Origin of the sequence: Sphingomonas sp. 22R3R2A-7 (genome assembly GCF_036856055.1) — a bacterium.
Classification (GTDB): Bacteria; Pseudomonadota; Alphaproteobacteria; order Sphingomonadales; family Sphingomonadaceae; genus Sphingomonas.
Genome location: NZ_JASPFR010000001.1, coordinates 3,880,001 through 3,937,671 on the forward strand (window position 1 = coordinate 3,880,001; position 57,671 = coordinate 3,937,671).

General features: G+C 64.1%; 47 protein-coding genes, 1 tRNA gene, 2 rRNA genes and 2 pseudogenes (2 of these 52 running past the window's edge). 25 read left to right on the forward strand and 27 right to left on the reverse strand.

The window, feature by feature from the left end:
• The 4 genes from QP165_RS18665 to QP165_RS18680 all read left to right on the forward strand — a co-directional run.
• A 23S ribosomal RNA gene (locus QP165_RS18665) occupies positions 1 to 2,681 on the forward strand (it extends 117 nt beyond the left edge of the window).
• A gap of 188 nt (positions 2,682 to 2,869) precedes the next feature.
• Positions 2,870 to 2,984: ribosomal RNA gene (rrf, locus tag QP165_RS18670) — 5S ribosomal RNA — on the forward strand.
• A gap of 87 nt (positions 2,985 to 3,071) precedes the next feature.
• Positions 3,072 to 3,148, forward strand: a tRNA-Met gene (locus tag QP165_RS18675).
• Between the two features lie 201 nt (positions 3,149 to 3,349).
• Positions 3,350 to 3,916: an NADPH-dependent FMN reductase gene (locus tag QP165_RS18680; RefSeq protein WP_333996763.1), complete on the forward strand. Its 567-nt coding sequence runs from the start codon at positions 3,350 to 3,352 to the stop codon at positions 3,914 to 3,916.
• Between the two features lie 357 nt (positions 3,917 to 4,273).
• Here QP165_RS18680 and QP165_RS18685 read toward each other — a convergent pair whose 3' ends face one another.
• From QP165_RS18685 to QP165_RS18705, 5 genes are all read right to left on the reverse strand, one after another.
• A complete protein-coding gene (locus QP165_RS18685; protein WP_333996764.1) occupies positions 4,274 to 4,903 on the reverse strand; it encodes a pyridoxamine 5'-phosphate oxidase family protein in 630 nt (209 codons plus the stop codon).
• A 47-nt stretch (positions 4,904 to 4,950) separates the two neighbouring features.
• Positions 4,951 to 5,472 (reverse strand): DUF1427 family protein, encoded by a 522-nt coding sequence (locus QP165_RS20135; RefSeq protein WP_443019340.1) that lies wholly within the window; start codon positions 5,470 to 5,472, stop codon positions 4,951 to 4,953.
• A 122-nt stretch (positions 5,473 to 5,594) separates the two neighbouring features.
• Positions 5,595 to 6,050 (reverse strand): isochorismatase family protein, encoded by a 456-nt coding sequence (locus QP165_RS18695; protein ID WP_333997068.1) that lies wholly within the window; start codon positions 6,048 to 6,050, stop codon positions 5,595 to 5,597.
• A gap of 60 nt (positions 6,051 to 6,110) precedes the next feature.
• Positions 6,111 to 6,803: an alpha/beta fold hydrolase gene (locus tag QP165_RS18700; protein WP_333996765.1), complete on the reverse strand. Its 693-nt coding sequence runs from the start codon at positions 6,801 to 6,803 to the stop codon at positions 6,111 to 6,113.
• Between the two features lie 53 nt (positions 6,804 to 6,856).
• Complete coding sequence (locus QP165_RS18705; RefSeq protein ID WP_333996766.1) at positions 6,857 to 7,831, reverse strand: alpha/beta fold hydrolase; 975 nt, start codon at positions 7,829 to 7,831, stop codon at positions 6,857 to 6,859.
• Positions 7,832 to 8,206: 375 nt separating this feature from the next.
• On the opposite strand from QP165_RS18705, the gene QP165_RS18710 reads away from it, so the two are divergent.
• The gene (locus QP165_RS18710; protein WP_333996767.1) at positions 8,207 to 8,872 is read left to right on the forward strand and encodes a sensor histidine kinase; all 666 of its coding nucleotides are present in this window, start codon (positions 8,207 to 8,209) and stop codon (positions 8,870 to 8,872) included.
• A gap of 65 nt (positions 8,873 to 8,937) precedes the next feature.
• On the opposite strand, the gene pip is transcribed toward QP165_RS18710, so the two are convergent.
• From pip to QP165_RS18725, 3 genes are read right to left on the reverse strand one after another with little or no spacing between them, the layout of a single operon-like run.
• A complete protein-coding gene (gene pip, locus QP165_RS18715; RefSeq protein WP_333996768.1) occupies positions 8,938 to 10,029 on the reverse strand; it encodes a prolyl aminopeptidase in 1,092 nt (363 codons plus the stop codon).
• 52 nt (positions 10,030 to 10,081) lie between these two features.
• Positions 10,082 to 10,726 (reverse strand): response regulator transcription factor, encoded by a 645-nt coding sequence (locus QP165_RS18720; RefSeq protein WP_333996769.1) that lies wholly within the window; start codon positions 10,724 to 10,726, stop codon positions 10,082 to 10,084.
• Positions 10,716 to 13,604, reverse strand: coding sequence for a PAS domain-containing sensor histidine kinase (locus QP165_RS18725; protein WP_333996770.1), 2,889 nt, complete (start codon positions 13,602 to 13,604; stop codon positions 10,716 to 10,718). Before QP165_RS18725 ends, QP165_RS18720 begins: the two co-directional genes overlap by 11 nt.
• Before the next feature lie 439 nt (positions 13,605 to 14,043).
• On the opposite strand from QP165_RS18725, the gene QP165_RS20140 reads away from it, so the two are divergent.
• From QP165_RS20140 to QP165_RS18740, 4 genes and pseudogenes are all read left to right on the forward strand, one after another.
• Positions 14,044 to 14,286: a TonB-dependent receptor plug domain-containing protein gene (locus tag QP165_RS20140; RefSeq protein WP_443019384.1), complete on the forward strand. Its 243-nt coding sequence runs from the start codon at positions 14,044 to 14,046 to the stop codon at positions 14,284 to 14,286.
• Positions 14,172 to 16,028 (forward strand): annotated as a pseudogene (locus QP165_RS18730) (TonB-dependent receptor); the annotation flags it as partial. The gene QP165_RS20140 and the pseudogene QP165_RS18730, both read left to right, overlap by 115 nt.
• 263 nt (positions 16,029 to 16,291) lie before the next feature.
• Complete coding sequence (locus tag QP165_RS18735; protein ID WP_333996771.1) at positions 16,292 to 17,080, forward strand: winged helix-turn-helix domain-containing protein; 789 nt, start codon at positions 16,292 to 16,294, stop codon at positions 17,078 to 17,080.
• 90 nt (positions 17,081 to 17,170) lie between these two features.
• Positions 17,171 to 17,362 (forward strand): hypothetical protein, encoded by a 192-nt coding sequence (locus tag QP165_RS18740; RefSeq protein WP_333996772.1) that lies wholly within the window; start codon positions 17,171 to 17,173, stop codon positions 17,360 to 17,362.
• An 88-nt stretch (positions 17,363 to 17,450) separates the two neighbouring features.
• On the opposite strand, the gene QP165_RS18745 is transcribed toward QP165_RS18740, so the two are convergent.
• Entirely contained in the window at positions 17,451 to 17,786 is a 336-nt protein-coding gene (locus tag QP165_RS18745; RefSeq protein ID WP_333996773.1) for a hypothetical protein, read from the reverse strand.
• Positions 17,750 to 18,391, reverse strand: coding sequence for an alpha/beta fold hydrolase (locus QP165_RS18750; protein WP_333996775.1), 642 nt, complete (start codon positions 18,389 to 18,391; stop codon positions 17,750 to 17,752). The genes QP165_RS18745 and QP165_RS18750 overlap by 37 nt, the downstream gene beginning before the upstream one ends.
• A gap of 462 nt (positions 18,392 to 18,853) precedes the next feature.
• Here QP165_RS18750 and QP165_RS18755 point away from each other — a divergent pair, with 462 nt between their 5' ends.
• From QP165_RS18755 to QP165_RS18780, 6 genes are all read left to right on the forward strand, one after another.
• Positions 18,854 to 19,840 (forward strand): hypothetical protein, encoded by a 987-nt coding sequence (locus tag QP165_RS18755; RefSeq protein ID WP_333996776.1) that lies wholly within the window; start codon positions 18,854 to 18,856, stop codon positions 19,838 to 19,840.
• Positions 19,834 to 20,796, forward strand: coding sequence for a hypothetical protein (locus QP165_RS18760; RefSeq protein ID WP_333996777.1), 963 nt, complete (start codon positions 19,834 to 19,836; stop codon positions 20,794 to 20,796). The genes QP165_RS18755 and QP165_RS18760 overlap by 7 nt, the downstream gene beginning before the upstream one ends.
• Entirely contained in the window at positions 20,793 to 21,590 is a 798-nt protein-coding gene (locus QP165_RS18765) for a hypothetical protein (protein WP_333996778.1), read from the forward strand. Before QP165_RS18760 ends, QP165_RS18765 begins: the two co-directional genes overlap by 4 nt.
• Complete coding sequence (locus QP165_RS18770; protein WP_333996779.1) at positions 21,587 to 22,657, forward strand: peptidoglycan-binding protein; 1,071 nt, start codon at positions 21,587 to 21,589, stop codon at positions 22,655 to 22,657. Before QP165_RS18765 ends, QP165_RS18770 begins: the two co-directional genes overlap by 4 nt.
• Complete coding sequence (locus QP165_RS18775) at positions 22,606 to 23,043, forward strand: hypothetical protein (RefSeq protein ID WP_333996780.1); 438 nt, start codon at positions 22,606 to 22,608, stop codon at positions 23,041 to 23,043. The genes QP165_RS18770 and QP165_RS18775 overlap by 52 nt, the downstream gene beginning before the upstream one ends.
• Positions 23,044 to 23,300: 257 nt before the next feature.
• Entirely contained in the window at positions 23,301 to 24,509 is a 1,209-nt protein-coding gene (locus QP165_RS18780; RefSeq protein WP_333996781.1) for a hypothetical protein, read from the forward strand.
• 423 nt (positions 24,510 to 24,932) lie between these two features.
• On the opposite strand, the gene QP165_RS18785 is transcribed toward QP165_RS18780, so the two are convergent.
• A complete protein-coding gene (locus QP165_RS18785) occupies positions 24,933 to 25,886 on the reverse strand; it encodes an alpha/beta fold hydrolase (protein WP_333996782.1) in 954 nt (317 codons plus the stop codon).
• A 64-nt stretch (positions 25,887 to 25,950) separates the two neighbouring features.
• Between QP165_RS18785 and QP165_RS18790 the strand changes: the two genes are divergently transcribed.
• Positions 25,951 to 26,523: a TetR/AcrR family transcriptional regulator gene (locus tag QP165_RS18790; RefSeq protein WP_333996783.1), complete on the forward strand. Its 573-nt coding sequence runs from the start codon at positions 25,951 to 25,953 to the stop codon at positions 26,521 to 26,523.
• Here the strand turns inward: QP165_RS18790 and QP165_RS18795 are convergent.
• Together QP165_RS18795 and QP165_RS18800 are read right to left on the reverse strand one after the other, a co-directional pair.
• Positions 26,489 to 27,670, reverse strand: coding sequence for an epoxide hydrolase family protein (locus tag QP165_RS18795; RefSeq protein WP_333996784.1), 1,182 nt, complete (start codon positions 27,668 to 27,670; stop codon positions 26,489 to 26,491). The two genes, QP165_RS18790 and QP165_RS18795, sit on opposite strands and share 35 nt — an antisense overlap.
• 147 nt (positions 27,671 to 27,817) lie before the next feature.
• The gene (locus QP165_RS18800) at positions 27,818 to 28,486 is read right to left on the reverse strand and encodes a hypothetical protein (protein WP_333996785.1); all 669 of its coding nucleotides are present in this window, start codon (positions 28,484 to 28,486) and stop codon (positions 27,818 to 27,820) included.
• A 51-nt stretch (positions 28,487 to 28,537) separates the two neighbouring features.
• Here QP165_RS18800 and QP165_RS18805 point away from each other — a divergent pair, with 51 nt between their 5' ends.
• From QP165_RS18805 to QP165_RS20145, 4 genes and pseudogenes are all read left to right on the forward strand, one after another.
• Positions 28,538 to 28,816 carry a hypothetical protein gene (locus QP165_RS18805; protein ID WP_333996786.1) on the forward strand — a complete coding sequence of 93 codons (279 nt, stop codon included), beginning with the start codon at positions 28,538 to 28,540 and terminating at the stop codon, positions 28,814 to 28,816.
• 164 nt (positions 28,817 to 28,980) lie between these two features.
• Positions 28,981 to 29,511: a TetR/AcrR family transcriptional regulator gene (locus QP165_RS18810; RefSeq protein WP_333996787.1), complete on the forward strand. Its 531-nt coding sequence runs from the start codon at positions 28,981 to 28,983 to the stop codon at positions 29,509 to 29,511.
• Between the two features lie 623 nt (positions 29,512 to 30,134).
• Positions 30,135 to 33,338, forward strand: a complete 3,204-nt coding sequence (locus QP165_RS18815; protein ID WP_333996788.1) for a hypothetical protein — start codon at positions 30,135 to 30,137, stop codon at positions 33,336 to 33,338.
• A gap of 257 nt (positions 33,339 to 33,595) precedes the next feature.
• Positions 33,596 to 33,724 (forward strand): annotated as a pseudogene (locus tag QP165_RS20145) (phospholipase effector Tle1 domain-containing protein); the annotation flags it as partial.
• Between the two features lie 53 nt (positions 33,725 to 33,777).
• Here QP165_RS20145 and QP165_RS18820 read toward each other — a convergent pair.
• The 10 genes from QP165_RS18820 to QP165_RS18865 form a co-directional block, all read right to left on the reverse strand.
• Positions 33,778 to 34,534, reverse strand: a protein-coding gene (locus tag QP165_RS18820; protein ID WP_333996789.1) for an IS5 family transposase whose coding sequence is annotated in 2 segments (ribosomal slippage) — positions 33,778 to 34,198 and positions 34,197 to 34,534 — 759 coding nt in all. Because the reading frame shifts where the segments join, the coding sequence is not laid out codon by codon here.
• A 130-nt stretch (positions 34,535 to 34,664) separates the two neighbouring features.
• A complete protein-coding gene (locus tag QP165_RS18825; RefSeq protein ID WP_333996790.1) occupies positions 34,665 to 35,360 on the reverse strand; it encodes a FadR/GntR family transcriptional regulator in 696 nt (231 codons plus the stop codon).
• A complete protein-coding gene (locus QP165_RS18830) occupies positions 35,357 to 36,103 on the reverse strand; it encodes a helix-turn-helix domain-containing protein (protein ID WP_333996791.1) in 747 nt (248 codons plus the stop codon). Before QP165_RS18830 ends, QP165_RS18825 begins: the two co-directional genes overlap by 4 nt.
• Positions 36,104 to 36,171: 68 nt before the next feature.
• The gene (locus QP165_RS18835; protein WP_333996792.1) at positions 36,172 to 37,476 is read right to left on the reverse strand and encodes an MFS transporter; all 1,305 of its coding nucleotides are present in this window, start codon (positions 37,474 to 37,476) and stop codon (positions 36,172 to 36,174) included.
• The gene (locus QP165_RS18840) at positions 37,473 to 38,873 is read right to left on the reverse strand and encodes an FAD-binding oxidoreductase (RefSeq protein WP_333996793.1); all 1,401 of its coding nucleotides are present in this window, start codon (positions 38,871 to 38,873) and stop codon (positions 37,473 to 37,475) included. The genes QP165_RS18835 and QP165_RS18840 overlap by 4 nt, the downstream gene beginning before the upstream one ends.
• A gap of 4 nt (positions 38,874 to 38,877) precedes the next feature.
• The gene (locus tag QP165_RS18845; RefSeq protein WP_333996794.1) at positions 38,878 to 39,801 is read right to left on the reverse strand and encodes a TonB-dependent receptor; all 924 of its coding nucleotides are present in this window, start codon (positions 39,799 to 39,801) and stop codon (positions 38,878 to 38,880) included.
• Complete coding sequence (locus QP165_RS18850) at positions 39,687 to 41,057, reverse strand: TonB-dependent receptor (RefSeq protein WP_333996795.1); 1,371 nt, start codon at positions 41,055 to 41,057, stop codon at positions 39,687 to 39,689. The genes QP165_RS18845 and QP165_RS18850 overlap by 115 nt, the downstream gene beginning before the upstream one ends.
• A gap of 129 nt (positions 41,058 to 41,186) precedes the next feature.
• Entirely contained in the window at positions 41,187 to 41,948 is a 762-nt protein-coding gene (locus QP165_RS18855) for an SDR family NAD(P)-dependent oxidoreductase (RefSeq protein ID WP_333996796.1), read from the reverse strand.
• Between the two features lie 14 nt (positions 41,949 to 41,962).
• Entirely contained in the window at positions 41,963 to 43,432 is a 1,470-nt protein-coding gene (locus QP165_RS18860) for a carboxylesterase/lipase family protein (RefSeq protein WP_333996797.1), read from the reverse strand.
• A gap of 171 nt (positions 43,433 to 43,603) precedes the next feature.
• Positions 43,604 to 43,807, reverse strand: coding sequence for a hypothetical protein (locus QP165_RS18865; protein ID WP_056024561.1), 204 nt, complete (start codon positions 43,805 to 43,807; stop codon positions 43,604 to 43,606).
• A gap of 521 nt (positions 43,808 to 44,328) precedes the next feature.
• Between QP165_RS18865 and QP165_RS18870 the strand changes: the two genes are divergently transcribed.
• The 4 genes from QP165_RS18870 (at position 44,329) to QP165_RS18885 (ending at position 51,468) form a co-directional block, all read left to right on the forward strand.
• Positions 44,329 to 44,778: a hypothetical protein gene (locus tag QP165_RS18870; RefSeq protein ID WP_333996798.1), complete on the forward strand. Its 450-nt coding sequence runs from the start codon at positions 44,329 to 44,331 to the stop codon at positions 44,776 to 44,778.
• A complete protein-coding gene (locus QP165_RS18875; protein ID WP_333996799.1) occupies positions 44,775 to 45,518 on the forward strand; it encodes a TorF family putative porin in 744 nt (247 codons plus the stop codon). The genes QP165_RS18870 and QP165_RS18875 overlap by 4 nt, the downstream gene beginning before the upstream one ends.
• Positions 45,519 to 45,792: 274 nt before the next feature.
• Positions 45,793 to 48,810 (forward strand): TonB-dependent receptor plug domain-containing protein, encoded by a 3,018-nt coding sequence (locus tag QP165_RS18880; RefSeq protein WP_333996800.1) that lies wholly within the window; start codon positions 45,793 to 45,795, stop codon positions 48,808 to 48,810.
• Between the two features lie 72 nt (positions 48,811 to 48,882).
• Entirely contained in the window at positions 48,883 to 51,468 is a 2,586-nt protein-coding gene (locus QP165_RS18885) for a glycoside hydrolase family 3 protein (protein ID WP_333996801.1), read from the forward strand.
• A gap of 72 nt (positions 51,469 to 51,540) precedes the next feature.
• Here QP165_RS18885 and QP165_RS18890 read toward each other — a convergent pair whose 3' ends face one another.
• The 3 genes from QP165_RS18890 to QP165_RS18900 are packed head-to-tail and all read right to left on the reverse strand — an operon-like array spanning position 51,541 to position 54,734.
• Complete coding sequence (locus QP165_RS18890; protein ID WP_333996802.1) at positions 51,541 to 52,878, reverse strand: GntT/GntP/DsdX family permease; 1,338 nt, start codon at positions 52,876 to 52,878, stop codon at positions 51,541 to 51,543.
• Between the two features lies 1 nt (position 52,879).
• Positions 52,880 to 53,272, reverse strand: coding sequence for a RidA family protein (locus QP165_RS18895; protein ID WP_333996803.1), 393 nt, complete (start codon positions 53,270 to 53,272; stop codon positions 52,880 to 52,882).
• 4 nt (positions 53,273 to 53,276) lie between these two features.
• A complete protein-coding gene (locus QP165_RS18900) occupies positions 53,277 to 54,734 on the reverse strand; it encodes an N-acyl-D-amino-acid deacylase family protein (protein WP_333996804.1) in 1,458 nt (485 codons plus the stop codon).
• An 89-nt stretch (positions 54,735 to 54,823) separates the two neighbouring features.
• Here QP165_RS18900 and QP165_RS18905 point away from each other — a divergent pair, with 89 nt between their 5' ends.
• On the forward strand, positions 54,824 to 56,062 hold the full coding sequence (locus QP165_RS18905) for an amino acid deaminase (RefSeq protein ID WP_333996805.1): 1,239 nt from the start codon (positions 54,824 to 54,826) through the stop codon (positions 56,060 to 56,062).
• Between the two features lie 32 nt (positions 56,063 to 56,094).
• Here the strand turns inward: QP165_RS18905 and QP165_RS18910 are convergent, their stop codons facing one another.
• A protein-coding gene (locus QP165_RS18910; RefSeq protein WP_333996806.1) for a GH92 family glycosyl hydrolase crosses the window boundary here: on the reverse strand, positions 56,095 to 57,671 show its 3' portion. The gene runs 751 nt beyond the window's last position; 1,577 of the gene's 2,328 nt are visible here — the last part of the coding sequence; the start codon falls outside the window, past its right edge; the stop codon is at positions 56,095 to 56,097.

The following is a 57,671-nucleotide window of genomic DNA, read 5'->3' on the forward strand; positions in this document are numbered from 1 at the left end:
ATGGGGAAACCCACCTATCCCGATTAATCCAATCGCTGCGGTAACGCAGAGTATTGGGTTAATTAGGTTAGGTATCACTTAGCTGAATAAAATAGGCTTCGTGAAGCGAACCCGGCGAACTGAAACATCTCAGTAGCTGGAGGAAAAGACATCAACCGAGATTCCGTTAGTAGTGGCGAGCGAACGCGGACCAGGCCAGTGCCGACAAGTGAATTAGCAGAAGCTTCTGGAAAGTAGCGCCATAGCGGGTGACAGCCCCGTATGCGAAAATGAAATTGTCGGACTCGAGTAGGGCGGAACACGTGAAATTCTGTCTGAACATGGGGGGACCACCCTCCAAGCCTAAATACTCGTACATGACCGATAGCGAACTAGTACCGTGAGGGAAAGGTGAAAAGCACCCCGATGAGGGGAGTGAAACAGTACCTGAAACGGATTGCCTACAAGCAGTTGGAGGGCTTTTATGGCCTGACAGCGTACCTCTTGCATAATGGGTCTGTGACTTAATGTATCAAGCAAGCTTAAGCCGATAGGTGTAGGCGCAGCGAAAGCGAGTCTGAATAGGGCGCCAGAGTTTGATGTATTAGACCCGAAACCCGGCGATCTAGGCATGACCAGGATGAAGGTGCAGTAACATGCACTGGAGGTCCGAACCGATTAACGTTGAAAAGTTACCGGATGAGTTGTGTTTAGGGGTGAAAGGCCAATCAAGCCGGGAAATAGCTGGTTCTCCGCGAAAACTATTGAGGTAGTGCCTCGCACGAACACCTTAGGGGGTAGAGCACTGGATGGGCTAGGGGGTCGCGAGATCTACCAAACCTAACCAAACTCCGAATACCTAAGAGTGATATGCGGGAGACAGACGGCGGGTGCTAAGGTCCGTCGTCAAAAGGGAAACAGCCCTGACCTACAGCTAAGGCCCCCAAATCGTATCTAAGTGGGAAAGCATGTGGGACTTCCAAAACAACCAGGAGGTTGGCTTAGAAGCAGCCATCCTTTAAAGAAAGCGTAACAGCTCACTGGTCTAAACAAGAGGTCCTGCGGCGAAGATGTAACGGGGCTCAAGATACGTGCCGAAGCTTAGGGTGTGCCACTTATGTGGTACGCGGTAGCGGAGCGTTCCGTAAGCCTGTGAAGCGATCTGGTAATGGGTCGTGGAGGTATCGGAAGTGCGAATGCAGACATGAGTAGCGATAAAGAGGGTGAGATGCCCTCTCGCCGAAAGACCAAGGGTTCCTGCGCAAGGCTAATCCGCGCAGGGTGAGCCGGCCCCTAAGACGAGCCCGAAGGGGGTAGTCGATGGGAACCACGTTAATATTCGTGGGCCTGGTGGTGTGTGACGGATCATGTGTGTTGTCTGCTCTTATCGGATTGAGCAGGCTTCGAAATGGTTCCAGGAAATAGCCCCACCGTATAGACCGTACCCGAAACCGACACAGGTGGTCAGGTAGAGTATACCAAGGCGCTTGAGAGAAGTGTCCTGAAGGAACTCGGCAAATTGCCTCCGTACCTTCGGAAGAAGGAGGCCCTCACTATGCGCAAGCACTTTGAGGGGGCACAGGCCAGGGGGTAGCGACTGTTTAGCAAAAACACAGGGCTCTGCTAAGTCGGCTTCAAGACGACGTATAGGGCCTGACGCCTGCCCGGTGCCTGAAGGTTAAGTGGAGGGGTGCAAGCTCTGAAATGAAGCCCAGGTAAACGGCGGCCGTAACTATAACGGTCCTAAGGTAGCGAAATTCCTTGTCGGGTAAGTTCCGACCTGCACGAATGGCGTAACGACTTCCCCACTGTCTCCAGGACATGCTCAGCGAAATTGAATTCTCCGTGAAGATGCGGAGTACCCGCGGTTAGACGGAAAGACCCCGTGCACCTTTACTGCAGCTTCAGAGTGGCATTAGGAAGAAACTGTGTAGCATAGGTGGGAGGCTTTGAAGCATCGGCGCCAGCTGATGTGGAGCCATAGGTGAAATACCACCCTGTTTGTTTCTGATGTCTAACCTCGTTCCGTAAGCCGGAACAGGGACCCTCTGTGGCGGGTAGTTTGACTGGGGCGGTCGCCTCCTAAAGAGTAACGGAGGCGCGCAATGGTGGGCTCAGGACGGTCGGAAACCGTCTGTTAGAGTGCAATGGCATAAGCCCGCCTGACTGCGAGACTGACAAGTCGAGCAGAGACGAAAGTCGGTCATAGTGATCCGGTGGTCCCTCGTGGAAGGGCCATCGCTCAACGGATAAAAGGTACGCCGGGGATAACAGGCTGATAACCCCCAAGAGCTCATATCGACGGGGTTGTTTGGCACCTCGATGTCGGCTCATCACATCCTGGGGCTGGAGCAGGTCCCAAGGGTTTGGCTGTTCGCCAATTAAAGTGGTACGTGAGCTGGGTTCAGAACGTCGCGAGACAGTTTGGTCCCTATCTGCCGTGGGCGTCGAAATTTGAGAGGAGTTGACCCTAGTACGAGAGGACCGGGTTGAACATACCTCTGGTGTACCAGTCGTTCTGCCAAGAGCGCAGCTGGGTAGCTATGTATGGACGGGATAACCGCTGAAAGCATCTAAGCGGGAAGCCTCCCTCGAGATAAGATTTCATAGAGCCGTCGGAGACCACGACGTTGATAGATCGGATGTAGAAGTGCGGTAACGCATGGAGCTAACCGATACTAATTGCTCTATTCGCGCTTGAGAGTCTCACACCATCAATGACAACACTGGGTTCGCCCGGCACGTCAGACGATAGTGCGGATGATTAAGACGACGCCAGATTGCCAATCCCCTCGCCGTCGAGGGATTGGTCGAACACACTACTCCCAAGCACGGTATCGATTTTAAAATCCAGATATTCACGCGCACGCATGTCGCACCGGCTCCATTGCCTGGTGGCTATAGCGTCGGTGTCCCACCCGATCCCATTCCGAACTCGGCCGTGAAACCCGACTGCGCCAATGGTACTATCGCTCAAGCGATGGAAGAGTAGGTCGTCGCCAGGCATTGAAGCCCGTGCGACATGCAAGCACACAATATCAAAACCCATTCACAACGTCTTCTACACACCCAACGTCCGCACTGCGGACCGTCGCGGGGTGGAGCAGCCCGGTAGCTCGTCAGGCTCATAACCTGAAGGTCACAGGTTCAAATCCTGTCCCCGCAACCATCTTGATTTGCAACGCCTCCCCGGAAACCTCCGCGGAGGCTTTTTGCGTTTCTGCACCAGCCGTCCGGAGTCCAGCAGAATTAGGCGAAGGCGGATCGAACGATCGCAAATTTACCCCGATTAACTGGCTGCATGGTCGCTAGCGATGCAGTGTTCGCAGACTGATGCTTGCCAACCAAATCGGTAGAAGGACACCGCGTAATGACTGCGCAGAAACCGCTTCGCTTCGTCACGCTGCTCGGCAGCCTTAGAAGGAACAGCTTTCATGCCGCAATCGCGCGCGCGATTCCTTCGCTTGCTCCTGAAGGCATTAAGATCGCGTCCGCGGGATCGATCGACGGGCTGCCGCACTATGACGCCGACCTTCAGGCAGAAGGCTTCCCGCCGGCGCTGCTTGCGATGGCTGCCGCGATCCAGGAAGCAGACGCTGTCATCATCGTCACGCCCGAATATAACTATTCGGTGCCGGGCGCGCTCAAGAATGCGCTCGATTGGCTGTCGCGCCTGACGCCGCAGCCGCTCGCGGAGAAGCCGGTTGCCATCCAGACCGGGTCGCCTGGCATGATTGGCGGGGCACGCGCGCAATATCATCTGAGACAGATCATGGTGTTCCTCGACGCCCATGTGCTCAACAAGCCCGAGATCATGATCGGCGGGATTCACAGCAAGATCGACCCCGAGACTAGTGAGGTCACGGATGAAGCCACCGCTGCGCTCATGGCGCAGCAACTCGTAGCTCTCGCGCGAATGGTCCGCCCCGGCGACTGAGTCGAGTTTCGAGACCAACGCCATCGATCGAGCAAGCAAACCCGGTGGCGGGCCAGGCTGTCGTCGGTCGGGTCGGCTCGTACCCATTGGACCATCGCGTGGCGAGAACTGTCAGACCCTGCTGCATGGGAAGGCAGCACGATTTCGCCGTCGCAGATGGCGTCGTCGGCTTCAAAGCCCTTCAGCAGGCGTTGCCGATGCGATGGCTCGGTCGCGTCGAACTGGATGCACCTCTCGCAAGGTTATCAATAACATCATCGTGGCTAGCGCGATGAAGTACCGCGCCGTCGGCGCTGCCGCGTCGATACAATAGCGTCGCAACCCGTCCTGCTCGATCCGGCCTGCCGTCGAAAGCCATCATGCGTCTCCCGACGGGGCGATCGAGCGGCGCAGCGATGCGTTCTCGCGCTCGAGGTCAGCGACGCGATCGCGAAGCGGTTGCATGGCAACGGCGACTTCCCGCTCGGTAAAGCGCGGCGTGATGTGCTGCGGACAGTTCCAGTCGAAAGCGTCCAGGCGCATTCGGAAGATGCGCTCGGGCTTCGCACCATAGCCCTCGTCGATCAGCCGTTCGGTCAACGCGGGATCCGCATCGAGCGCGACCTTCTCGACATGCGCAAAGATCTTGAGACGCGCGCGCCTTCGGTAATCGATCAGGATCAGGCACGCCCGGTCGTTCGCCATCAGATTGCCCGTGCTGATATATTGCCGGTTTCCTCGATAATCGAGGAACGCCAAGGTCTGGTCGTCGATGATCTTCAGGAAGCCGGGAGGACCACCGCGATGCTGGACATACGGCCAGCCGGTCTCGGATACCGATGCGATATAGAAGCTGTCGCGCTCGGCGATGAAAGCCACTTCGTGCGGGGTAAGGAGATCGAACGCACGATGCCCCTTGAACCCGGTCCAGAGATGGTCGGCGTCCATTTCGGCCTGTGCGGCGAGCACACTCGGCGTCAGCGCGATGTCCATGAAACCGTACGCCATCCTGCACCTCCGATATCTGCCGCGCCAGCCCATCAAGCGTGTCGTTGTCAAACCGCCCAGCACGCACACCTTAGCGCGCCCCAAAAGCTGGGCAAATCCCGCGGGGGCGGCGCGGTTTGAACGGCCGCCGCATGTTCGTGGCCATGCACCGCGCAGCCGGTGGCGCACCCATACTTACCGGCGGTCGGAGCCGCAGCAGGTCGCGTATGGCTGTCGATCAGGCCAGAGATCAGGCGCCGTTCGCGAGCGATGACGACGGCATCGGTGGATTCTGCCGCGCGAACCTTAGCCTCCGTGCCTACCGCCGGAAGCCTTCCTCCACGGACACCGAGGGCCTGCGCCACCGGCTTGTTGCGGTCGAGCGTCGTAATCTTGGCGTTGGCCAGGAACAGGTCGGGCATAGGTGAGCTCTCAAAGGCAAGGTTCGGAAGGGCGACAAGTAAAGTCGAGGCCAGCGCCTCCCGGCGGCTGAACCTTATGACTGGGGGCGCGGGCGGCTGCGCGTTGAGCAGCGCATAGATCGCGCCGACCAGCAGACCGATGACGAGCGAGAGAAGATAGGGTTTCATCGATCTGCTCCAGACCAGCACCGCGGCACCCGATCGAAAGAAAAGGATCTCGATCCGCGACGTCCGACTTCAGGATCAAGCGGCCGCCTTTGCGGCCTGCTGCGCCCGAACATCGCTTTCGATCACCGCTGCATCGTTGGGCGCGACGAGGCCGTAGAGCTGCGCCGGTTCGGCCGCTTCCGGGCGCGCCCAGCTGCGGTGGAGTTCCGACACCAATGCGTGGTCAAGGTCGGCTTGACGTCGCCCTGGCCGAAGCGCGCAAGTGAAATCCGCGACGCCATCTCGCTGAGATCGCGCGAGGCATCGAGCACCGCGTAGACGTCATGGCCAGCGGCGAGGGAATCGAGCGCCGGGAACATCACGCAGACGCTGGTCCAGACACCGGCCATGACCAGGGTCTTGCGGCCGGTCGACCTTACCTCGGCGACGAAAGCGTCGCTGTCCCAGGCGTTCACCTCGCCCTTGCGCGGCACGTAGACCGCGTGCGGCGCATCGCAGTGGATTTCCGGCATCAGCGGGCCATTGGTACCCGCGGGTTCATCAGCATCGCGCCGCCGCCGCTTGCGCGTAGGCGGGATTTCGTGTGGGTCGGAGTATTCATGATTATGCTCCTTTGCTTGGGATCGCCGGGCATGGGGTCAGGCAACCGCTTCGACCGCGGCGGAGATGAAGGCGGCGACCTCGCGCGGGTGCGAAAGCATAGCGGCGTGGCTACTGTCGACCTCGGACAGCGTCGCGCCGGCGCGTTCGGCCATGCGACGTTGGGCGCTGGGAGGAACCATACGGTCGGCCTTGGCGAGCAGGTAGAAGCTCGGTTTGGCTTTCCATCCCGCCCGGGTGACGGGTGCGGTAGCGGCGGCGAGCCACCAGGGCACCTGCGCCGCCGCCATGAAGCGGGTGATGGCGGGATCGACGTCGGCGGCAAAGGCTTGCGGGAACTGGGCGGGATCGACGATCAGATAGCCGTTGTCGGGCGGCAGCACCGGGGCCTTGGCTTCCCCGGCATCTGCGGGTGCCGCGTTCAACGCTGCGACCGACTCGCCGGCATCGGGCACGAAGGCAGCGATGTAGGCAATCGCCTTGACCTTGGGGTTGTCGCCGGCCTGCGTAACCACGGCGCCGCCATAGCTGTGACCGACCAGGACGACCGGGTGCAGCGCGGCGGCGATCGTCTGGTCGGTCGCGGCCACGTCGCCTTCGAGCGTGATCGTCGGATTTTGCACCACGAGGACTTCGTGCCCCTCATCCGACAAATGGGCGTACACCGCTTGCCAGCCCGAAGCGTCCACGAATGCACCGTGGACGAGCACGATCGATACGGGATCGGCCATGACGTATCCTTTCATATTTGGAGGTGCCGGCGCGCCTCGGGGCACGCCGATCGCTATTTGCAGACCTTGCGATCCAGGAAGTCGCGGATCAGCGGCGCCATGACATCGAGTCGGTCCTCGAGCGCGAAATGGCCGCTATCGAGGATGTGCATCTCGGTCTCGGGCAGGTCGCGCAGGTAGGGCGGAGCGCCCGCCTCGGGGAAGATCTTGTCGTTCTTGCCCCAGACGATGATCGTCGGGGGCTGGTATTTGCGGAAGAACGCCTGGAATTGCGGGTAAAGCGGGACGTTCGAGCCATAGTCGCCCAGCATGTCGAGCTGGACGTCGCGGTTGCCCGGACGGTCGAGCAGCGCCTGGTCATGGATCCAATTGTCCGCGCTGATGCGGGCGACGTCGCGCATGCCGTCGGTATATTGGAACTTGGTGATGTCCAGCGTGACCAGGCTGTTCAGCGCATCGCGGTTCTTCTGCGACCGGTCGCCCCAATAGACCTTGATCGGATCCCAGAACGGCGCCTGCAGTCCCTCGGTGTAGGCGTTGCCGTTCTGGACAATCAGCCCACTGACCCGCTCGGGGTGCTTCAGCGCCAGACGGAAGCCGATCGGCGCGCCGTAATCCATCACGTACATCGCGTAGCGCTTGGCGCCGAGCTGGGTGACGAGCGTGTCGACGATATCGGCTTGATGCGCAAAGGTGTAGGCGAACTGCGCGTGGTCCGGCGCATCGCTCTGGCCATAGCCCGGATAGTCGGGCGCGATCACATGGTAGCGATCGGCGAGCAGCGGGATGAGGTTGCGGAACATGTGCGACGAGGTCGGGAAGCCGTGCAGCAGCAGCAGCACCGGCGCATCAGCGGGCCCGGCTTCGCGGTAGAAGACCTTGACGCCGTCGACCGCCATCGACTTGTAGTGGATGACCGGTACGGCACGCGCCGCCAGCTGCGGCGTGATCGCTGCGCAGCGTGTCTGTGCGACAGCCGGCGTGGCCAGGATCGCACTAGCCATGACGGTCGTGAAAAGTCGTTTCATGCGTCCCTCCATTGAAGCAGTTGTCGAAAACGGGGGCGCCGCCTCGCCATGCCCCTGTGGTTGCTGGCTAGCACGCGCCGCCTCTCGGGCGGAGTTAAGCCCGGTAAAATGCGGTTGTTCTGCCTATCGCGATGATTTGGGTGTCGTAGGTAAAGACGGGCGGCACTGCTATTACGGCTGCGCGCGTTCGCTGTGTTGCAGATATCAGGAGGTAATCACTGAGCGAACATTTCTATACCTTTACCGCGATTAACGGGCAGCGACGGTGTTATCGATTAGACTTGCTCAATCGAATCGAGCGCCACCGCTAACTCTGACATCGACACGTACTGTCCATGTCGGAGCAGGTGTGGCCAGAGCATTAGGGGATGTCGCATGCAACCCACCATCAGGTCCATTGACTCGACGGGCATGCCGTCCACCCGCAGCGACCCGCACGCGCTGCTTCTGGCGGAATATATCCACCGGTCCGCGAACGATTTCGCCATTGCGTGCGCGGAGATAAATGGGGCTCGGCGTGCAGCGACGTTCGACGGCGCGCGCGATAGACTTGCCATTGTCGGCGATCGGTTGCTGTCCCTCGCAGCGATCCAGCGACTGCTGCAGGTGCCGGGAACCGCCACAATGGATCTCGGCGGCAAGCTGTGCGAGCTCAGCCATCATCATGCCCAGGCACGCTTTGTCGAACAGGGCATATTCGTGCGCATTTGCGCGGCCGAGGTCCCGGTTGATTCCCGACGCGGCGGCATCGTGCTGATGATCGTATCAGAGCTTCTCACGAACGCTGCGCGCCATGCATTCGCGTCGCCCGGCGGCATGGTCGATATCCTATTGACCCGCTGCGATGGCGAGATTCGCTGTCGTGTGACAGACGATGGCATCGGCATCCCGCCGGCCCGCGCGATGTCGGGGAGCGGCTCGGCGATTATCACCGCGCTGGCGCTTGAGGCTGGCATTCAGCTCAGCGCACGAGCGTGTCCAGTCGGGACCAGCGTCGAATTGCGTATGCCGATAGAACTGGCTGTCGCGCCGGGACCCTGAAGCGCGGTCTTGCCAGATCGACCAAGGCGCGCGCTCGAAGATGTCCGGCGGATCGCCTTGACCCTTCAGGCGATCCGCGCGAGCCCGTCCATGATCGCGGTCAGCGCGAGCGCCGTCTGCGCTTCCATCGCGCTGTGCCCGGCATTGGTTCGGACATAGCTGACCGGAGCCGCCCCGAAGCTGGCCATTGCAGCGATCAGTCGCGAGGCCTGGGTGAGCGGGCATACCTGGTCGAAGCGGCCATGCACGATATGCGTCGGAATGTCGGCGATCCGGTCGATATTTCCCAGAATGTAGTCGGGCTCGAGGAAGAGATGGTGGGCGAAGAAGTGCGCCTCGATCTGCGCGAACGACAGCGCGAACGCGGCATCGCCGAATTTCCCCGGATCGTCGTCCTTGGGAATCAGATTGGAGATCGTCCCTTCCCAGACCGACCAGGCCAGCGCGGCGCGCAACTGCAGCGCGCGATCGGCCGCGTTTGCCGGCACCATGTCGAAAATCGCCTTATAGGCCCGCATCATGTCGCCGCGTTGCTCGGGCGGGATGACCTCGACGAACGCGGCCCATTCGTCGGGGTAGGCGATATAGCTGCCGGGCGCGGTCAGCGCGAACGGCGCGTCAGCGAACGTCGCGGCATTGCCCTGATACATGTAGCGCAGGTCGTCGCGGTCGCCGATAAAGATGCCGCGGAGGATCAATGATGCGATGTTTGTCGGATGCCGGATCGCATAGACCAGTGCGAGCGTGCTGCCCCAGCTTCCTCCGAAAACGTGCATCTTGCCGGCGATGTCGAGTGATGTCCGCAGGGCATTGATGTCGGCGACCAGATAGTCGGTCGTGTTGCGGGTGAGCGCGACAGCGGGCCCGGCACTGGCCACGGTAGGTTCGCTTTTGCCGCAGCCGCGCTGATCGAACAGGATGATCCGGTAGCGAGCGGGATCGAAGAAACGCGCCATGATCGGAGCACAGGCGCCGCCGGGCCCGCCATGCAGAACGATGACAGGCTCGCCCGCGGGGTTGCCATATTCCTCCCAGTAGAGCGTGTGATCCGGCGCGGTATCGACGCGCAGCATCCCGCTGTTGATCGGATCGACAGCGGGATACTTCCATTCGTCGGTGATCGCGCTGGTCTGCTGGAGGCTTGAGAAATCGATCATTGTGTCCTCGTCGCGTTATGCCGCGACTATGCGGGTTTGGTAGCGGTGGCAATCACGGGCCTTTTGGCCCAGCGTCGTCGCGCAACATGTCGGCCATCCGCACCAGTTCGGGCAATGAATCCGCCTCCATTTTGCGCATCACCTGACCGCGGTGAAGCTTGACGGTGGCTTCGGTGATATTGACGCGATTGGCGATCTGCTTGTTCAACAGTCCGGCTGCGACCTGCTCCATGACCTGGCGTTCGCGTTCCGTCAGCGTCGCATAACGTGCTCGGAGCATGATGCTGCGCGCCGCGGCGCTACGGCGGTGTTTGTCCTGTGCGATCGCGCGATTGACCGCTTCGAGCAAATCCTGTTCGCGTACCGGCTTGGCAAGAACGTCGACCGCGCCTGCCTTCATCGCGCGCACCGCCATTTGGACGTCGACATGCGCGCTGATCAGCACGACCGAAGGCGGGCGGTCGCGTTTTGCCAGCGTCTCCTGAAATTCGAGCCCGCTGCGCCCCGGCAGCCGGATGTCCAGGACGATGCAGCCGACCCAGTCGCCTTTGTCGGCCGCGAGATAGGCGTCGACCGACCCGAAGCACTCCGCGACGAGGCCGACCGACTGGAACAGTCCACCGAGCGCCTCGCGCACGCTTTCGTCATCGTCGATCACGACGACGATCGGTCCGTTTGCGTCTGGTTTACCCGACATTTTGGCCCACTCCTGCCGCCAGCGGAATGGCGAAGCTGAACACGCTCCCGCGCGGCGCATCGTTCGATGCCCAGATATGACCGCCATGGGCCTCGAGGATCGATCGGCAGATCGACAGGCCCATGCCGATTCCCTCGGACTTGGTTGTGAAGAACGCCTCGAACAGCCGATTGATATCGACGGCGTCAAGACCGGCCCCGGTGTCCGCGACGTCCACCTGCGCCATCCCGTCGCGCGTGTGCGTCCGTACGACAAGCCGCCGGCGTGCGGGCGGGATCGCCGCCATGGCCTCGGCGCTGTTCATGATCAGGTTGAGAATGACCTGCTGCAGCAATGTGCCATCGCCGAGGATCGTCTTCGCACCCGGCGAAAAATCGGTTTTGACGAGGATGTCGCGGCGCTGGAGTTCTCCACGCAGGAGCTCGAGCACGCCCTGGCTTACCTGCTCGAGATCGGTCCGTTCCATCAGCGGTGGCGATTTGCGTGCGAGCGCCCTGATGCTCGTGATGATGTCCCCGGCGCGATGTCCGTCTCGCACGACGCGGGCAGCGGCTTGCCGTGCGAGCGCAAGATCGAGCTGCGTTTCGTCAAGCCAGCGCAGGCAGGTGCTGGCGTTGGTCACGATCGCCATCAGCGGTTGATTGACTTCATGGGCGATCGATACCGCGAGCTCATCCATCGTAAGCAAGCGCGTCACGTGCGCCAGGTCACTTTCGCTGCGGCGCAGTTCCGCTTCGGCGCGTCGCCTGTCCTCGATGTCGATATTGATGCCGAACCAGTGGGAAAGGTGCCCGGTCGAGTCGTAAAACGGGCTCGCGCGAAACAGGAACCAGCGGTAGCGGCCATCGATGTGCCGCAGGCGTGCCTCGGCTTCGCGCGCCTGACCTGCCCCGAGCGCGTCGGTCCACGCGCCGACGAGCCGCTCGATGTCGTCAGGGTGGAGCGCGGTTATCCATGCGCCAGCGAGCGCGAGGTCTCGGTCGAGTCCGACATATTCGAGATATTGCTGGCTGAGATAGGTCACGGTGCCGTCGCCATCGGCGGACCAGATCAGCCCCGGCACCAGATTGATGAGATGTTGGAGCCGACCCTCGCTGGCGAGTAGCGCCGACTTTGTCTCCTCCAGCGCGGTTTCGGCTCGCTTGCGGTCCTCGATATCGACGATGACGCCATACCAGCGCAGGACACTGCCATCTGCATCGAGCAGCGGGCTCTGTTGCAAGGCGAACCACCGATATTCGCCATCGGAGCGCCTGATCCGGGCATCGACGGGCAGCGCGCGTTTCGTCCGGATGATCTCCTCCCATGCCGTTCGCATCGCCTCAAGGTCGTCGGGATGGAAGATCTGATAGAAGCCGAGACCGACGATTTCGTCCGAGGGAAGACCGACGAAATCGGTCAGGTTCTGACTCCAATAATCGAGCATCCCATCGGGCAACGCCGACCAGGCCATCGCGGGAATGGTGTTGACGACAAGCTTGAGCTGGCGCTCGCTCGCCTTGAGCGCGGCCTCGCTGGTGCGGAGCTGCTCATCGGCGCGTTGCAGGTCTTCGATATCGACGTTGACGCCGTACCAGCGGACGACGCCGTTCGCATCGGTCAACCGTCGACCAGCGAAGTAGAACCAGCGATACGCCCCATCGGCGCCCCGTATCCTGCCCTTGATCAGCGTGCGGTCGGAATGCTCGAGGCTGTCTTTCCAGAGTTCGACCATGCCCTCCACGTCGTCGGGATGGTACAGGTCGAGGAACCCCCATTCCAAGATCTTCTCGGCCGGGAGGCCGGCATAATCGAGCCAGCTCTGGTTGACGAAGTCGGCACTCCCGTCAGGTCGCGCCGACCACACGAGGACGGGGAGCGAATTGATGATGAGACTGAGATTCTGCTCGCTCGCCAGCAACGCCGCCTTGGCATCGCTCAAACCCTGTTCGGCGACCTTGCGATCCTCGATGTCGAGGACGACGCCATACCATTTTACGACGCTGCCGTCGGCGTCGATCAGCGGCTTCTGGCGGAGCACGCACCAGCGATAATGGCCATCGGCACGACGGATCCGCCCCTCGACCTCGCGCGGATGCACCGAGCTCATGATGTCCTGCCATTCGGCCAGCAGGTGCGCCATGTCGTCGGGATGGAAGATGCGGTAGAAGTTCAGCCCGCCGACCTCGTCATACGGCCCGCCGATAAAGTCGAGGAAGTTCTGGTTGGCGAAATCCACCAGCCCATCGACGGTGGCGGACCAAGCCATCGCGGGGATGGAGTTGATGATGAGGTTCAGCCGTGACTCGCTCTCCGCCAAGGCGGCGCCGGTCGGGGGCTCAGGGCGGTGGTCGATCGGGCGCGTGCGATCGGCGACCTCGCGGATCTCGCGAAAGGCCGAGCCGACTTGGATCGCTGCGATCCGTAGCACGAGCCGGTCGGCCTGGCTGGGAAATTCGGCGCGCCGCGCAACGGCAACGAGCAGCCCCGTGTCCGAAATCGTGCCGAGCGGCAGCGCCAGGACCCGCAGCGGCTCACCTGCGAGCGGCACGATCGTCGGCCAGCGTCCCGGCTCCTCGCCAAACCACGGACCCAGTTCGACACGGATCCCATCCGGATCGTGCCCGCCATGTTCGGTCGCGCGGGTCCGCGAGAACAGGTGCGTGCTTTCACCGAAGCGGAGGCCGACGAAATCGAGCGCCAGCATTTCGAGCAAAGCGTCCAACACGCTCCCAGCGATCAGCGTCGGATCGAGACCCTTCCATGTTGCCGTAAGGCACGTGAGACGCTCGAGAGTGTCGCAGCAGCGCTGGAGTTCGGTTGCCGCTGCTGGCCCCGACACGGGATCCGCCATCGGTCCCTGCGTGCTTGCGGTCATCGATACCGGACGGTGGCTCACAAGAAATCCTTCTCAAAGCAGGTCCGGCCCCTTGGGTAACAAAAGCGCATGTTCGCTTTAGCCCCGCTGCAAGGTGGCATCCACCACGACCAAAGTCGATCAGTACACGACCATCGGCTAGGACCTGAAGACCAAATGCGAATTGAGCCCGATCGAACGACACAGTACTTCGCTGGGATCGGGAGAAAGTCTTGAAGCAGGTCTCGTTCCCTTTTCAGAAGATTGCACCAAAGACGAACCAGGTCCCCCTCGTTCTTGGTCGTCCCTCTGAAATTGCGGTACGATTGCCGATATTGGGGGTACGATGCGACGATTCCCGACCGTGCAGCATGCCATCCTCGCCGCCTGTACCTGCGTGACGTGCACCCCGACCGCAGGCGTGGCGCAATCCACAGAGCGCGGGGAGGACGACATCGTCGTGACGGCCACGCGGAGGGAAATGCGCCTGCAGGACACGCCGATCGCGATCTCGGCTTACACCACCGAACAACTCGCCCGCAGCGGTGTCCGCGATCTCCGCGACATCGTCACCTTCACCCCCGGCCTTACGATCGGGACCGGGGAGGGCAGGGCGCGGTGCCGATATCGATCCGTGGGGTCGGGCAGAACGACCTCGGCATCGGCGCCGACGCCCCGATCGGGATTTACCTCGACGGGGTCTATCTTGCGCGCCCGTACATGAATTTGTTCGACTTGGTGGATGCCGAGCGCGTCGAAGTCCTGCAGGGGCCGCAAGGCACCTTGTACGGCCGGAATGCCACGGGTGGTGCGATCAACGTCGTCACGCGCCGGCCGGGGGACGAGGTCGTGTTCACGGGGAGTGCGCGCTACGGCAATTACAGCGCGTGGGGGGCGCAGGCGCTTCTGATGAGCCCGCTGACCAGCACGCTGTCCGGCAAGTTCGCGATTTCGGCGAGCGGTCACGACGGCTACACCCGACTGGTCTCGACCGGCCGTCCGATCGATCCGGAAAGGACGCTGATGGTGCGCGGCGCGCTGCGCTGGCGGCCGAATGGCGTGCTGGACGTACAGCTCAACGCTGACGGGGGATATCACGACATGCCCGTCGTCCTGTACAACAGCGCGGGCCCCGGCTTCAGCCCCGACCGCATCGACATCAATTCGATCCCGCGTGAGGACCGTCGGTATTGGGGGCTGTCGCTCGATGCGACGTATGCTCTGCCGGGCGCCGAGCTGCATGCGATCACCGGATACCGAAAGGCGACACTGGCGAACGTGCTCGATACCGATGCCGGCCCGACGCTCGGCATCCAGTTCGGGCAATTCGACCATGCCGCGCAATTCAGCCAGGAAGTGCGCGTCACCTCGGTTGGGACCGGTCGGTGGCAGTGGCTCGCCGGACTCTATTATTTCGGCGAGACGGCCCGGACCTACAGCCCGATCTATCTCGACTTCACCAACGAGCTCGGCCTGCCAAGCGCCACGATGCAATACATCAACGCATCGAACCGCACGATGGCCTACGCGGCGTTCGCGCAATCGAGCTACCGCCTGACCGGCACGCTGACCGTCTCGGCGGGACTGCGCTGGAGCCGCGAGACAAAGCGGTTCGCCTTCCGGCAGCAGTTCAGCATCGACGAACCGCCGGTCTTCGCCTCGTTCCCGCGCTCCACCCAGCAAACGACATGGTCCAACATGTCGCTACGGCTGGCGATCGACTATAAGCCGGGCAAGGATCTGCTGCTCTATGCGAGCTACTCGGAGGGCTTCAAGAGCGGCGGCTCGACCTCGGTCAGCCTGATCACCACGCCCACGCCGACCGTCTTCGCGCCCGAAACGCTCGCGGCGTTCGAAGCGGGGTTTAAGAGCGAATGGTTGAATCACCGCCTGCGGCTCAATGCCACCGCGTTTCACTACGATTATAAGGACCTGCAGGTCCGTACCACCGACTCGATCGGATTTCTGGTCGTGCGCAACGCAGCGAGCGCGACCGTCGACGGACTGGAACTTGAGCTTACCACGCATCCGACCAAACGGCTCGAGCTCACCGTCAGCAGTGCGTGGTTGCGCGCGCGCTATGGCCGCTTCATCGATCCGGTGTCGCAGGTCGAGTATTCGGGCGAGCGCTTGAACCGCGCGCCCGACGTCAAGCTGGGCCTCGGCGTGCAGAACAGGTTTCCGCTCGCGGCCAGGGGCGAACTTTTAGCGCGCGCCGAATATGACCACGAAAGCCGGATCTATCATCAGCCGGGCGAACAGCGCGCTTTTTCGCGTGCGCCGACGCACCTCGTCAACGCGCGGCTGGCGGTCCGCACAGCCGATCGGCGCTGGTCGTTCGCGCTGTTTGGCAAGAACTTGGGCAACGAACGCTATATCGGCCATGCCTTCCCGGTATTCGGCGAGCCGCGCGCGACGATAACACCCCCGCGCACCTTCGGGCTGGAGGTCGGCTTCGCGAATTGAAAACGTCTACGCGCGATCAGCGGGTAAAAGCCGGTTCGGCCCAACCTCGACGAAAGTCGAGCGGCGCGCGACTTACGACTACGCATTGGGCACCAAAGGTGAATTGAAATAGCCCGATCGCAGCCGATACACCCTGATCATCATTGTAAGAGGGCGATCGCAATGTTCAGATGGAGAACCGGCGCCTTTATCGTGACACCGTCGTGCGACCGCGTCGTTGCGGACCTCGGTCTGCTATCGATCGAGAGCGGGGCGCCGCGGCTATGAGCGGCAGGCGCGCCTTTGCTTTCGGGCCGTTCCTGCTGATGCCCGAGCGGCAGGTGCTGCTGCTGGGCGACACCGTGGTCCGGATCGGCGGACGCGCGCTCGATCTGCTGACGGCGCTGGTCGAGCGTCCCGGCGAACTCGTCACCAAATGCGAATTGCTGAAGCGCGCTTGGCCGACGACCACGGTCGAGGAGGGCAATCTCAAAGTCAACATGGCGGCCCTGCGGCGCGCGCTCGACGATAACGCCGACGCGGCCAAGTATATCGCGACCGTCATCGGGCGGGGGTACCGCTTCATCGCCCAGGTCGAGGCGCGCGAGGCGCGCGATCCATCTGGCGCGCCACACGTCAAGCCGATGCCGGATCCCGGCCCGTCGTCCGAGGCGATGCAGATCTTCTGGCAGACGGATGCCGCGGACGCGATCCGCGATCATCGCGAGGGACGCGTATGCGTGTCCCCTGTGCCGCAATGCATGGCAGACGAACGGGCCCCCGCGGCGCAGGCGCAGGTTCGTGTGGTTGACCTGCCGCCGGACGGCTCGCATCGGGCGGACGCCGTCTACCGGCTCAACGACCTGCTCGACGCAGTCGATTACGGGATTGTCATCGATGGCGAGATAACGCTCGTGTTCGACCAGACCACGGTACTGCTCAAGCCGGGCAGCTTGGTAGCGCAGCCGGGCATCAAGCAGGGTTGGGCGAACCGTTCGGGCCGGCCATGCCGGATGCTCTTCGTGCTCTTGTCGGGCCAGGCGGACGCATCCCGCGCCGCCGCGTTCGCCTGATCTCGGCAGCGGAGTCACGTTGAGCGACGACCCGTATCGCCTATTGGCGTCATCGGCGCGGCGACGGGTCATGCGGCGCTTCCGCGGATCGTGCTGCGCGTCGCCGATGAAGGAGCGCCGAAACATGTCGGCAACGAGGCCGAGACCGTGTTGGGCTGGCGGACCGGACACAGTGTCGTCTCGGCGTCCTATTCGATCTTCGTGCCGGGCGGTTTCGTCCGCGCGACCGGTGCAGCACGGACGATCCATATGATCGGACTCGAGATGCTGTTCAGTCGATAGCGTGCCGATCCATACGGCAGCGCCTATTCCACAGTGGGGCCCGGCTTCTCGCAAGGCGGTCGCTTCCGACGAGGTCCATCACTGCGCTTCAGCATTCGGCAAGAAAGTCGCGGGCCAGGCTGTTATAATCGGTCGGCTGTTCCATCATGATCATGTGCGAGCACCCCGGCATCACCACCAGCCGCGCCTTGCCGCCGATCCCGTCTCGGATCGTCTGATGGCAGTCGAGCGTGACCTCGACATCCTCGCCGGTCGTGATCAGCGCGGGCTGGGTGATCGCCGCGAGGTCGCGGCTTCGGGCCCAGTTTTTGATCTTGCCGACGATGGTGAACGCGTTGGGTCCGTTGAGCACGCGATAGGCGATCGAATTGGCCAGAGCAGCAAAGCTCACGAGCGCGTCGCCCGATGGTTCCGTGCGCAACACGAACATGTCGTAAAAAACGCTGCGTAAGCGCGGCATAGTCCGGCGTCGCAGCCTTGCCGGCTTTCCCGAGCGCGTCGAGTTTGGCGGCGGTAGCCGCCGGGCATGCCCGCGATCGGGCGGTGCATTCCTGCCACGCACTGCGGCGCGCTCGCCATGGCTCCGGCCAGGATCAGCTTCTCGACGCCTGCGTCGCGGCCTTGGCAGAGATATTCGATCGCCAGGATCGTACCCCAGTAGTGGCCGTAAAGGATGACCCGGTCGAGGCCGAGCGCGCGGCGGACCGGATCGACTTCGTCGACCGAACGCTGGATCGTATAGCGGCGCTCGCTGGTCGGCGAGTCCGCCTTCCCGCAGCCCAGTTGATCGTAGAAGATCATCGGACGCTCGTCCGTCAACGCCTTCATCGACAGCGGATAATCGTGCGCCGCGCCCGGGCCGCCGTGCAGCATCAGCAGCGGCGTTTTGCCGCCATCGCCTAAGCGCCGCCAGAAGATCTTGCCGCACGAACCATCATCACAACCTGAATGTCCGGCCGGTTCCGAGGCGTGGAGGGGCGCAGTGAACGTCTGCGCGTGGGTCTCACCGCCGCGGCAGATATCGAACACTTCAATACATTGCGCGCGGTGGGCCTCAGCGCTTGCTTCCGATCAAAGCTTTCGTCAGCCAACTCTATATAGAAAAACGTAAATAGCTTAACACGTTGAAAATACGATCATAGGTAACCTGCTAAGTGCAAGTTAGACGGCAAGTGGCATTTAAGGTGACGGATCGGCGCATAAGCGACAGCTTTGCACGGCGGCGAACTGCTCTATCAGTGAATATGCAAACAAATAAGTCTTTGTTAAAAACTAAACTGAAAAGCTGTTGACTCCAGATTTAATATATTCGAACTTGACTAAGTTATAATAAATAAAATGCTGAATACGTCATTGTTATCGCTGTGACATATCGCTGACGTGTGTTCTTTGACTCACGTTAGGTGGCTTGGGCGCGACATGATTACCTGGGGGCGTCTCATGGGGCGAAGGATACTACGGATCCCGACCGTACGGCGCCGGCGCGCGACGGTGGGCCTTGTCCTTTACCTCCTGTTCTTCGCCTGTCAGCAAACCGCGGCGAACGCCCAAGTCGTGGACCTGGAGGTCGAGCAGCCGTCCACCGCGCGAGCAGCCGCCCCCGCGGCGGCATCGCCGGCCGCAATCAAACCCGCAGCGACCACGCCCGCCGCGCAGTCAGCGGCGCGCACGTTGGCGCGGGTCAGTGGGACGCGGAGAACTAGGCGGCCGGAATCCTCGTCTAGCGTCGTCAGCGGAACCGCTCCGTCCACAACGGCGCCGAAGTGGGACGAGCAAAACGCACGCGCCCAATCCGAAATACAGATCCGGCAGCAGGAAGCGCTAACCGCGGCGCTGAACGGCAAGCTCGAGCGACTGAACAAGCGACTGGAGGTTGAAGCCGACGTCAAGAGAAAGCTCAAGGATACCGACGCCGATCGCGAACGGATGAACTGGGTCCTGGCCGGGATCTTTGGCTCGATCATCATCTTCATGTTGGTCACCGGGTTCCTGTTTTACCGGCTGTCCAGCGTCCTCGCCGCCAAGCTGCCCGCCGACCGTACGCTCGGGCCCAATGAAGATCCGACCACACGGGAGATTCCGTTGTCGCGCCTGCCGCTGGGGCTCCCCGATGGCAGCATCCGGGCGATCATCTCCCTGTTCATCGTCGTCGTCGGTTTCCTCGTTCTCGCGCTCCAGAAGACACTGGAGGTGGAAAGCGCAGCGGCCATCTCGGGCTTCATCGGCGCCATCATCAGCTTCTACTTCGCGACCCGCAACGAAGCGGCGGCGCGTGACAATGCGGCGGCGGCGAACCAGGCGGCAAACCAAGCGGCGAGCCAGGCCAACACCGCCCTGCAGGAGGCGAGCAAGGAGGTCATCAAGGCCTCGACCCAGACCAACCAGATGCGCACCGATACGCTCAATGCGCAGCTCGACCGGGTGCTCACGAGCATGACGCCGGACGCGGGGGCAGGCCTCCTGCGCTGTCGTTGCTGAAGCTGCACGGCGATCTCCAGAACATCCGTCAGCTGACCAGCGCCGTCGCCGCAATCCCATTCGGCACCGGCCCGGTAGGCGGGGCCGACGACACGATCCAGCGCATCGACACCATGCTGACCGCGATCCGGCCCCTGCTGGACGCCGCCGCCGATTCACCGACGGTCGCGACTGTCGCCGGCCAGGCCGAGGCGCTGCTGCGGAACGTCACCCATGAAAACCCCGTAGTGTCCACGATTGTCGGCGCGCTCGCGACCGTCGGGAAGGCAGCGATCGACAACAATGCGGTGTCGCAGATCCTCATGGGCCTTGGCGGCCCCGTCGGACTGATCGGCGGGCTTCTGTTCAGCGGGATCGAGCTTTTCGCCGACCAGCACCAGTTCGAGGCGTGGAAGAAGGCGGTTCTCGCGCAGCCGTTCGACGTTGATGCCCTGTCGATCAGCCCCGACGATCCGACGTTGCCCGAGGCCGCCGCGGCGCTGAGCCCGCTGGTGTCAATCATCGGCACCGCGCCAGACAGGATTCGGGAGCTTTATCGCATCTCGCTGGTGGCGCCGGGCGAGATGCCCAGGACCGCAGACGCGCTCGCCCACGACTCCGCTACCGCCAATACCCAGCTGTTCCAGGCCTTCGGCAGCGATGAACGCGTGCTGACGGATGCCATCAACGAATATCGCACGACGATCGTGTCGCTCATCGCGGCCAGCGCCCTGCCGCCCCAACTTCCCGCCGATCCGACGTCGGCGACGCCGACGCTCGCGAGCAGTGACCTGGTTCGCGCGGTCGGGACAGTGCGGCAGGAGCCGGGTGCTGCCGGCGCGCTGGACCAACTGGTCTCGGTCGTCGAGGCGATTGCCAAAAACACGCGCGGCACCGATCTCGCACCGCTTCTCTCGGGCGCGATTGCTGTCGCGCAGCACGTGCTGCGTGACGAGCCGGCGGGCGGCCAGCCATGACCCTGCGCTGGGCCACCCCGGTCGCGCTACTCCTGCTGCTCGGCAGCTGCGTGTTGCTGAAGCCGCCGTTCCCGTCGAAACGTGCCGTTCAGCAGCTCGAGGCCGCGAAGAAGGTCGACGCGTTGTCCGCCGAATACGCCGCTTTGGGCAACCTGCCGGTCGAATGTCCGGCCGAACCCGCGACCGATCGCCAGCGCGACATGGTCTGCGCGCAACTCTGGGCGTTCAAGGCGAGCGGATGCGTCAAAGCCTATCAAACGGGCATCCAGGTGCCTGTCGGTCGGTCCGCCATCTCCCCCGAGGAGCGCGCCGCCCCTGTGGCGTTATTGGGTTGCGCGCTCACGGCCAGCGCCAGCGCGATCACCTTCCTTCCGCCACAGCCGAACGGCGACGCCGCGCTGCGCGTCCTGATCCTGCGCGCGCGGATAATAGAGCTCAGGCGCGGCCTGCGCGACACGCGTGAGGCGCTGGCCGACGATGCCGAGATTGGCGCCGTCGCGGCGCGGATGACGCCGCTTCCCAACGCGAGCGGCCCCGACGGATCGTCTCCCGACGGGTCTTATTACGCATCCTACTTTCTGGCCGGCACGGCGGCGCGCAACGCCACCAAGGCGGCGCTCGCGGCGCGGGCTGGCCCGCAAGATCGGCGCGCGGCTGAAAAGTCCGCCGCCTGCTCGCTGGCGCGCGGAGGCTTACAGGTCCTCCCCGTGACCGAGTCGGTTCACGCGCTCGACGCGCCGCTCGCCACGCGCCGCAATATCCTCACCCGGCTGACCACGGAATTCTGCTCATGAGCGGGCTGAAGCAAATCTATTGGCTGACAAGCCCGATGATGCGGAGCGACGAGGTCTGGAAAGCGCAGAGTCTGCTCGCCGCCAAGGGCGCGCGCGTCCGTGCCGATGGCATCTACGGCCGGGAAACGGCGGAGGCGGTTCGAGCTTACCAGGCGCGGTCTAACCTGAAGAACGATGGCATCCTCGGCCCGATGACATGGTCCGCGCTTAACGGCGAGACGGTAGTCGCCACGCCGCCTGGTGGCGACGACGCAAATATGTCGGCCGTCGAGCTTCAGGAGTTGACCCGATCCCACCACCGCTATCCGGGCGGTTCCGACTGGAGACTGACGGCGCGGGGCGTGGAAGTGGACGGCGCGCTCGAGGCGTTCGCCTCCCAGGATCGCGCGCTCGTGGATCGGCTGCTGACCGACTACACGATCGCGATCGCCTTGATCGCCCGGACGGCGCCGGTGCCCCTGGAACTGGTGATCGCCACGATCTGCACGGAATCGTCGGGCAAGGTGAACGCGTTGCGTTTCGAACCCGGCTGCGACCGCGTCGTGCCGGAACGGACGCCGCGCCGCGTTTCGATGGGCCTGATGCAGACGCTCCTGTCCACCGCACGGGAAGCGCTCGATAAGCCGACCTTGAAGGTTCAGGACTTGGCCGTTGCGGAAACGTCGATCCGTGCCGGCATGTTGTTCATGTGGCGGCAGTCGCGCCGCACGGCCTATGATCCCCCGCTCGTCGCCGCGGCCTACAATGCCGGCAACGTGATCTTCAATAGTGGTGCCCAGAACCGCTGGCGGGTGAAGCAGTACCCAATCGGGACCGGCCACCATGTCGACCGCTTCGTGCGCTACTTTAACGCCGCTATGACGGCGGTGGGCGAGGGCGTGGTAACGGTGCCGCCCGCTCTGCCGAGCTTCTCGCTGATGCTCCGAGGCAGCTTGTCGAGGGATGGCGTTGGTCCGCGAGCGGCTGCTTCGGCCGGCGGGGCGGGCGGGGTCGCTCCCCCGCGCGGACCGGCGACGTGGCCCGCATCGCCGATCTCATCGCGAATGGTGCCGGCGAAGCGGGGATGAGTGCGGCGCGAAAGTCGGCCGCCGACGAACTCGCCAAACGCGGCCTGCCTGCTTATCCCAAGAACGCCTGCGCGCTTCATCTCAGCGCACTCCTCCAGCAGGCCGGGATCGACGTGCCCATGACCCCGGGTGCCGGCAAGCTCGCCTCCGTGCTCGAGAAGCGCGGATGGCAGCGCGTGGCGGTCAGGCAGCAAAGGCCAGGGGACGTCGGCGTCTGCTTCGACAACGATCACGCGATTCCTGGATCGGATCACGTCTATTTGGTCGTCGAGTGCATCGACGATGACGAGATGATGATCAGCGACAACCAAGCCGGCACCGCACCGCATCGCCGCTTCGCCATGGGCGATGGCAAGACTCCGACCGAATACTTTCTGCGGGCGTAACGGTGCGGACGCTTAATCCCTTCCACGCAAATGAATGCGACTAATTATTCTACACTGCCGGCTACGGCGCTCATCCTGAAATTGCTCTATGGCATGATATGGTGCCATGATTAAATACAGCTATGAGAGAAACTATAATCTATTGTTCATAGACGAAACGAAGAATGCTATCTGTAAATAAATATACATATTAACGATCAGTATATCTCTAATAACAAAGTAATAAACCAATTATACATTTGTATGGGATGGCTATCGTGCATTTTCGCTCTTTGATAGTTTGCTTGGCATTATCACTAATATTTTTACTGGGTGTTATCTGGACCATTTGGCCTGAGCCATCTTGGGTGGGCTTTGGTTCTCCGGAGGCGACCTTGTCAAAGCAGGCTATCGAGAAGGCACTGCTCGAAAGCAAGACATCCGACGGACTTGCACGAGCGGGCCTCAGGATTCCGATAGTCTGGTTCAGGACACCAGAAAATCGAGTCATCCGTGTAACTTTGCGAGAGATGAGTTTCGAAGGCGATCGAATTGATGGCTTCCGGATTCCACCAGATAAGCGCGCTGCGATCGTCAGTTCGGTCGACCAGAAAGTCTACGTTTCAAGCGGTAGCAGCGGACCCATTTTGCAAGGTTGTGCTCTCACCAGGCTTGATGGCCGAGCAATGCTGCCTGGCAGTATAGATGTGATACCATGTCAGGGGGTCTACAGTAAGCTTGGGATAGCGTCGATTATAAACGTAGCGATCGTGACGTTCAGCAACGATCAGCTCGATGCGCCTCCATGCTTTTCGCAATTGTACGAGCAGCAAGGTGATAAGGGCTATCAAGAATGTATGCTGGACCAACTGAGATCCGGGATCGGTAGCATTATTGCTGCTAAGGAAGGTGGCAATACACTTGACCTTCTGATTTTACCGGAGTTGACGACAGGGCACGGCGGATTGTCAAAGCGGCAATTCTACGCCACGTTTTTTTCACTTCTTGCAAATAAATTGTCAGATGCAACGGCGCGAAAGCAGCTGCCAAGCGAGATCGTCTTGCAAGTCTGGTCTCACGATCGCCCAGGATCATTTCTTCAAACAATAGACGGCATCCGCAGGGAAATAGACGGATCCGTTGAGGCCTTTAGCAAAATAGATCATCCGGCCCGGTCCATTGCATGGTTACGCTTGGCCGGTATCGCCGGCGGCCTTAGTTTGGCTATCTCCGGAATGCTGATATTTCCACGGCTTCAGGCAGTGTTTCCGGCCCTTCAATCGCTGGCGTCTGCGCCGACAGCAACCAGTCTCCTTGCCTGGATAGTGATATGCTTTGGTCTGGCCGACAGCCTTTACGGGTTGGCGGGATCTGCAACCCCACCTTGGGAAGAATACACACAGCTTGGTCTTGGCGTGCTTATCGTCCCGATAGCGGCGCCGGTCATCAAGGCCTTGAAATCTGTGCAGGACAGTATCACGGGATGATCGCAAGATAGAACGGGGGCGGATGGACTGTCTTGTACCGGGAAGCAGGACCACGGAATTGAAGCGATTACCATAATGTTCGCGGTTGGTCTGAGCCGTTTGAATCCGTCCGACCATCGCGCTTGAGGCAGAAGTCACGTGAGGCGGCTCCGATACGGCTTTTAAGGGCCTGTGAACGGCCGCTTAGTCCGAAACCCGCCATTCGCACTATTGTCCGGGAAAGGCAAAAAGGGACCAAGTTTGCCGCTCCGCGTCCTCGAGACGTCGTTTACGGCGAGCGGATCAGTTTACATGAATGAGCGACCTAAGCTGGGTAGCGAGCAGCGCGGCCTGAACGTCCACTTGTCGGTCTTATCTGCCGGCCTATTGTTCCGACGCGCAGCTTGGCGATCTGCCAGCCCGGACGGCAGTCGGTTAGCGAGACTAAGTGTCAGAACACACCATTTCCAAAAAGCCGACCAGCGCGGCATTGAACGCCTCTGCCGCCTCGAGCTGTGGCCAGTGGCCCACGCCGTCCAATGCGACGAACCCGCGCAGCCCGGGAAGCGTTTCGCGCAGCGAATTCTCCGTGGGGCTGCGCACGGCGTTCAGACCGTCCGCCGCGCCGGTGAGGAAGAAGCTCGGCTGCGCGATACGGCAGCCGGCGAACGCCCGGCTGGCGAGCGAGAAGAACCCGTCGATCGCGCGATAATAGTTCAGCGGCGCATGAAACCCCGTTCGGCCGAACACCTCCACCATCTCGGAGACATAAGCGGGATCGATCGTCGTCGGGGCGCCCGGCGCTGGCCGTAGCATGTGGCGGGCGGGATCGAACGGATCCCACCGTTGGTCCGCCGGTGCCTCGCCCGACAACCAGTAGAGGCTCGCCGGGATACTGTGCGCGGCGTCCGCCCATTTGGCGTCGGCTTCGGGCGTCATCTGGTCGAACATGTAGAAGCCATCGGCTCCGGCGGAGCGAAGCTGATCGAGGAAGCTCGTGCCGCCGGGCTGGAGGAACGGCACGCTGACGCCGAACACCGCTGCGATCCGATCGGGCCGCATCATCGCCGCGTTCCAGGCGATGTTGGCGCCGAAATCATGCCCGACCAGGATCGCGCGACCGATCCCGAAGTGATCGAGCACCGCGATCACGTCGCCGACCGTGTCGAACGGCGTGTACAGCGCGCTGTCGTCCGGCGCATCGCTCTCGCCATAGCCGCGCATGTCGAGCGCGATCGCACGGAAGCCCGCCGCCGTGGTCGCCTGCATCGCGCTGCGCCAGCTCACCCATGTCGTCGGGAAGCCGTGGCAGAAGAGGACGGCGGGGCCGCTCCCTTGCGCGACGACATGGAGGCGGATGCCGCCGGCATCGATGAAATGGTGATCGGGACTGCGCATGATTCCCTCAGTCCCACGATCGATGCCAGTGGTCAATACGATCGTATTGAGATAGAAAGCGGGCATGACCGCTCCTTCAGCCCCCACGCAGCGCGACCTTCTGGTGGAGACCGGGGCCCGCCTGTTTCACGAGCGCGGCTATACCGCGACCGGCGTGCGTCAGGTCGCGGCGGCCGCGGCGGTGCCACTGGGGTCGTTCACCAACCACTTCCGGTCGAAGGAAGGGTTCGCGCTCGTCGTGCTGGATCAGTATGTCGCCCGGCTCGACCAGATCGTGCAGGCGACGTTGCACGACCCGTCACTTGAACCCACCCGGCGCATCGCGGCCTATTTCGATGCCATCGAGCGTGCGCTGGACGAGCAGGATTGGAGCGTCGGCTGTCTGATCCCAGACCTAGCGACTGAGGCACCGGCGCATAGCGAGGTCCTTCGCGACGCCTTGGCCCGCGTACTGGAGCGACAGACCAGCGCCTTCACCGATGTGTTGCGGCAGATCGTGGCACCGGATGACGCCGACGACCTTGCCGCGGTGTTACTTGCTGCGTGGCATGGCACGCTGCTGCGCATGAAGGTCGAGCGTTCCGGCGCGCCGGTCGCGCGGTTCAAGCGGGTCCTCGGGCGCCTTCTTCCGGCCTGAGCGCCCGGAACGTCGCGCAGACGTGCTCGACGAACGCTGCGGGATTTTCCATCGCCGCGAAATGCCCGCCGCTCGAAGCTTCTCCGAAATAGCGCAGATCGGCAAAGCGCGCCTCCGCCCAGCGGTGGGACAGGCGGACCTGTTCGCCGGGGAACATGCTGACGCCTGCGGGCAGCGGCACGGGCGCGCTCGGCATTCCCTTGGCCATCTCCTGCGCGGCTTCCCAATAGAAGCGCGCCGAACTGGGCCCGGCGTTCGGCAGCCAGTACAGCATGATGTCGTCGATCAGATGGTCGAGCGGAATGACGCGTTTGGGGTGCCCCTTGCTGTCGGAGACGTCCTGGAACAGCGCATAGATCCAGCTTGCCAGTCCTACAGGCGAGTCCGCGAGCGCGAAGGCTAGCGACTGCGGCCGCGTGCACTGGAGCTTCATATACCCCGCATACTCACGGTCGTAGCGCGCGGCATCGTCCAGCATCCGCTGCTCGGCGGGCGTCGCATTCGCCCGTTCCTCGGGCGTCGGCTGGATCATCACCATGTTGAGATGGATCCCGGCGAGCCCCGGCATGCGCATATGCGCCAGCGCCGTAGTGACCGCGGCGCCCCAGTCTCCGCCTTGCGCCACCCAGCGATCGCCATAGCTGAGCCGCTGCATCCGCGCGCCCCATGCCGCGGCGGTGCGGCCGACACCCCAACCCGGCGCGGTCGGCTTGTCGGAGAAGCCGAAGCCCGGCAGCGCGGGGATGACGAGATGGAAGGCGTCCGATGCGTCGCCGCCATGTGCGCGCGGATCGCTGAGCGGGCCGATCACGTCGCGGAACTCGAGCACCGATCCCGGCCAGCCGTGCGTCAGGAGCAGCGGTGTCGCGTCGGGTTCGGGGGAGCGGACATGCAGGAAGTGGATGCCGAGCCCGTCGATCACCGTGCGGCTGCTGCCCCAGCCGTCGAGCAGCGCTTCCGTGGCACGCCAGTCGTACCCGTCCTGCCATCGCCGCGCGAGCGCGCGGATGCGGTCCGCTTGCGGGCCCTGCGACCCGTCCTGCACGGTGCCGGCATCGGGCCAGCGGGTGCGGGCGAGGCGATCGGCCAGACCGTCTAGCTCGGCTTGCGGAACGTCGATCGGGAACGGCTGGATGGTGTCGCTCATCGTGGAGGCGACCACCTCCCGTCGCATCGACGATGCGATCGATCTCCTCACGCGCGCGGGGTGGTTGTATCGATCCGACTCACCCTAGGGGACGACGGGATGAGCCATGACCACAAGCGCGTGGCTCCGGGGGATGGCGTCGCACCGTCATGCGAGCGGGAGCGTCATGAGCTTCCCGCCGTCTTGTTCGAGGCGTGCGAGATAGGCGGCGTGATCGAGGACCTGATACGGGAAGTACAGCCCCGGCTTCGTTGCGGGATTGCCGTCAAGCCCGGTGAGACGCTCGATCAGCATGCTGACACCGATCGCCGTCAGCGGTGCCGCGCCACCGGGATGGAACACGGCGTGGCGGCTGCGGAAGGGGGCATTCGCTGCGTCGATGCCGGTCAGCTCGATAAGGATCTCGGTCGACTTTGCGCCGCCCGCGCGTCGGCTCGAACTGATCCCCGTTCCGATGGCGAATGTGATATCCCGCCCGCCCGTGACCGCTGCGAGCCCGGCAATGTCGATGGAGGAGAAGCCCGACGCCGTGATCGCCGTGCCGTCGATCGCGCGGAATTCGCAGCCGGCGGCGTCCCGACTGCGCCAGACATAGGCATCGTCCGATCTCGCAAGCACTGACGGCATGACGGTGGCAAGGCGTTCGAAATCCTCCGCGACCGCCGGGCCGCCCTGCTCCTCGTCATCCACCAGGGCGCCGATCCGGATGGAGTCGATGCGGGCAAAGGCCTTTGCAGCGGTAAGGGTCGCGACGGTGGTGGCGCCGACCATCCACTCATAGCCGAGAACGATTGGCGCGGCATCGGGACGTTGCATGTGGATCGCGACCTCGGGCGCAATCTCATAGATTCCGGACGAGATACTTAGATGCGCGATTCCGCGGGTATGGGCATAGCGCAATCCGGACAACCGTTGGTCCGCGTAGAAGACGGCAACGGCAGCGATCGGTCGATCGCCAAGACCAAGGTCTTCGGCGCGCGGGTCGATGATGACCGCCTCCGCGTTGCCCAGAGCGCTCGCGACCTGCTGCGCCCGGGGCTTGCTCCGTCCGCCGATCAGCAAGGGAACGTCCGGGTGCTGCAGGCGCAGGGCATTGGCGGTGAGCCGACCGATTTCACCGGAACCGCCCATGAGCAGGATAGGTGAGATGGACGTTGACGCGTCTCCCGTTGAACCAATAAGCTACTGTTCGTAGGTTCAACTAACCTACCATGAGTAGGTCTGGCAAGAGGCGTGCGATGGTGTCAGGTACGAAAGACGTTTCGGCTCAGCCCAGAAGCAGGCTTTCCAAGGCCGATCGACATCGTCAATTGCTCGGTGCGGCGCTTGAAATTATCCGCACGGAGGGTGCGGATTGCCTGACGCTCGGGCATCTTGCGATCCGTGCGGGTGTGTCGAAACCGGTCGTCTACGATCATTTCGGGTCGCGCTCCGGCCTGTTGATCGCGCTGTATCGCTGGATCGATACCGACCGTATCGATACGTTCCGCCAGGCGATGGCTGCCGCCGCCAAGGGGCGCGACGAGACGATTGCGTCGCTGGCGGACGCGTATATCCGCTGTGCAGCCGACCTTACGGGCGAATTTCACATCGTCGGCGCTGCGCTGGCTGGAAGTCCGGAAAAGGCGGAAGTGTATGAGGAACTCCTCGGCCAATCCGTCGCGATGTTCGTCGCCGTCCTCCGGCCCTTCAGCGGGATGTCCGAGGGTGCTGCGACACGCCTTTGCACGGGCCTCGTCGGGGCCGGAGAAGCGCTGTCGGCCGCGATCGTCGGTGGCAGGATCGTCGAGGCTGACGCCATCGCGACGTTCGGGGATATCATCAGAGGGTCCTTGCCATAACCGTATGGACCTGACCTTGCGTTGAATTCGATCGTTTTTGGGAAAGCGGCAGCCCTGCTATGTCCGCTATTGCCACCCAGCCTCCCAAAAGCCGCCGGTCCGCTTGCCGCCAGTTTCGGCGGTACAGGCGGCCGACTAGCCGCCGAGAAACTGCCGTCCAACCAGATGAACGAACGGCCGAAAGTTGGAGCAGAGGAAGGGCGCTAGAATGTCCACAAGTGGGTCGTCGCGACGCCCGCCCCTTGTTGAGGGGCCTCACGCGGAACAACGATGAAGAATGCCCGGCTCAGGTTCTTGGTCAGCCGCCGTCCAAGTACGTGGAGTGGCCGTCCAGTGATCGGCCCAACATACGCCACTTCAGCGCGGAGACTCTGCTCCACCGCTCCCAACTCATTCCTATAAATAGGCCTTTCGTCGGTACGTGACTTTACAGACTCTGCGCTTGCCACCAAAACGGCATGAAGAGAAATTATCGCACTAACGGCCGCTTCATCGAGGATTGTCTATTGTCAGAACAGGGCTGTTGCGTAAATTATAAATCAACGGCAAATTGCTTGCGGGGCGCTTTTCGAGTCTGACGGACAGAAGCCCGTAGATCAACATGATCAATCGGGGGGGGCTTCATGCAACCGTTTGCGATCGCTGTAGCACTCGGCTTCGTTTGGACCTTAAACCACTTCTGGTTGCTGCCCCGCGTGAAGGCAGATTGGGTCGCACGCGACTTGCGCGGCAAAATGAGCCGCGCCGGCGTTCTGACCGTCCTGGAGAAGGTGGGGGAACTGGCCGGCATCGGGGCGCTCGCGCTGCTTGGCCTGCTTCTGCTGATCGCCGCCGCGAGCCTGCTGGCCGACGCGGATGCCGCATGGCCGCGGGCGTTCGTCAACGCCCTCGGCTTGCTACACACGCTCACCAAGACGATCGCCACCGGATACGGCACCGCGATCGGGTGGATCGGCTTTCTTGGCGCAGCGGGCGCGCTATGGATCAGCGCACGTCGCGCACGTCGCCGCGTCGTCGATGTGTGGATGGCCAAGGCCTCCGAAGAACAAGCGGCGATCTTGGACGATCCATCCAGGCTTGATGAGGCCCGTGCCGATCCGGAACTCGAGCCGCTGGTCGAGCAGATCGATCTGACGATTCAAGAGCTCCATGCGACGGAGACTCAGGAGCACGATGCGGGGTCGCGGCAGCGGCTCCAGGGCGTTCTCAATGAGCTGCTCAGCGCCCTCTCGGTTGAGCGATCCCGCAAGAACATGGATTTTGCCGAGACGATCGATGCCGCGTCTGCCGATGACGATCCGGCGCCGAACGGTTGGCGCCGGATCGTCAACATCGTATCGAGCAAGAAGTTCGCCGAGGATATCGGGCTCGCGCGCAAGCCGCTCAACCGGCTGGTGACGGCGCTGCTGTTCGTCTCGCTGATCGGCTGGTCGGCCGCGCCGCTCGCCAACAGTCTGCGCCCGACGGTGAACAACCTGCGGATCCAGCTTGCCGCCGACGAGGCTCAGGAGCGCCTCAACGAGGTTATGTCCCGCCCCGCGCCACCGGCCCAGCCTGACGAAGACGACGACGACGAGGAGAAGGACTCTAATGACGCGAATGTGCCTGCCGGAAGCGTGCGCGCCGCCTCGCGGTTGGTGGCGCGCGCCTTCGCGCAGGAAATGGCGCGGGCGCCGATCTTGGACGATGCCGCCGGGCTTCCGCGCCGGAGCACCCCCGATAACGAGATCGTCCGCGGCTTGCTTGCCGAACATTCTCTCGCCCCCGCCGACTCTCTCGACGATGCCGCGTCCAATCTCCGGCGAGAGGTCGCGCTCTCCGCCTCGCAGCCTGGCGTCGAAACCGGGGGTGCGGCGGTACGCCATGTCGAGGAGCAGATCGCTCCCATCGTCGAGCGCCTCCAGACGGAACAGCCGCAGCGCTTTCGGGAGCTGCTGATGCGGATCGAGGCGCGCTATCAGGACCGCATTCCGACCGCGGATGCCCGCAGCAAGCTTACCGAGCGGATGCTGGATGAAGTCTTCACCCGGATCGAAGTCAAATCCGCCGATCAGCTCGGCACCCAGGCCCAAAAGCTCACCAAGGATTTCGGCAAGAAGGCGCTCCAGACCTGGGCCGACGCCACCGTACGCAGCATGATGGCGCACTTTGTCAGCGGTTCGGCGCAGCCCTTCGTGCACCGCGCCTTGGCCCTCGAGGCGAGTGCCGGAACGCGGGATCTGGTCGCATCCCTGCAGTCCCGCGCGGGGCAGAATTGGATGCCGGCGCCGAACGTGGCCGATGAGGGCCGGATGGCTTCCAAGGTCGCCGAGGCCGTAGTCCGCCTGAACCCGAACCTGGCCGATTTCGAACGCAGCCAGATGCGCATGCAGCTCGCCGGCTATGATGCGATCTTCCCGGCGGCGTCTGATCCGATCGTGCCGCCGAACCTTGATTCCCCGGCTCCGGATTCATTTGGCGGCGTCGACGGCGTCGGTAGTAGCGAGCGGGCCGATGCGTCACGGCGGGCGATGCGCGGCGGGGCGACCGGGAGCCGCTATGCAAGCTTCCAGATTGCCTCGCGCAGCTTCCGCGCCCGCGGTGTGGTGATCGGGAGGGAGCTCGCCGGAAGCCTCGACGTGACCGATATGCGCTGGAAGATCGTGCCGCCGCCGCGACGGGGCGCGGCCACGCGCGTGGCGATCGACTTGAAGCTCCTCGATGCCAGGACGGGCAAGGCGACATGGCACCCGGCCGGTAGCTTCGATGCAGGCACCCTGAACCAAGCGATCCGCTATGCCGCAGATGGGCGGGTGATCGCGACGACGATCATGGCCGGTGACGGCAAGCAGATCGGCCGCCTGACCAGTCTCCATCCCACGCTGTCGGACACACCGCTCGGCTGTCGAATCATCGAGTCCGATCGCTGGGTGGACACCTTCTCGATGTCTCCAGCCGGAGGGGCGCTTCGGAACGATCGCGAACAAACCGCGCTGTGGCTACGGCGGGTCAAGCTGGCCGAAATCGCCGCTGGCGATGCGCGCGCCTGCACCTCGCCGGAACTGCAACGTATCGTGGCGAACCGAAGCTTTGCGACGCCGAGCTTTTCGCCGACGTACGGTCGCGCACTCAACGGCTTCCTAGGATTGCGCCTTAGACAGCCAGCGGGAAGCGCACAATTCCTGCGGGCGGCCTCCGAATGCGCTGGCGCGAGCCGCTCCGCGGCGCTCGGATGCATGTGTGGCGGGCTGCGCGCACAGGGTCTGCCGGAGCGTTACTGGTTTCCCGAGGACCATACCTCGCAGGTCCGCGAGCGACCGGCTCGACTGACGGCAGATATGCGGTGGCTGCGGCCCTCCCCGGATCGGCTCGGAAACGTCGACTTCTGGATCCACACGACGTTCTCCCTGCGATCGCAGGGAGAAGGGGACGAGAACAACACCGTTGCGTTCGACTTTCCTCCGCCTTCCATCGCTGCACTGCGAACATTGGTAAGGGCGAAATTGCCCGCCCATCTGGCCCGCAACGGCGGATCGACATCCTATGAAGATTTCATGCGGCCGCTGGAGGAGTTCGTTCTCGCCCAGCGCCTGGTGCGCGCCGCGCTCGACAACAAGCTCGGACGCAATTTCGCATCTGCGCGGTTCCTTCAGTTGGCAAAAGAAACCCGCAGGTTCGTGCCCCGGCAGCCGACGTTGCGCTGGGAGGCTGCAGGTGACCCGCGCACGTTGTTAAATCTCCTGAACAAGACCGACACCGGTGCGGCGCGACACTACTCCGAGTATCTCCTCGACACGACACGTCGTAGCCTCGGCCGTCGTCCGATGTGCGATAATGCATCGCTGTGAGGCCATACAGGCAGCCGATTTCTGACACTGTCTCTTGGAAACGATCTAAATAAATCGAACGTCAGCTGCGTTGAGTATCGGACATGGAATCTAAATCGGAACCACGCATGTCGAAACTTCTTATCGTCTGTTGCGACAGAACGTGGAACACCCCTGATCAACAGGCCGACCAACGTAACGAAGATGACCCGCGGGATTTTGCCGCGCGCTGCAAACGGCACCGTCCGGCTTGTCTATTATGACGAGGAGTCGGCACGGGCAACCGTTTTGACCGGTTCGTCGGTGGGACATTGGCGGCCGGCCTCGGCACGAATGTTCAGAAGGCCTACCGCTTTTTTAAGCTGAACTTCGAACGAGGCGATCGCATCGCGATGTTCGGCTTTTGAGGCGGCGCCTTCACCGTCGGGAGTCTTACCGGCCTAGGGTCAGGACTCATTGGTCATAGCCAGAAGATGACGGTGGCCGCGAGCGCAACGGCAGAGAAGAAGACGGTTGGGCAGCGGTCGTAGCGAGTGGTGACGCGGCGCCAAGCCTTCAGACGGCTAAATATGGCCTCGATGCGGCTGCGGCGCCGGTAGTGGCGCTTGTCGTATCTGACCGGCTCGTTGCGCGATCTGCGGCCCGTGATGCAGGGCTGGATACCCTTGGCTTCCAGGCCGTCCCTGAACCAATTGGCGTCATAACCACGGTCGCCAAGCAGCCACTGCGCTTTCGGCAGATCGTCGAGCAAGGCTGCCGCGCCGGTGTAGTCGCTGACCTGCCCGGCGGTCATGAAGAAGCTCAACGGCCGTCCATCCGCATCGCTGACGGCTTGCAGTTTGGTGTTCATGCCGCCTTTCGTGCGGCCGATCAGGCGGCCGAGATCCCCTTTTAGCTCGCACACTCGATGCCGTGCGGTGTGCCTTCAGGTAGGTCGCGTCGATCATGACCGTTTTCGGCACAGCTTCCGCTGCCGCGAGCCCCTCCGTCATGCGCAAGAAGACACCCCTCTCGCCCCACCGCTTCCAGCGATTGTAGAGCGTCTTATGCGGCCCATAGTCCTTCGGCGCATCACACCAGCGTAGCCCGTTGCGATTGACGAAAACGGTGCCGCTGAGCACCCGCCGATCATCGACCCGAGGCCTGCCATGGCTCTTGGGAAAGAACGGTTGCAGACGCGCCATCTGCTCATCCGTCAGCCAGTATAGGTCGCTCATCCACACTCTCCTCACGGAGCCTGAATCAGATCGCGCCTCTCACATCAATGGGTCCTGACCCTAGTTGAGATGCAGGTCATGCCTGTGGCTGAATCGGTCGCGGGGTCTTGGGGCCTGACCACCGCTTCGCCTACGCCGAGTGCGCTTTCCCGCGAAAGACGTCGCTGATCGCATTGTCGAAGTGCGAATCCATCAGCGTTGCAGCCTCGGTCGGCGCCCGGTCCGCAATCGCCTGCGCGATGTCCTGATGCACGCGGAAGACCACGTCGCGTTGCGCTTCGGTTTCGCGCGTGTCCCAAGCGGTTGGCACCGCGACCCGCATCAATTGTTCGAACGAGCGGACGATCTGATGGAACAGCGCATTGCCGCCGGCCCGCGCAATGGCTTGGTGGAAGGCGATGTCATGGCCGATGAGCCGGTCGAGATCGTTCGCGTGCAACGCCATCTGCCGGGCATGATCGGCGATGACCCTGACGTCCTGATCGCTGCGGTGTTCGGCCGCCAGCGCGGCGGTGCGCAGCTCCAGCGTGCGCCGGACATCCCAGACTTCGGTGGTCGTGACCTGCGCCGTGGCGACCGCGTGGTCGATCGAGGCCGCCATCACCGAACCGTCGATCGCGCCGACCCGGGCCTTGCGGCCGTTGCCGACGTCGATGAGGCGCAGCGCGGCGAGTGCACCAAAGGCTTCGCGCATGACCGCGCGGCTGACGCTGAGTTCCGTCGCAAAATGACCTTCGCCGGGAAGCGTGTCGCCGACCTTCAGATCATGGTCGCGGATGTGCGCGCGCACGCGGCGGACGGCCTGGTCGACCAGCGAGTCGGTCATGCGGCGAGCCGGGTGTTGCGGAGCTGGGTCGGTGCCTGGCCGAAGCGGCGCGAGAAGGCGCGCGTGAAGCTCGCATTGTTGAGATAGCCGCATTTGTACCCGATCGCCGACACGGACAGGTCGGTCGCAAGCAGCAGCTGGCGCGCGCCGCCCAGTCGGCGGTCGGCGATCGCATCGGCGACGCTCATCGCGAACATCGACCGGAACCCGCGCGTTAGCTGCGCGCGGTTGATCCCGCATGCGCGCGAGATCGTCTCCAATGTCAGTTTTTCGTTCCAGCGCCTGTCGATCAGGTCGCGTGCCGCGGCGATGCGCCCCGCCTCGGAGGCGGTCAGCGCGCCGGTGCCATCGGCCGGGATCAGGCTGCCATCGCCGAGCTGTTCGAAGGTCGCACACAGGAGTTCGATGCTCTTGGCGACGCGCAACGTCGTCGCGGCAAGGCCCGTGAGCCGACAGTCGCGGACCGCGAGCGCGATTCCGCGCATCTCGCTGGGCATGTGCCAGGTTGCGTCCGCGTCGGGCAGCATGCCGAAGATGCGCACGCATGCGTCGCGCTGGACGATAAACACGATATCGGTTGCTGACAGATCGCCGGCCGTGTCAGCCTCCGGGTGAAACGAGCAGGTGGCGGGGGAGAAGACGTAGCTGAAGCCGATGGCAGTCTCGGTCCAGTCATCGAGCGCAGCTGGGCCGTCACCAACAAGCGCGACCATCTCCGGGGATACCTCGATCCGTGCCTTCATCATGCCTCTCCTCCCGTTTACCAGGTAGAAGGCCACCATAACCTATCCGATAGCTGACGCAACTGCTTTCAGATAGGTTCGCTCGTCGCGGACAAAGGCGCGCGACGCATTGCGAGATAGAAGGCGATCAGCGACAGGAGGCTGGTGAGCGTACCGATCGTCGCAAGGCCCTGATCGAGATGGCTTTCGCCGCCGTAGAGGCTGCTGGCGACGGCCACCAAGGTTGGTGCGACGCCGAAGCCGATCAGCCCGGCGATGGCGATGAACGCGCCGATGCAAAGCCCGCGAAGTTCGTTGGGAATGAGGACGGTCAGCGCGACCGACGTCACCACGCCAGTGACGGCGCCGCACAGCAGCAGCGTGCCGAGCGTCGCGGCGAGCACCGGCACCGACGGCGCGATCGGGAAGAGTGCTGCGGGGATGCCGATCGTGGCGGCGATCACGGCGCCGATCAGCAGCCCGCCACGCCGCCCGCTTTTCTGACCCCAGTCGGCAGAAAGCCCGCCCAGGATCGCGCCGAGCAAGCCTGCGAAGAAGATGAGCGGCCCCATCCAATATGCGACCTGATCAGGCTGAAGGCCGAAGCTGCGCGAGAGAACGGGCGCGGCCCAGATTGCCGCGGCGGCATCGGCCATGACGACGCCGACCTGGCCGACGAACAGCGGCAGCAGGAAATTGCGGCGTGCCCAGAGTTCGCCGGCGACGACGCGCAGTGGTGCATGCGTGCTGGCGGCAACCTCCCGACGGGCGGGTTCGCGCATAAGGAACAGCGGGACCATCAGGACGGCGCCGAGGATCCCGAGCATGAGATGCGCACTGCGCCACGGTGCCGCTTGCCAGAACCACGCAGGCGCGCCGCCATGCGCGACCATGCCGAACAGGATCCCGGTCAGCCCGAACGCCATCGCCTGACCAAGCGACTTGCCGAGATTAATGATGAGCAGCGCACGCCCTCGCTGCGTCGGCGCACAGAGGTCCGCACAGAGTGACAGCGCCGCGGTCAGCGCGCCGGTCGTGCCGATCCCGGTAAGCATCCGCGCGACGAACAGCAGCAGGACGCTGTTCGCGAACGCGGTCAGCATCGTACCGAGGACGAACGTCGCGACCAGCACGAGCATGATGCGCAAGCGATTGTGGCGATCGACGAGGATACCGATCGGGATCGAAAAGAGCGCGAGCGGCAGCGCGGCGCTCAACCCCTGGATCAGGCTGAGGCTATAGTCGCTCAGGTGCAGCTCGGCCTTCGCGCCCTCCTGGACGGTGCCGAACGAGCCCATCAGTGCGAAACCGAGCATCATCGCCAGCGCGAGCGCGAACAATGGCAGGAGCGAGCGGGCGAACGGAGGCGCCGGCGGCGGCGATGCGCCGGTCACAGGCTGAAGATCTTGCCGGGGTTGAACAGGTTCTTCGGATCGAGGGCGCGCTTGAGCACGCGCATCACGTCGACCGCGTCGCCGAGCTCCTTGACGAGCCAGTCCTGCTTGCCAAGACCGATGCCGTGTTCGCCGGTGCAGGTGCCGTCCATGTCGAGCGCGCGGGCGACGAGGCGGTCGTTGATCGCCTTGACCTCGCGCAGTTCGTCGGGCGAGTTCGGGTCCATTGCGAAGATCACATGAAAATTGCCGTCGCCGACATGGCCGAGAATGGTCGCGGGCATGCTCGCGCTGGCAAGGTCATGCTTGGTCGCGGTGATGCATTCGGGAAGGCGGCTGATCGGCACGCAGACATCGGTGGTCCAGCCGACCGCACCGGGCCTGAGCGCGACCGCCGCATAATAGGCTTCGTGCCGCGCCTTCCAGAGCTTGGCGCGTTCCTCGGGCAGGTTGGACCACGCGAAATCGCCACCGCCATTGTCCGCGGCGAGCGCGCTGACCATCTCGACCTGCTCGGCGACGCCGTTCGGCGAGCCGTGGAATTCGAAGAACAACGTCGTCACCTCGGGGAGTCCGAGCTTCGACCAGGCGTTGACCGCCCTGATCTGCATGTCGTCGAGGATCTCGACCCGCGCGAGTGGTACGCCGACCTGGATCGCCTGGACGACGGTGGTGATCGCCCCCTCGAGGCTTTCGAAGCCGCACACCGCCGACGAGATCGTCTCGGGGATCGGATGCAGGCGCAGCGTGACCTCGGTGATGATGCCGAGCGTGCCCTCGCTGCCGACGTAGAGCCGCGTGAGATCATAGCCCGCGGCGGATTTGCGCGCGCGGCGGGCGGTCGTGATGACCTTGCCATCGGGGGTGACGACCGTGAGACTCAACACCGCCTCGCGCATCGTGCCGTAGCGGACCGCGTTGGTGCCGCTCGCGCGGGTCGACGCCATGCCGCCGATCGTCGCGTTGGCACCCGGGTCGATCGGAAAGAACAGCCCGGTATCGCGCAGATGTTCGTTGAGCTGTTCGCGGCGGCATCCGGCCTGCACGGTGCAATCGAAGTCGTCGGCGTTGACCGCGACGATCTGGTTCATTTCGCCGAGATTGACGCTGACGCCGCCGCGGACCGGGACGGCGTTGCCCTCGATCGAGGTCCCCGCGCCGAACGGCACGATCGGGACGTCGGCGGCGACGCACAGGGTGACCAGATCGACCACGTCCTGCGTCGAGCGCGCGAAGACGACCGCGTCGGGAAGGACGACATCGAAATGCGCTTCGTTGGCACCGTGCTGGCGCAGCATCGCGTCGGTCAGGTGCAGGCTGGTCCCGAACCGGTCGCGCAGCCGGTCGAGGAATGCGGGGTCGAGCGCTGCCCGAACGAAGGACGTGTCGAGATGCATGGGATCAGAACCTGAAGCCGAGGCGGACGCCGATACGGCGGCGGTCGCCGATGATGCCGAGATCGGAGGCGGGCAGCCCCGCGAGTTGCAACGTCGTCTTTTCGATATAGGCGTCGAAATAGTCCTTCTGCAGCAGGTTGTTGGCGAACACCGCCAATTCGATCGGCCCGGTCCGATAGGTGATCGCCGTGTTCACCAGCGCATAGCCCTTGAGGAAGGTCGGCGTGGTCTGGTTGAGCGTCCCGGCAAGGCGGCGACCCTTGGCAACGACGCCGCCCGTCAGGGTCAGCGTGTCGGTGCCGCCAAGCGGGATCGTGTAGTCGCTATAGATATTGCCCGTGAAATCGGGCTGGAAGGTCAGCCGGTCCGACGACAGCGTACGCCCCGTCACCCGCGTGTAGGGCGTGGAATCGGTGAGCCGCGCATGGACGTAGGTCACGCTGCCGTTGATCGTCCAGTTCCTGACCGGGCGCAGCGTCGCTTCGAGCTCGGCGCCGTAGCTTTCGACGTCGCCGGAGTTGAGATCGACCGTGACCAGCCCGCCGCCGGTCGCCGGCGCGATCGAGTTGAGCCCGATATAATCGGAATAGTCATTGTAGAAGATGTCGCCCGAAAGGCTGAACACGCGGTCGGGCGAGACGTATTTGGACCCGATTTCATAGGTCCACGCCGAGTCACCCTTGTAGGTGCGGATCGGCGCGGTCGGCGCGTTGAAGCCGCCACCACGATAGCCGCGCGCAACCGAGGCGTAGGTCATCAGCTGGGGGGTCCAGTGGCGCGTGACCGACAGTCGCGGCTCGACCTGGTCGGACTTCAACTGCGCGTTGGTGATGGTCGGGGGCAGGCTGACCGGGCCGACCGAGATCGCGACGTCGCCGGTGGCGCTGCGCTTCTCATGGTCGTAGCGAAGGCCGAGGGCGATTTCCACGCCGTGGTCGGTTTCCAGAACAGCGTGCCGAACGCCGCATAGGTGTCCGCTTGGGTCGCGTTGTTGGTGAGGCGGATCAGATTGGCGGGGACGATCCGCGTCGTGTCGGTCGCGCCGGTCGTCTCGCGGCTGTAGAACAGGCCGAACAACGAGCTCAGTGTACTGCCGATCTCGGTATCGAGACGCGCCTCGACGGTCTTGGTGCGCAGCTTGTCGGTGCCGGCCGAGCGGGCGATGTCGAGCGGACCGAAATCGGCGTCGCTGTCGGGCGAAATGCCGTTGCGTGCATCATAGGAGCCGACCAGCGTGAATTTCGAATTGATCGCGTCGATCGGCGTCTCGAGCCGGGCATTGACGCCGCGATAGCGATATTCGACGCGGGACAGTGCGTTGAACTGCACGTTGCGCGAATAGTCGGTCGGGCCGGTGACGCGCGCGTAGGGCGTGTTCGCGCCCTTCACCCAGTCGTAATAGCCGTTGACCGTCAGCACGATGTCGTCGACCGGCGCGAAGCGGATCGTGCCATTCAGCGAGTCCGTCTTGAACGGGCTGGCGTCGGTGCCGAGCAGCGGATTGCGGAGGAAGCCGTCCTGCTGGCGGTGGCCGGCGGCGATCCGGACCTGCAGCTTGTCCCTGATGATCGGGCCGCTGACCGACGCCGACGCCAGGATGCTGTCGTCGGGTCCGGCAAAGCTCAGATTGCCGCGTGCCTCGACCGCGTTGGAGGGCTGGCGGGTGATGACGTTGATCGCGCCGCCCAGCGTGTTCTTGCCGTACAGCGTACCCTGTGGCCCGCGCAGCACCTCGATCCGGTCGATGTCGAGCAGCGGGTTGTTCAGGTACGAGGTGTTGGGCTGGTAGATGCCGTTGATGAACAGGCCGACGCCAGGCTGCACCGACTGGACGAGCGTGACGCCGACGCCGCGGATCGAGACGAACGCGCGCCCCGCGCCGTCGCTCGCGATGTTCAGGCCCGGGGTCAGCGCCGCCGCCTCGCGTACCGAATTGATACCGCGTTCGGTCAGCGTGTTGCCGCTGATCGCGGTCGCGGCGATCGGCACGTCGAGCAGCGTCTCTGCCCGCTTGCGCGCGGTGACGACGATGTCCTGATCGCCGGTCTGCGGCGCGGCGGAGGCGGCCTGGCCGGGCGAGGTGGAGGCGGTCGCGTCGGGGGTGTCGGCGACCTGCGCCCAGCTCGGCACGGGCAGCGCGAGAACGACAGCGGTCGAGGCAGCAAGCAGGGTGCGAAGGCGCATCGGTAATCCTCTCTACGGCTGGCGAGTCTTTGCTCACCTGTCTGAAAGGTTGTGCGCCCAACCCGACCTATCGGAAAGGCTGACAACTATGCCGATCGGATTCTAGGCTTGGCCGGTATGCGCTGCCGCTCACCAGCAGCTATACCCGCCATCGGCGAGCACGATGCTGCCGGTCATCAGGCTGGCCGCGTCGCTTGCGAGGAAATGGACGACCGAGGCCACCTCCTCCGGATCTCCGAGGCGGGCCTGTGGCGTGCCGTCGATCCAGCGCTTGTACATCGCGCCGTCCTTGTCGGCGAAGGCGTTGAGCGGCGTCGCGACATAGGTCGGCGCGACGGCGTTGACGCGTACCCCGCGCGGTGCCCATTCCGCGGCAAGGCTCCGCGTCAGGTGATGCACGGCGGCCTTCGACGCGTTGTAGTAGCTCTGCGGCTGCGGACGATTGACGATGAACCCCGACATCGATCCGACGTTGACGATGCTGCCCTTTCCGGCCGCGAGCATATGCCGGCCAAAGGCGCGCGCGCACCAGAAGGTGCCGTTGAGATTGACGTCGATGACGTTGCGCCAATGCTCGTCGGTCACGTCTTCGGCGGCGGTCTCGCTGCGCGCGATGCCGGCATTGTTGACGAGGATGTCGATCGTGCCGAACCGATCGGCGACTTGAGTCACCCGGCCCGGGTCGGTGACGTCGAGGACGACGCCGTCGACGTCATGGCCTTCCGCGCGGAGCGACTCGATCGCCGCATCGATCGCGTCGGAATCGCGGTCGGCGATCGTGACGCGCGCGCCGGCTTCGGCCAGCGCATCGACGCAGCAATAGCCGATGCCCTGCGCGCCACCCGTGACCAGCGCGGTGCGGCCATCGAGCCGCAGACGGTCGAGATACATGCGGGGCGCTCCGGTCAGGGAAGGAATGTGGCAGCGGGCATCGGTGGCTCGAACCGTGCTATACCGGCGGCAAGCCTGTAGACGATCCGCGTGTCGCGCTCGAACGGTGCCCAGGGGAGCGACCCGTCGCGGGCGAAATCGACCCAGAGCCTGTGGACATGGTCCGCCAGGTCCTGCGGCGGATTGGTGCCGCACAGGCCGTCTTCGCCGGTGCAGGTCGCAAGGCTGTCGAACACGAACGGCAGCTCCATACCGTGCGACGCGCCGAGCTCACCATCGAAGCGCGGCGAGCGCCATTCGAATTCGTAGAGATGCGTGCGTCCCTGATGCTCCTCCGCGAACCGCCGCGCGGGCCAGCGGAAGACGAGGTCGGTCATCGCATCGGTCAGCGCCTGTCCGGGCGCCTTTCCGCTGCCCATGCCATACGCCTTGAGCACCGCCCAAGCGCGCGGCTGCGATTTGCGGAGCACGAACCAGGCGAGCAGCGTGCCGAGCTTGTCGCGGACACCGCTGGGGATGAGGTAGAGGTTCATCTCCTCGGCATTGCTGCCGATCAGCAGGTCGACCTCGGCGCCTGCACCCTGGCTCAGCGCGTCGAGCGGCGCGATCGGGAGCACGTCGTCGCCATGGACCGGCACGAAGCGGCTGATCCCGAACACCGGCTCGCGCCCGTCGGGACCGCGCAGGTCGAGCCGCGTCGTCGGAAGCGAAACCTTCTCGACCGCGTCGAGCATGGCCTCGCCGGGAGGTACGCTGGCAAAGCCCGCGCGATCGGGGGTGATGCGCAGGAGCGTCGCGAGCTTGCGCACCAGACGCTGCGCAACGCCGATATCGCGCGTCATGCCGCCATGTCCGCTCTGCACGATCGCGCGGCGGAACAGGCCCTTGGCGAGCGGCGAGGTGATCAGGTCGGCGATCGCCATCGCGCCTGCGCTTTCGCCGAACACCGTGACGTTCGCGGGATCACCCCCGAATGCCGCGATGTTGTCCTGCACCCAGCCGAGCCCGGCGAGCATGTCGCGCAGGCCGAGGTTGGTCGGCACGCCCGGTATCGGCAGGAACCCGTCGATCCCCATCCGGTAATTCAGCGCGACATAGACGATGCCGTCGCGTGCGAAGCTTCTGCCGTCCTGTACCGACGCGTCCTTGCAGCCGACGACGAACCCGCCGCCGTGGATGAAGACCATGACGGGGAGGGCGGTGCGCTGGTCGTCGGGACGAAGGACGTCGAGTGTCAGATACGCGTCGCCTTTCGACCAGCCCGTACCGATCAGCGGCGCGGCATCCAGCCCCGGCACCTGTCGCGTTCGCTGCGGCGCGTTTGCCCCCGGCGCCGTGGCGTCGCGCGGCGTCTCCCACGGAAGAACAGGTTGGGGGACGAGGAACCGATACTCGCCCACCGGGGCTGCGGCGTACGGGATGCCGCGATAGAACGACACGCCGTCTTCCGAACAGCCCTGGACGTCGCCAGTGGCGAGCCTCACGATTTCATTGCGCGTCGTTACCATCATCGGATCATGCCGCGGGAAGGGGGCGCCAGGGAAGCGCGCCGGCTATGCCTCGCGGTAGGAATACGATGCCCAGCGGCGGCAACGCGCGCGCCCGGCTCACGACGCGTGAGATTGGGCGCGCTATTGCGTAAGCCGAACGACCGTTCAACCAGTCTCGACGATGCAATAGACAAGCACCGGAACGCCAACGAACAGGATGAGAAGGACGAGATTGAGGTCCATGAGCCGGCCGAGCCAGTTCTGAATGTCATCCCGGCTCTCGTATCGATCGGCTTGCAAATTCAACCGGTCGAGCCGCGCGCCACCCTGGCCCGGTGTTGCGGACTCGGGCGCGTTACTGGCGGGCATCGTCACGACATCGTTTTGCGTGCGCGATAGCGTACTGCCCCGGTAATACCCGTCGGTTTTTGAGTTATGGTCTGTCACTGTGCGGTTTCCGCTATTCGAGAACATGGGCGCGCCAAGCGCATCCCAAAGGTCAGATCGAATAAAGCCCGAACTCAAGCGACACGCAGTCGCGAGCTCGGGCTAATCGCGTGCGGCGAGTTGGCCGGCGTGGTCGCGAAAACGCTTATGGGTTGCAAGAGCATCCATCGACGTAACATCGTGATGCGCGCGTTTCATGTCAACAGCTGCGGTGATTACCTATAATCATCTTGACCCTCGCTGCCGAAACGTTAGTTTGAACAGGCGGGCCGGGCCCCTCTGGCGCTTGTCTTCGGTCGAACGTGATGTCGGACCGCATCGGGGTAGCTCGATGTTTAGGCCTGGCCTGATTGCCTCCTCTCATCTCAGCTGGTCCGATCCATCATCCGAAAGGATCAGCAGTCCCGATCCGTCGTGATCGGAAGAGCAAAAGGAGAGCACATATGGCGTATCTACTCACAGCCGGGCTGGCACTCGCCGCCACTGGCGCCGTGATCGGCATGTCCGTGGATCACCAGAATCAAGTCGATCATCACACGGGTCCGGTCGCCGTGAAATATCGCGGTGATGTCGCCATCACGCACAAGCAGGTCGGCGCGGTATCCCCCGGCGGCCGAGCGTCGTCGTTGCGCTGCGACTGGGCTGCAACCATGACCGTGGCGCGTCATGCCGTCGCGGCATCGGGTACCAGCCTTGTCCGCACCATCGACAGCGAGCCTGGCGTTTCGGGTACCCGGCCTGGCTGGTGCGTCGCAAGCCGGCGAGCGATCACGCGGGAAGTTGCGGACAAGACCGCGGACATGAAGCGTCATCTGATGGTCGTGGCGCAGGAAGACGAAGCGATACTGCGTGCCGAACTCGATCGGATCCACGGCGAGCAGCGCGCCGGATGATCGCGAATCTGACGCGGGCAGGCCTGCTCGGTGTCGCGGGCTGGGCGCTCGTGACGCCGGCAGTTGCCCAGAATGCCCGTTCGGCCTCTGTCGAGGTCATGACCGACGAGGTGCGGCGGGGCCTGAGCTGGACCGAGGGGCGCGCCGCCGCCGCCGGGGACGTTCGGGTCTCTCTGGGGGCGATCGATGCATCGGCGCGGGCGGTGACGACGCGTGGCAGCACGCGACATGACGGCGCCGATGCGGTGGTCGACCTCGTCGTCGGGACCGGCTGGGACCTTGGCGCGGTCCGGATCCGCACCGATGCCGTCGGGCATGCGTTCGCCGGTGCGCGGGGGCGGATGGACTATGTCGAGGGTGCGGTATCGGCAAGCTATGCCTATGGTCCGGTATACGCGACGCTGGGTGCCACGGCGGCCCCGTCGCAGCGGGCGATCGGCGGCAGCAACGTCTATCTCTATGCGAGCGCCAATGCCGGTATCCCGGGTACGCCGCTCACGATACTCGGCGAACTCGGCCATTCGACCGGCAGTGTCAGCGACCCCGTTCGTGCCGAGCGCCTTCGACCGGGCGGAAGCTACACCAATTGGCGGCTTGGGCTCGAACATCGTCGTGATCGGTTGACGCTGGGCGTGGATTATGTCGGCACTGACGTTGCCCGGGCGGGCGACGCCAACAGATTTGCCGATCGCGGCAACGTGGCGGACAGGGTCCTCGGTCGCGTGCAGATTTCGTTCTGACAGATCTGCAGAGCCGGACGACACCGGCTCGAATTCTCGCGAGACGTTAGGCCGTCGGGCAGTTCGCGCTTCCCGACGGCATCTCGGCGCCCGTTCGGTATCGATCGGGCGATGCTGCAATGCGACGCTTACGATCAACCCTGACAAAGAATTCCAATCTAATAGATAAAGAAACTTGATGAAATATTTATTGCGGCAGGGTGGCTGATTGATTTAGGACAAGTTTCAGTCTCGGAGGTCCCAATTGGCCCCGCGGCCACAAGGGGAGATTCTGATGCAGCGGGCCACCACTCTGAAATCGCTGCGAGCGATGTTCATCGCATCGACGATGCTGGCATCGCCAGCGCTCGCACAGGAGGTGCCGACCGCGCCCGCGCCGGTACCTGCGCCGGAGGCCCCCGTTGAACAGGCTGTGGAAGCCCCGCAGGCTGCCGAGGCGCCGGCGGCACCCGCCTCAGGTCAATCCGACATCGTGGTCACGGGATCGCGTATCACCGCGTCCGGTTTCACGGCACCGACGCCGACCCAGGTCCTCAACGCGGACGCGATCGGCAAGAACGCGCAGCCAAACGTGTTTACCACCGTGGCGCAGCTGCCGTCACTGCAGGGCAGCACGGGCGCAACGGTGGGATCGAACGGCACCTCGACGGGCGTGCAGGGCCTGAGCGCACTCAGCCTGCGTGGTCTGCAGCCGATCCGGACACTGACGCTGATCGACGGCCAGCGCGTCGTCGGCGCCAACGTCACCGGCGTCGCCGACGTCAGCCTCTTCCCCCAGTTGCTGATCGACCGCGTCGACGTCGTCACGGGCGGTGCGTCCGCAAGCTACGGATCCGATGCGGTCGGCGGCGTGGTCAATTTCGTGACCAACACGCGCTTCACCGGGTTCAAGGCCAACCTCCAGTCGGGGGTCAGCACATATGGCGACGACGGCAACTACACAGTCCAGGCTGCGGTCGGGAAATCACTTCTCAACGACCGGCTCCACATCATCGGCAGCGGCGAATACAGTCATGAAGACGGTATCGGGTCGGCGGGGTTCGGCGTCGGTTCGGATCCCAACGGCAGCGGTCCGGGCGGACGCAACTGGCTGGTCTCGCGCAATCTGATCAACCGCGGGATCATGGACGACGGGCTGCCGCAATATCTCGACCGCAGCTTTACGCAGGCGAACAACACGGCGCTCTACGGGCTGATCACGGCAGGCCCGTTACAGGGCACCGCGTTCGATATGGACGGAAATCCGCGCCAGTTCGACTATGGGTCGAACGGCGTTCCGGCGCGGGACGCCAATGGCAATGTTCTGGGCTGCTTCAACGGCGTCTGCGAGGGCGGTGACCGGTCGGGCAACGTGACCAATGCGAACTCGCTCAAATCCTCGATCACGCGCCTGAGTGGCTATGGCCGGATCGGCTTCGATATCGCGCCCGACAACGAAATCTACACGACGGTGAACGTTGCACGGGTCACGACGGGCAACATCCCCAATATCGGGTCCGCCCAGTTCGGCAATCTGACGCTGCAATGCTCCAATCCCTATGTCCCGGCATCGGTTCAGGCCGCCTGCGACGCGAATGGCATCACGGAGTTCCGCTACGGCGTCAGCAACGCGATCTTCCCGAATCCGATCACCGTCCGAACCGAGCGCGAGCAGTACCGGTTCGTCGCGGGGGCCAAGGGCAAGGTCCAGGCGTTCGGCAGCGACTGGCGTTACGACGCCTATTACGCGCACGGCACCGGGATCACCGATATCACGGTTCACGATATCCCGGTGATCCCGCGGTACAATGCCGCGATCCAGGCGGTCCGCGCGCCTGACGGGACGATCACCTGCGCAAATCCGGTCGCCGTCGCCAGCGGCTGCGTCCCGATCAACATCATCGGCGGACAGACGCCCAGCGCCGCCGCGCTGAACTACATCACGCCGGAAAACGGCCCCTATCAGCACACCCGCCAGACGCAGGACGTCGCCAGCTTTTCGGTAAGTGGCGAACCGCTGCAACTCCCCGCGGGGCCCTTGGCGCTCGCGTTCGGCGGCGAGTACCGCCACGAATTCTACAGCGTCAATGCCGATCCCTATGGCAACGGCGTCGTGGCCAGCGGTGCGTATAACGACCAGTATCCGAGCGATCCGCTGCTCAACCCACAGGGTGGCAACTGGTATGCCGGCAACTACCGCGACGGGCGCGGCGCCTATAGCGTGTATGAGACGTTCCTCGAACTGAACGCGCCGCTGTTCGACTCCGACGCCATCGGCAAGGCCAACCTGAACGGCGCCGCGCGCGCGACGAACTACAGCACGTCGGGAACCGTCTATACGTGGAAGATCGGGGGGACGTGGGATACGCCGCTCGACGGCATCCGGCTTCGCGGCGTGACGTCGCGCGACATTCGCGCACCCAATCTGAGCGAGCTGTTCGCGGCGCCGGTCACGAGCAACCGTACGGGGACGACGGATCCGTTCACCCCGGGACGCACGCTGACCGTGCTGCAGACGACGACGGGCAACCCCGCACTCCGCCCCGAAGTCGCCCGGAATACCGAGTTCGGCATCATCCTGTCTCGCCCGAGCTGGGCGCCGCGGCTGAATATCTCGGTCGATTATTACCGGATCAAGATCAACAGCGCGATCGCGGCGCTGGACGCGCAGACGCAGATCAACCTCTGCTTCGCGGGCGTGACGTTCACCTGCAACAGCTTCGACATCAGCGATGCGAACAACGCATCGGTGACGGTCCAGCCGTTCAACTTCGCGTCGATCTTCACCGACGGCTTCGACATCGAGGCGAGCTATCAGATCCCGTTGTCCGGCATCGGCTTGCCCGGCCGGGCCACGGTGCGCGGCCTCGCCACGCACGTGAAGAATTTCGTGTCCGATCGCGGGTTGCCGAACACGATCCCGATCCAGGGCGCAGGCGTGAACCTGGGGCAGGGTGCGACGCCGAGCTGGAAGGTCCTCGCGATGCAGGACTGGACGACCGACCTGTTCGCGCTGACGCTTCAGGAACGATGGATCAGCGCGGGCGTGATCAGCAACGAGTTCGTCGTGTGCCAGACCGACTGCCCGGTATCGACGATCAACAATCCGACGATCGACCGTAACCATCTCGATGGCGCGCTGTATGTCGATGTCGGTGCGTCGTACAAGTTCACTCCCGCCGTGCAGGGGTACGTCAAGGTCGACAACGTCTTCAACAAGGACGCAGCGACGGTCCCGAGCGATGTGACCAATCCGGGCCTCTACGACGTGGTCGGTCGTGCGTTCCGGGTCGGCATGCGCGCCAACTTCTGACGCGAACGCGGGCCGGATAGCCGATCGGCGCGATCCGGCCCTCGATACTCCGGCCTGTTGCGAGGGACGTCGATGCTGCTCTTTCTGTTGATGGCCGCCGGTCCCCAGACCACCACGCCGGCCGTCGAGGCGGCGATCTCGGCAATGACGCTCGAGGAAAAGGCGGCGCAGCTCGGCAGCACCGCGCCGGCGGTGCCCAGGCTGAACCTGCCCGGATATGATTACTGGAGCGAGGGGCTTCACGGTTTCGCGCGCGACGGGATCGCGACCGTCTTTCCCCAGGCGATCGGGCTTGCCGCGACCTGGGACACCGGCCTGCTCCACCAGGTCGGCGACGTCGTCTCGACCGAGGCCCGCGCGAAATACAATGCGAAGCCGAAGGGCAGCGACCGGCGTCGCTTCTCGGGCCTCCATATCTGGTCGCCCAACGTCAACATTTTCCGCGATCCGCGCTGGGGGCGGGGGCAGGAGACCTATGGCGAGGATCCGTATCTGACCGGCACGCTCGGCGTCGCGTTCGTGCGAGGAATCCAGGGGCCGGATCCCGACCACCCCAAGGCGATCGCCACCCCCAAACATTATGCCGCGCATTCGGGGCCCGAAGCCGGGCGCAACAGCTTCGATGCGGACGTGTCGCCGCGCGACATGGCGGAGACCTATACCCCCGCCTTCCGCCGCACGGTGATCGAGGGCGGCGCACGATCGATCATGTGCGCGTACAATTCGCTGCACGGCACGCCGGCGTGCGCGTCGGCAGCGCTGCTCAACGACCGTGCGCGCGGTGACTGGAATTTGCGCGGGATGGTCGTGTCGGACTGCGACGCGGTCGGCTACATCACCACCTTCCATTACTACAAGCCCGACCTGCCCGGCGCTGCCGCGGCGGCGCTTTCGGCGGGGACCGATCTCGATTGCGGGCCGAGCTACGATGCGCTGCCCGTCGCGGTCCGCCAGGGCCTCGTTCCCGAAGCCACCGTGGATGCCGCCTTGCACCGGGTGCTGTCGTCGCGCGCGGCGCTCGGGATCGCTTTCGGACAACGCAGTCCGTGGGATCGGATCAAGCCATCGCAGGTGGATACGAAGGCGCACCGCGCGCTGGCACAGACCGCGGCGGAAAAGTCGCTGGTGCTGCTCACCAACAAGGACCGGCTTCCGCTCAGGCCCGGTCTCAAGATCGCGGTGATCGGGCCGAATGCGGACTCGCTCGATGTGCTCGAGGCGAATTATCATGGCACCGCCGCGGCCCCGGTTACCCCGCTGGAGGGGATCCGCACGCGCTTCGGTGCGGCGCAGGTCCGCTATGCGCAGGGTAGCGGCCTTGCCGAAGGGGTGCCGTTGCCGGTGCCCGAGACCGCTTTGTCGGCAGGGGGCAAGCCCGGGCTGAAGGGCGAATATTTCCGGACCAGCGCGATGACCGGGGCGGCCGCGACGATCCGGCAGGACCGCAAGATCGACTTCGACTGGGACCGTGCGCCGCCTGCGCCGGGGTTGGCGGAAAAGGGCTATGGAGTCCGCTGGACCGGGCAACTCACGCCGCCCGCGCCGGGACGCTATCGCCTGCGGCTGGACGTCGCGCGCTGTTTCGATTGCGACGGGCATGACCCGGTGCAGCTATGGCTCGACGACAAGGCGATCATCACCGACTCCGGCGATGACAGCGCAGTCGAGGCGAGCGTCGACCTCGACGACGCGAAGCCGCACGCGATCCGCATCGAATATCGCCATGTTAGCGAAGACGGCGGGATCGGATTGCGCTGGGTTGCGCCCGATGCTGCGCAACGCGAGGAAGCACTGGCCGTTGCGCGCGAGGCCGACGTGGTGGTGGTGTTCGCAGGGCTCTCCCCGACGCTGGAAGGCGAGGCGTTGCGGCTCGACGTTCCCGGGTTCATCGGCGGCGATCGCACCGCGATCGAACTGCCCCAGCCGCAACGTGTGCTGCTGGAGACGCTCGCGAGCGCAGGGAAGCCGCTGGTCGTGGTGCAGATGACCGGCTCGGCGATTGCCGATGCCTGGAGCAAGCAGAATGCCGATGCGGTGGTCGCGGCCTGGTATCCCGGCCAGTCGGGCGGGACGGCGATCGCGCGGATGCTCGCGGGGGATATCAATCCGGGCGGGCGGCTGCCGGTGACGGTCTATGCGCAGACGCGCGATATGCCTGCGTACATCGACTATAGCATGAAGAACCGGACCTACCGCTTCTTTACCGGCACGCCGCTGTATCCGTTCGGCCATGGGCTCAGCTACACGCGCTTTGCGTATGGCGCTGTTTCGCCCGCGACGACGAGTATCGTGGCGGGGCAGCCGCTGGTCGTGACGGTCGGGATCCGCAATGTCGGCAAGGTCGCGGGTGACGAGGTCGTACAGGCCTATCTCGCGCCGACCGCGCCGCAGGAACAGGGCCGCACCACGCCCGTGTTGCAGCGGCAACTCGTGGGGTTCAGCCGGACCACGCTGCGCGCCGGCGAACGCCGTGCGGTTGCACTCACGATCGAGCCCCGCAGCCTCAGCCTCGTCGAGCGTGACGGTACGCGCGCGATCGTTCCAGGGCACTACCGGCTGTTCGTGGCCGGCGGACAACCGGGTGATGCCGAGGCAACGGGTGGGGGTGTGTGGACCGACGTGACCATCACTGGCGATCGCATCGTGCTTCCGAAATGACTGTTCGCAGCGACGTCGCGCGCTAGCTGCGTCGATTTTGGGGTCCTCCACCGGACAACGGTGAACGGGGTGCTAGACCACCAGTGACAGGGCGAGCGTCAGCACCAGCCCGATGACCGAGATCAGCGTCTCGCACACCGTCCAGCTGCGGATCGTGTCGGCGACGCTGAGCCCGAAATATTCCTTCACCAGCCAGAAGCCGCCGTCGTTGACGTGGCTCAGGATCACCGATCCCGCACCCGTCGCGAGGACGAGCAACTCGGGGCGGATGCCAGGATTGGCGGCGGCGAGCGGCGCGATGATTCCGGCGGCGGTGGCCATCGATACCGTCGCCGATCCGGTTGCCACGCGCATCAGCGCGGCAATCAACCAGGCGAGCAGTACGATCGGCAGATGCACGCTGGTCGCTGCGGCGACGATCGCGTCGGATACGCCGCTGTCGATCAGCACCCGTCCGAACCCCGCGCCGACGCCAACTACTAGCGTGATCATCGCAGTGGGCGCGAGGCAGTCGTTGGTGAATTTCTGGATCGTGCCGAGGTTCATCCCGCGCGCGAGGCCGAGCGTCCAATAGCTCACTAGCACCGCGGCGAGCAGCGCGACCACGGGGGTTCCAACGAAGCGCAAGATGCCATCAAGGGTCGATCCCGGCACGGCGACCGCGGTCGCCAGGCTTCCAGCCATCATCAGCACGACCGGAAGCAGCAAGGTTGCGAGCGTTATCCCGAAGCCGGGGAGCGCTCGGTCGTCATGTTCGTCCGCAACCGGGAGAGGTGCGATCGGGAGGGGCGCCAGCCGTGGGACGATCAGCCGCCCATACAGCGGCCCCGCGATTGCCGCCGTCGGGATGCCGACGATCAGCGCGAACAGCACGGTCAGACCGACGTCGGCGTTATACGCTTGAGTCGCGAGCAAAGCGGCGGGATGCGGCGGGACCATTGCGTGGACGACCGACAAGCCTGCCGCCATTGGCAGCCCCATCCGCATTGGGTGCTGCCCGAGCCGCCGCGCGAGCGTGAAGACGATCGGCACGAGCAGGACGAACCCGACCTCGAAGAAGACGGGCAGGCCGACGATCAGCGCGACCGTCATCATCGCCCAGTCGGCGCGCGCGGGCCCGAAGAAGCCGATGACGGTATCCGCGATCCGCTCGGCACCGCCCGACTCGACCATCATCTTGCCGAGGATGGTGCCGAGCCCGACGACGAGCGCGATATGGCCGAGCGCGCCGCCGACCCCTGCCTCGAAACTCTTGACGATCCCGCCGAGCGGAATTCCGACGACCAGCGCTAGCCCGAGCGAGACGAGGGTAAGCGCGATGAACGGGCTCAGTCGAACCCGGACAATCAGCACGATGAGCAGGGCGACCGCGACCCCCGCCTCAATCAGGAGCAGGCCGCCCGGCGCCATCTTAGGGCTTCTTCCAGGCGATGCAGTCGACCTCGACCTTGCAGTCGACGACCATCTGCGAAACGACGCATGCGCGCGCCGGTGGGTTCGCCCCGAAATATTCCTTGAACACGCGATTGAACGACATGAAGTCGCGCGCGTCGTCGATCCACACGCCGCAACGGACGACATGTTCGGGGCCGTAGCCGGCTTCTTCCAGGATCTTCAGGACGTTGCGGATCGCCTGGTGGGTCTGCGGGATGATCCCGCCGTCGATCACCTCGCCATCGACCATCGGCACCTGGCCCGACACGTAGAGCCAGCCATCGGCCTGCACCGCGCGCGCGAACGGGAGATGCTGGCCACCGGTGCCGCTGCCGCCTTCGACGCCGTAGCGCTTGAGTTCGTCGGTCATGTCTTCAAAGTCCTTTGGTGGTGGGATGGGTTGGACGCCTCAGCATCCGGCCGCCGCGTGCGCCGGTCGGGCCCGCAAGCGTCAGGGTCGCGATGCCGTTGACCCACACGCCGACGATCCCGGCAGCAGGAACGGTCGGATCGTCGTAGGTGGCGCGGTCGCCGATCTGCGCTGGATCGAACAGCACGAGATCCGCCGCCAGCCCTTCGCGCACATAGCCGCGGTCGCTCAGGCCGAAGCGGTCGGCGGGAAGGCCGGTCATCTTGCGGATCGCGGTTGCCATCGAGAACAGTCCGCGGTCGCGCGCGTAATGGCCGATCACGCGCGGAAAGCTGCCCCACAGACGAGGATGCGGGCGCGGATCGCACGGCAGGCCGTCCGACCCGACCATCGTCAGGTCGTGTGCGAGGATCCGGTCGACGTCGCCGTCGGTCATGCAGTGGTAGACGGCGCCCGCCGGTTGCAGCCGCTCGGCGGCCGTCCGCAGATCGGTGCCCCAGTCTGCCGCGATGTCGGCGAGCATCCGCCCAGCCTGCGCAGGCTCGGCCTCGGACCAGGTGATCTTGATCGGGGTTTCCGGCACGACCTGCTTCAGGTCGAGCGTCGAGGAGCTGGCGGTGTACGGGTAGCAGTCACACCCGACCGGCTGCGCCAACGCGGCCGTTTCCAGCATCGCGAGGATTTCGCCGCTGCGGCCATATTGCGGCGCGCCCGCGCATTTGAGATGCGAGACGACCACCGGTGCGGCGGCGTGTCGGCCAATCGCGAACGCCTCGTCGAGCGCGGCGACGATCTCGCCCGCTTCGCTCCGCAAGTGCGTGCAATACAGGGCAGTAGTGTCGCGCAGTGCCTCCGCGAGCATCATGACCTCTTCGGTCGATGCCGCATTGGCGTTGGCATAAGCGAGTCCCGTGGAAAACCCGAACGCGCCGGCATTAAGCGCGGTCGTCAGATCATCTCGCATTGCAGAGCGTTCGGCGCCCGTCGCATCGCGATCGAGGGTATCCATATGCCGCGCGCGCAGCGCGGTATGCCCCACCAGCGCGACCACATTGGTCGCCGGGCCCGCGCGATCCACCGCCTGCGCATAAGCGGCAAAGTCGTCGTAGCGGAATGCGTCCGCAGCACCCAACAGCACAAGCGGATCGGGCAGGTCACCGTGCGCCGTAACATCCATGCCGCCGCTGATCCCGCAATTGCCGACGACGACGGTGGTCACGCCCTGCGTCACCTTGGCGGTCATGGCGGGCGCGGCAATCACCGCAAAATCGTCATGGGTGTGCGCATCGATGAAGCCCGGCGCGAGCACCAGCCCGCGTCCATCGATCGAATCGGTCGGGGGATGGCTAGCGGCCGGGCGGATGCTCGCGATGATATCGTCGCGAATCTCGACATCCGCTTCATAGGCGGGGGCGCCGGTACCGTCGTACACGCTCACCCCGGCGATGATCGTCCGTGTCATTCCACTATCCCCGACGCTTCCGGTCACAACGGCGTTGTCACCTTGGCGGGTAATAATGTAAACAATTTTCTTTAACGAGGAGCAAGCGCGTGAACGACCAGAAGCTGGAGCTTCACAAGGGGATAGGCACCGAAGGCACCGACCCTTGGAACCTGCTGCGGGGCGATGTCAGCTTCCCGGCGGCGGTGCTGAACGAGCGGCGGATGCAGCATAATCTCGACTGGATGCGGTCGTTCATCCACGCCTATGGCGTCTCGCTCGCGCCGCACGGCAAGACGACGATGGCCCCCAAGCTGTTCCAGCGGCAGATTGCGCACGGCGCGTGGGGCATCACGGTTGCGACGAGCCAGCAGGCGCAGGTCGCGGCGGCGCACGGCGTCCGTCGGATCCTGATCGCGAACCAGATCGTCGGAAAGGCGAATGTCGCTGCGGTCGTCGGTCTGCTGGCGATCCCCGAGCAGCAGGTGATCTGCATCGTCGATTCCGCGGCGGGGGTCGCGTTGCTCGGCGAAGGATGCCGGTCGGCGGGCGTGGTGCTTGACGTGCTCATCGAACTCGCGCCGGAGCCAGATCAGCCCGGGTATCGCGCCGGGGTTCGTGACGAAGCGGGGCATGCGGAGGTTCTCGCCGCGCTCGATGCATGGCGCGGTCAACTGCGGCTCGGCGGCGTGGAATTCTACGAGGGCGTGCTTCCCGACGAAGCGCATGTCCGCCGGTTCGTCCGTCGCGCGGTCGAGGTGACCAAGCGGCTGATCGCGGACGATCGGATCGACCGGACGCCGGCGATCCTGTCGGGGGCGGGGTCCGCCTGGTATGACATCGTCGCCGACGAAACCGCATCGATGGCGAAGGCGGGCGAGGTCGAGGTCGTGCTGCGCCCAGGCTGCTATATCAGCCATGACGACGGATTGTACCGGGTCGCGCAGGAGGCGATCCTCAAGCGCAACGCCGTCGCCCCGACCTTCGGCGAGGCGTTGCTCCCGGCACTGCGGATCTGGGCGGTGGTGCAGTCGATCCCCGATCCGACGCGTGCGATCATCGCGATGGGCAAACGCGACGTCGCGTTCGACGCGGGGTTGCCGCGCCCGGCGACGCTGTTCCGCCCCGACCGCGACGATCGTCCCGCCGAGGCACCGGTCCATTGGGAAGTCACCGGTCTGATGGACCAGCATGCGTATCTGACGATCGCGCCGGGCGACGACATCGCGGTCGGCGACGTGATCGCGTTCGACATATCGCACCCGTGCCTTACCTTCGACAAATGGCGCAAGATCCTCGTGGTCGATGACGATTTCACGGTGATCGACGTCGTGGAGACGTTCTTCTGAAGGCGGGCGGGGGCGACCCCCGCCCGGTTTCGTCAGGCGCGTGGCGCGGATGGCGGACGATCCGCGACCCCTGCGCCAAAGCGCGACGGCTTTGCGCCCATCGTGAACTCGAGCTCCCCGCCGCCGATGATGTCGGCGTGGGCGATCCAGTTCTTCGTCCAGGGCTTGCCGTTCCAGCGTACCGACTGAACATAGGGCCGGTCGGGCGCATTGCCGATCGCGCGGACGCGCAAGGTCTTGCCCGCACCGACGCGCAGTTCCGCGGTGTCGAACAGCGGTGATCCCAGCACATAGATCCCCGTCGTCGGGTCGACCGGATAGAAGCCGAGCGACGACAGGATGAACCACGCGCTCATCTGCCCGCAATCGTCGTTGCCGATCACGCCGTCGGGATCGTTCTTGTACATCTCGGCGCACAGCCGCCGAATCATCGCCTGCGTCTTCCACGGCGCGCCGACATAGGCATAGAGATAGGCGACGTGGTGGCCAGGCTCGTTGCCGTGCGCATATTGCCCGACCAATCCTGCGATGTCGGGTGGCGCATTGTCGGGGAGGGTGGAGGGCGCGTTGAAGAAGGAATCGACCTTCGCCTCATACGCCGTGTCGCCGCCCATGTGCGCGATCATGCCGTAGATGTCATGCTGGTTGAGGAACGTCGCCTGCCAGCCGTTGGCCTCGGTATAATCACGCCAGCGCGGTTGCGGCATGTGACCGAGCGTGACCGGATCATACGCCGCCCACCAACTTCCGTCGGCAAAGCGCGGGCGCGCGAAGCCGATCTTCGGGTCGATCACGTTGCGCCAGTTGCCGCTGCGCTTGCGCAGGACCGCCGCATCGCTGCGCTCGCCGATTGCGTCGGCCAGTGCCGCCATGGCGTAATCGTCATACGCATATTCCTGCGTACGGCTGACCGACTCCTTGATCTTGTCCGCCGGGATATAGCCGAGCTTCATGTAATGGTCGCGCCCGAGCGTCGCGAGGCTGTCCTTGTAGCTCGCATCGAACGCGCGCTTGCGGATGTTGGGCCAGGCCGCCGCGTAATCGGCCTTGATCCCCTTGGCGTGCGCCTCGGCGAGCACGACGACCGAATGCCAGCCGTTCATGCACCCCGTCTCGAACCCCTGGAGCGGCCAGGTCGGCGGACCGTACGGGCTTTGCTGCGTCTGGCGGATCAGGTCGTGGACGAAGCGTTCGGCCATGTCGGGGCGCACCAGCGTCATCAGCGGATGCAGCGCGCGATACGTGTCCCATAGCGAATAGGCGCTGTACGCACGCTCGCTGGCGGCGAGCGTATGGACTTGCTGGTCGAGCCCCATGTAGCGCCCGTCGCGGTCGCTGAACAACGTCGGCCCCATCAGCGTATGGTAGAGCGCGCTCGACAGGATCGTGTGCTGCTCGGGCGTGCCGCCGGACACGCGCAGGATGTCGAGCTCCTTTGCCCAGGTCCGGCGTGCGGCGGTGCTGGCGCGATCGAATGCCCAGCCCGGTGCTTCCGCCAGCGCCCCGCGCGCACCAGCGACGTCGACCCCCGAGATCCCGGTCTTGACGAGGATCGGCGCGGCGCCCGCATCGTCGTAGAACAACGCCACCTTGAGCTTGTGGCCGGTCA

What these genes read in the sequence shown, in the direction of transcription:
- QP165_RS18795 (WP_333996784.1), bottom strand. Translation starts at nt 27,670, where the DNA reads ATGAGCGACACCATCCAGCCGTTCCCGATCGACGTTCCGCAAGCCGAG.
- QP165_RS18765 (WP_333996778.1), top strand. Translation starts at nt 20,793, where the DNA reads ATGACCCTGCGCTGGGCCACCCCGGTCGCGCTACTCCTGCTGCTCGGC.
- pip (WP_333996768.1), bottom strand. Translation starts at nt 10,029, where the DNA reads ATGATCGATTTCTCAAGCCTCCAGCAGACCAGCGCGATCACCGACGAA.
- QP165_RS18825 (WP_333996790.1), bottom strand. Translation starts at nt 35,360, where the DNA reads ATGACCGACTCGCTGGTCGACCAGGCCGTCCGCCGCGTGCGCGCGCAC.
- QP165_RS18880 (WP_333996800.1), top strand. Translation starts at nt 45,793, where the DNA reads ATGCAGCGGGCCACCACTCTGAAATCGCTGCGAGCGATGTTCATCGCA.
- QP165_RS18840 (WP_333996793.1), bottom strand. Translation starts at nt 38,873, where the DNA reads ATGCATCTCGACACGTCCTTCGTTCGGGCAGCGCTCGACCCCGCATTC.
- QP165_RS20140 (WP_443019384.1), top strand. Translation starts at nt 14,044, where the DNA reads ATGCGCCTGCAGGACACGCCGATCGCGATCTCGGCTTACACCACCGAA.
- QP165_RS18680 (WP_333996763.1), top strand. Translation starts at nt 3,350, where the DNA reads ATGACTGCGCAGAAACCGCTTCGCTTCGTCACGCTGCTCGGCAGCCTT.
- QP165_RS18815 (WP_333996788.1), top strand. Translation starts at nt 30,135, where the DNA reads ATGCAACCGTTTGCGATCGCTGTAGCACTCGGCTTCGTTTGGACCTTA.
- QP165_RS18705 (WP_333996766.1), bottom strand. Translation starts at nt 7,831, where the DNA reads ATGAAACGACTTTTCACGACCGTCATGGCTAGTGCGATCCTGGCCACG.
- QP165_RS18895 (WP_333996803.1), bottom strand. Translation starts at nt 53,272, where the DNA reads ATGACCGACGAACTCAAGCGCTACGGCGTCGAAGGCGGCAGCGGCACC.
- QP165_RS18805 (WP_333996786.1), top strand. Translation starts at nt 28,538, where the DNA reads ATGCGCGATTCCGCGGGTATGGGCATAGCGCAATCCGGACAACCGTTG.
- QP165_RS18870 (WP_333996798.1), top strand. Translation starts at nt 44,329, where the DNA reads ATGGCGTATCTACTCACAGCCGGGCTGGCACTCGCCGCCACTGGCGCC.
- QP165_RS18700 (WP_333996765.1), bottom strand. Translation starts at nt 6,803, where the DNA reads ATGGCCGATCCCGTATCGATCGTGCTCGTCCACGGTGCATTCGTGGAC.
- QP165_RS18735 (WP_333996771.1), top strand. Translation starts at nt 16,292, where the DNA reads ATGAGCGGCAGGCGCGCCTTTGCTTTCGGGCCGTTCCTGCTGATGCCC.
- QP165_RS18885 (WP_333996801.1), top strand. Translation starts at nt 48,883, where the DNA reads ATGCTGCTCTTTCTGTTGATGGCCGCCGGTCCCCAGACCACCACGCCG.
- QP165_RS18685 (WP_333996764.1), bottom strand. Translation starts at nt 4,903, where the DNA reads ATGGCGTACGGTTTCATGGACATCGCGCTGACGCCGAGTGTGCTCGCC.
- QP165_RS18790 (WP_333996783.1), top strand. Translation starts at nt 25,951, where the DNA reads ATGACCGCTCCTTCAGCCCCCACGCAGCGCGACCTTCTGGTGGAGACC.
- QP165_RS20135 (WP_443019340.1), bottom strand. Translation starts at nt 5,472, where the DNA reads ATGAAACCCTATCTTCTCTCGCTCGTCATCGGTCTGCTGGTCGGCGCG.
- QP165_RS18800 (WP_333996785.1), bottom strand. Translation starts at nt 28,486, where the DNA reads ATGCAACGTCCCGATGCCGCGCCAATCGTTCTCGGCTATGAGTGGATG.
- QP165_RS18890 (WP_333996802.1), bottom strand. Translation starts at nt 52,878, where the DNA reads ATGGCGCCGGGCGGCCTGCTCCTGATTGAGGCGGGGGTCGCGGTCGCC.
- QP165_RS18770 (WP_333996779.1), top strand. Translation starts at nt 21,587, where the DNA reads ATGAGCGGGCTGAAGCAAATCTATTGGCTGACAAGCCCGATGATGCGG.
- QP165_RS18830 (WP_333996791.1), bottom strand. Translation starts at nt 36,103, where the DNA reads ATGAAGGCACGGATCGAGGTATCCCCGGAGATGGTCGCGCTTGTTGGT.
- QP165_RS18720 (WP_333996769.1), bottom strand. Translation starts at nt 10,726, where the DNA reads ATGTCGGGTAAACCAGACGCAAACGGACCGATCGTCGTCGTGATCGAC.
- QP165_RS18710 (WP_333996767.1), top strand. Translation starts at nt 8,207, where the DNA reads ATGCAACCCACCATCAGGTCCATTGACTCGACGGGCATGCCGTCCACC.
- QP165_RS18875 (WP_333996799.1), top strand. Translation starts at nt 44,775, where the DNA reads ATGATCGCGAATCTGACGCGGGCAGGCCTGCTCGGTGTCGCGGGCTGG.
- QP165_RS18855 (WP_333996796.1), bottom strand. Translation starts at nt 41,948, where the DNA reads ATGTATCTCGACCGTCTGCGGCTCGATGGCCGCACCGCGCTGGTCACG.
- QP165_RS18850 (WP_333996795.1), bottom strand. Translation starts at nt 41,057, where the DNA reads ATGCGCCTTCGCACCCTGCTTGCTGCCTCGACCGCTGTCGTTCTCGCG.
- QP165_RS18865 (WP_056024561.1), bottom strand. Translation starts at nt 43,807, where the DNA reads ATGCCCGCCAGTAACGCGCCCGAGTCCGCAACACCGGGCCAGGGTGGC.
- QP165_RS18900 (WP_333996804.1), bottom strand. Translation starts at nt 54,734, where the DNA reads ATGACACGGACGATCATCGCCGGGGTGAGCGTGTACGACGGTACCGGC.
- QP165_RS18785 (WP_333996782.1), bottom strand. Translation starts at nt 25,886, where the DNA reads ATGCGCAGTCCCGATCACCATTTCATCGATGCCGGCGGCATCCGCCTC.